Origin of the sequence: Microbacterium hydrocarbonoxydans (assembly GCF_023715885.1) — a bacterium.
GTDB lineage: Bacteria > Actinomycetota > Actinomycetes > Actinomycetales > Microbacteriaceae > Microbacterium > Microbacterium hydrocarbonoxydans_C.
In genome coordinates, this window is the sequence record NZ_JAMBOY010000001.1 from 563,729 (window position 1) to 619,969 (window position 56,241).

At 67.7% G+C, this 56,241-nt stretch carries 55 protein-coding genes and 3 tRNA genes (2 of these 58 only partly in view); 20 read left to right on the plus strand and 38 right to left on the minus strand.

The annotated features are described in order from the left end of the window. Positions 1-75: the 5' end (the start) of a sulfite oxidase-like oxidoreductase gene (locus M3195_RS02680; RefSeq protein ID WP_251584966.1), read on the minus strand. The gene continues 519 nt to the left of window position 1, outside the view; 75 of the gene's 594 nt are visible here — the first part of the coding sequence; it begins with the start codon at positions 73-75; its stop codon lies beyond the left edge, outside the window. Positions 76-248: 173 nt separating this feature from the next. On the opposite strand from M3195_RS02680, the gene M3195_RS02685 reads away from it, so the two are divergent. Both M3195_RS02685 and M3195_RS02690 read left to right on the plus strand, forming a co-directional pair. After that, the gene (locus M3195_RS02685; RefSeq protein ID WP_251584968.1) at positions 249-845 is read left to right on the plus strand and encodes an RNA polymerase sigma factor; all 597 of its coding nucleotides are present in this window, start codon (positions 249-251) and stop codon (positions 843-845) included. Then, positions 842-1,354, plus strand: a complete 513-nt coding sequence (locus M3195_RS02690) for a hypothetical protein (protein ID WP_251584970.1) — start codon at positions 842-844, stop codon at positions 1,352-1,354. The genes M3195_RS02685 and M3195_RS02690 overlap by 4 nt, the downstream gene beginning before the upstream one ends. Positions 1,355-1,396: 42 nt before the next feature. On the opposite strand, the gene M3195_RS02695 is transcribed toward M3195_RS02690, so the two are convergent. Genes M3195_RS02695 through M3195_RS02725 form a run of 7 tightly spaced genes read right to left on the minus strand, consistent with a single transcriptional unit; the run spans position 1,397 to position 7,924 of the window. Then, positions 1,397-2,407, minus strand: coding sequence for a Gfo/Idh/MocA family protein (locus tag M3195_RS02695; protein WP_251584972.1), 1,011 nt, complete (start codon positions 2,405-2,407; stop codon positions 1,397-1,399). Further along, positions 2,404-3,096: an N-acetylmannosamine-6-phosphate 2-epimerase gene (locus M3195_RS02700; RefSeq protein WP_251584974.1), complete on the minus strand. Its 693-nt coding sequence runs from the start codon at positions 3,094-3,096 to the stop codon at positions 2,404-2,406. Before M3195_RS02700 ends, M3195_RS02695 begins: the two co-directional genes overlap by 4 nt. 2 nt (positions 3,097-3,098) lie before the next feature. Further along, positions 3,099-4,001 carry an N-acetylglucosamine kinase gene (locus M3195_RS02705; RefSeq protein WP_251584975.1) on the minus strand — a complete coding sequence of 301 codons (903 nt, stop codon included), beginning with the start codon at positions 3,999-4,001 and terminating at the stop codon, positions 3,099-3,101. After that, on the minus strand, positions 3,998-4,750 hold the full coding sequence (locus tag M3195_RS02710) for a glucosamine-6-phosphate deaminase (RefSeq protein WP_251584976.1): 753 nt from the start codon (positions 4,748-4,750) through the stop codon (positions 3,998-4,000). Before M3195_RS02710 ends, M3195_RS02705 begins: the two co-directional genes overlap by 4 nt. After that, on the minus strand, positions 4,747-5,580 hold the full coding sequence (locus tag M3195_RS02715) for a carbohydrate ABC transporter permease (protein ID WP_251584978.1): 834 nt from the start codon (positions 5,578-5,580) through the stop codon (positions 4,747-4,749). The genes M3195_RS02710 and M3195_RS02715 overlap by 4 nt, the downstream gene beginning before the upstream one ends. Continuing rightward, on the minus strand, positions 5,577-6,545 hold the full coding sequence (locus M3195_RS02720; protein ID WP_251584980.1) for a carbohydrate ABC transporter permease: 969 nt from the start codon (positions 6,543-6,545) through the stop codon (positions 5,577-5,579). Before M3195_RS02720 ends, M3195_RS02715 begins: the two co-directional genes overlap by 4 nt. Positions 6,546-6,577: 32 nt before the next feature. Beyond that, on the minus strand, positions 6,578-7,924 hold the full coding sequence (locus M3195_RS02725; RefSeq protein ID WP_251584981.1) for an ABC transporter substrate-binding protein: 1,347 nt from the start codon (positions 7,922-7,924) through the stop codon (positions 6,578-6,580). Positions 7,925-8,106: 182 nt separating this feature from the next. Here M3195_RS02725 and M3195_RS02730 point away from each other — a divergent pair, with 182 nt between their 5' ends. Further along, entirely contained in the window at positions 8,107-8,805 is a 699-nt protein-coding gene (locus M3195_RS02730) for a GntR family transcriptional regulator (RefSeq protein WP_251584983.1), read from the plus strand. Positions 8,806-8,818: 13 nt separating this feature from the next. On the opposite strand, the gene M3195_RS17045 is transcribed toward M3195_RS02730, so the two are convergent. From M3195_RS17045 to M3195_RS02790, 12 genes are all read right to left on the minus strand, one after another. Further along, a complete protein-coding gene (locus tag M3195_RS17045) occupies positions 8,819-9,346 on the minus strand; it encodes an RNA polymerase sigma factor (protein WP_251584985.1) in 528 nt (175 codons plus the stop codon). Next, entirely contained in the window at positions 9,343-9,933 is a 591-nt protein-coding gene (locus tag M3195_RS02740; RefSeq protein ID WP_251584987.1) for a hypothetical protein, read from the minus strand. The genes M3195_RS17045 and M3195_RS02740 overlap by 4 nt, the downstream gene beginning before the upstream one ends. A gap of 430 nt (positions 9,934-10,363) precedes the next feature. Next, complete coding sequence (locus tag M3195_RS02745) at positions 10,364-10,969, minus strand: DNA glycosylase AlkZ-like family protein (protein ID WP_308211568.1); 606 nt, start codon at positions 10,967-10,969, stop codon at positions 10,364-10,366. After that, positions 10,942-11,229, minus strand: a complete 288-nt coding sequence (locus tag M3195_RS02750; protein WP_251584989.1) for a hypothetical protein — start codon at positions 11,227-11,229, stop codon at positions 10,942-10,944. Before M3195_RS02750 ends, M3195_RS02745 begins: the two co-directional genes overlap by 28 nt. Positions 11,230-11,387: 158 nt before the next feature. Next, on the minus strand, positions 11,388-12,479 hold the full coding sequence (locus M3195_RS02755) for an ABC transporter permease (RefSeq protein WP_251584991.1): 1,092 nt from the start codon (positions 12,477-12,479) through the stop codon (positions 11,388-11,390). Positions 12,480-12,535: 56 nt separating this feature from the next. Continuing rightward, positions 12,536-13,198, minus strand: coding sequence for an ABC transporter ATP-binding protein (locus M3195_RS02760; protein WP_251584993.1), 663 nt, complete (start codon positions 13,196-13,198; stop codon positions 12,536-12,538). 10 nt (positions 13,199-13,208) lie between these two features. Continuing rightward, on the minus strand, positions 13,209-14,333 hold the full coding sequence (locus tag M3195_RS02765; protein ID WP_251584995.1) for a peptidoglycan-binding domain-containing protein: 1,125 nt from the start codon (positions 14,331-14,333) through the stop codon (positions 13,209-13,211). Then, complete coding sequence (locus M3195_RS02770) at positions 14,326-15,243, minus strand: hypothetical protein (protein ID WP_251584997.1); 918 nt, start codon at positions 15,241-15,243, stop codon at positions 14,326-14,328. Before M3195_RS02770 ends, M3195_RS02765 begins: the two co-directional genes overlap by 8 nt. Before the next feature lie 9 nt (positions 15,244-15,252). Further along, complete coding sequence (locus M3195_RS02775) at positions 15,253-15,594, minus strand: hypothetical protein (protein WP_251584999.1); 342 nt, start codon at positions 15,592-15,594, stop codon at positions 15,253-15,255. Between the two features lie 488 nt (positions 15,595-16,082). Beyond that, positions 16,083-17,057, minus strand: coding sequence for a hypothetical protein (locus M3195_RS02780; protein ID WP_251585001.1), 975 nt, complete (start codon positions 17,055-17,057; stop codon positions 16,083-16,085). Next, positions 17,054-17,662 carry an RNA polymerase sigma factor gene (locus M3195_RS02785; protein ID WP_251585003.1) on the minus strand — a complete coding sequence of 203 codons (609 nt, stop codon included), beginning with the start codon at positions 17,660-17,662 and terminating at the stop codon, positions 17,054-17,056. Before M3195_RS02785 ends, M3195_RS02780 begins: the two co-directional genes overlap by 4 nt. Positions 17,663-18,890: 1,228 nt before the next feature. Further along, positions 18,891-18,973 (minus strand) — tRNA-Leu (locus M3195_RS02790). A gap of 203 nt (positions 18,974-19,176) precedes the next feature. Between M3195_RS02790 and M3195_RS02795 the strand changes: the two genes are divergently transcribed. Genes M3195_RS02795 through pknB form a run of 7 tightly spaced genes read left to right on the plus strand, consistent with a single transcriptional unit; the run spans position 19,177 to position 28,043 of the window. Further along, positions 19,177-19,899 (plus strand): FhaA domain-containing protein, encoded by a 723-nt coding sequence (locus tag M3195_RS02795; protein ID WP_251585005.1) that lies wholly within the window; start codon positions 19,177-19,179, stop codon positions 19,897-19,899. Continuing rightward, a complete protein-coding gene (locus M3195_RS02800; RefSeq protein ID WP_251585007.1) occupies positions 19,899-20,423 on the plus strand; it encodes an FHA domain-containing protein FhaB/FipA in 525 nt (174 codons plus the stop codon). Before M3195_RS02795 ends, M3195_RS02800 begins: the two co-directional genes overlap by 1 nt. Before the next feature lie 6 nt (positions 20,424-20,429). Continuing rightward, positions 20,430-21,725 (plus strand): PP2C family protein-serine/threonine phosphatase, encoded by a 1,296-nt coding sequence (locus tag M3195_RS02805; protein WP_251585009.1) that lies wholly within the window; start codon positions 20,430-20,432, stop codon positions 21,723-21,725. Beyond that, entirely contained in the window at positions 21,722-23,107 is a 1,386-nt protein-coding gene (locus tag M3195_RS02810) for an FtsW/RodA/SpoVE family cell cycle protein (protein WP_251585011.1), read from the plus strand. The genes M3195_RS02805 and M3195_RS02810 overlap by 4 nt, the downstream gene beginning before the upstream one ends. A gap of 1 nt (position 23,108) precedes the next feature. Further along, positions 23,109-24,566, plus strand: coding sequence for a peptidoglycan D,D-transpeptidase FtsI family protein (locus M3195_RS02815; RefSeq protein ID WP_251585013.1), 1,458 nt, complete (start codon positions 23,109-23,111; stop codon positions 24,564-24,566). After that, positions 24,563-26,284 carry a protein kinase domain-containing protein gene (locus M3195_RS02820; RefSeq protein WP_251585014.1) on the plus strand — a complete coding sequence of 574 codons (1,722 nt, stop codon included), beginning with the start codon at positions 24,563-24,565 and terminating at the stop codon, positions 26,282-26,284. Before M3195_RS02815 ends, M3195_RS02820 begins: the two co-directional genes overlap by 4 nt. A gap of 55 nt (positions 26,285-26,339) precedes the next feature. Beyond that, complete coding sequence (gene pknB, locus M3195_RS02825; RefSeq protein ID WP_308211566.1) at positions 26,340-28,043, plus strand: Stk1 family PASTA domain-containing Ser/Thr kinase; 1,704 nt, start codon at positions 26,340-26,342, stop codon at positions 28,041-28,043. Between the two features lie 99 nt (positions 28,044-28,142). Here the strand turns inward: pknB and M3195_RS02830 are convergent, their stop codons facing one another. Genes M3195_RS02830 through M3195_RS02840 form a run of 3 tightly spaced genes read right to left on the minus strand, consistent with a single transcriptional unit; the run spans position 28,143 to position 29,746 of the window. Then, on the minus strand, positions 28,143-28,778 hold the full coding sequence (locus tag M3195_RS02830) for an anthranilate synthase component II (RefSeq protein WP_251585016.1): 636 nt from the start codon (positions 28,776-28,778) through the stop codon (positions 28,143-28,145). After that, positions 28,775-28,930, minus strand: a complete 156-nt coding sequence (locus tag M3195_RS02835; protein WP_251585018.1) for a hypothetical protein — start codon at positions 28,928-28,930, stop codon at positions 28,775-28,777. Before M3195_RS02835 ends, M3195_RS02830 begins: the two co-directional genes overlap by 4 nt. A gap of 21 nt (positions 28,931-28,951) precedes the next feature. Next, on the minus strand, positions 28,952-29,746 hold the full coding sequence (locus M3195_RS02840; RefSeq protein ID WP_251585019.1) for a class E sortase: 795 nt from the start codon (positions 29,744-29,746) through the stop codon (positions 28,952-28,954). Between the two features lie 86 nt (positions 29,747-29,832). Here M3195_RS02840 and M3195_RS02845 point away from each other — a divergent pair, with 86 nt between their 5' ends. After that, positions 29,833-30,072 carry a cell division protein CrgA gene (locus M3195_RS02845; RefSeq protein ID WP_096714156.1) on the plus strand — a complete coding sequence of 80 codons (240 nt, stop codon included), beginning with the start codon at positions 29,833-29,835 and terminating at the stop codon, positions 30,070-30,072. 193 nt (positions 30,073-30,265) lie between these two features. Here M3195_RS02845 and M3195_RS02850 read toward each other — a convergent pair whose 3' ends face one another. Further along, positions 30,266-31,165, minus strand: a complete 900-nt coding sequence (locus tag M3195_RS02850) for a rhomboid family intramembrane serine protease (RefSeq protein ID WP_251585021.1) — start codon at positions 31,163-31,165, stop codon at positions 30,266-30,268. A 21-nt stretch (positions 31,166-31,186) separates the two neighbouring features. Then, positions 31,187-31,744, minus strand: coding sequence for a peptidylprolyl isomerase (locus M3195_RS02855; protein WP_251585022.1), 558 nt, complete (start codon positions 31,742-31,744; stop codon positions 31,187-31,189). A 144-nt stretch (positions 31,745-31,888) separates the two neighbouring features. Here M3195_RS02855 and M3195_RS02860 point away from each other — a divergent pair, with 144 nt between their 5' ends. Next, positions 31,889-32,401 carry a DNA helicase gene (locus tag M3195_RS02860; protein ID WP_251585024.1) on the plus strand — a complete coding sequence of 171 codons (513 nt, stop codon included), beginning with the start codon at positions 31,889-31,891 and terminating at the stop codon, positions 32,399-32,401. Positions 32,402-32,448: 47 nt separating this feature from the next. Next, the gene (locus tag M3195_RS02865) at positions 32,449-32,910 is read left to right on the plus strand and encodes an aminoacyl-tRNA deacylase (protein WP_251585326.1); all 462 of its coding nucleotides are present in this window, start codon (positions 32,449-32,451) and stop codon (positions 32,908-32,910) included. A 10-nt stretch (positions 32,911-32,920) separates the two neighbouring features. Here M3195_RS02865 and M3195_RS02870 read toward each other — a convergent pair whose 3' ends face one another. Next, a complete protein-coding gene (locus M3195_RS02870; RefSeq protein WP_251585026.1) occupies positions 32,921-33,343 on the minus strand; it encodes an NUDIX hydrolase in 423 nt (140 codons plus the stop codon). A 166-nt stretch (positions 33,344-33,509) separates the two neighbouring features. Here M3195_RS02870 and M3195_RS02875 point away from each other — a divergent pair, with 166 nt between their 5' ends. Next, entirely contained in the window at positions 33,510-33,956 is a 447-nt protein-coding gene (locus M3195_RS02875) for a hypothetical protein (protein ID WP_251585028.1), read from the plus strand. Positions 33,957-34,020: 64 nt separating this feature from the next. Then, positions 34,021-35,136 (plus strand): M24 family metallopeptidase, encoded by a 1,116-nt coding sequence (locus tag M3195_RS17050; RefSeq protein ID WP_251585030.1) that lies wholly within the window; start codon positions 34,021-34,023, stop codon positions 35,134-35,136. 129 nt (positions 35,137-35,265) lie between these two features. Here M3195_RS17050 and M3195_RS02885 read toward each other — a convergent pair whose 3' ends face one another. After that, positions 35,266-41,286, minus strand: a complete 6,021-nt coding sequence (locus tag M3195_RS02885; protein WP_251585032.1) for a GH92 family glycosyl hydrolase — start codon at positions 41,284-41,286, stop codon at positions 35,266-35,268. 193 nt (positions 41,287-41,479) lie between these two features. Between M3195_RS02885 and M3195_RS02890 the strand changes: the two genes are divergently transcribed. The 3 genes from M3195_RS02890 (at position 41,480) to M3195_RS02900 (ending at position 43,661) form a co-directional block, all read left to right on the plus strand. Continuing rightward, positions 41,480-42,487: a LacI family DNA-binding transcriptional regulator gene (locus M3195_RS02890; RefSeq protein WP_251585034.1), complete on the plus strand. Its 1,008-nt coding sequence runs from the start codon at positions 41,480-41,482 to the stop codon at positions 42,485-42,487. A 72-nt stretch (positions 42,488-42,559) separates the two neighbouring features. Continuing rightward, entirely contained in the window at positions 42,560-43,063 is a 504-nt protein-coding gene (locus tag M3195_RS02895) for a DUF3253 domain-containing protein (protein WP_251585036.1), read from the plus strand. Positions 43,064-43,187: 124 nt separating this feature from the next. After that, positions 43,188-43,661 carry a DUF4383 domain-containing protein gene (locus M3195_RS02900; protein ID WP_251585038.1) on the plus strand — a complete coding sequence of 158 codons (474 nt, stop codon included), beginning with the start codon at positions 43,188-43,190 and terminating at the stop codon, positions 43,659-43,661. Positions 43,662-43,687: 26 nt separating this feature from the next. On the opposite strand, the gene M3195_RS02905 is transcribed toward M3195_RS02900, so the two are convergent. The 3 genes from M3195_RS02905 to ilvD form a co-directional block, all read right to left on the minus strand. After that, entirely contained in the window at positions 43,688-44,443 is a 756-nt protein-coding gene (locus M3195_RS02905) for an MBL fold metallo-hydrolase (RefSeq protein ID WP_251585040.1), read from the minus strand. A gap of 74 nt (positions 44,444-44,517) precedes the next feature. Continuing rightward, positions 44,518-44,808 (minus strand): hypothetical protein, encoded by a 291-nt coding sequence (locus M3195_RS02910; protein WP_251585042.1) that lies wholly within the window; start codon positions 44,806-44,808, stop codon positions 44,518-44,520. Between the two features lie 171 nt (positions 44,809-44,979). Then, positions 44,980-46,884 (minus strand): dihydroxy-acid dehydratase, encoded by a 1,905-nt coding sequence (gene ilvD, locus M3195_RS02915; RefSeq protein ID WP_251585044.1) that lies wholly within the window; start codon positions 46,882-46,884, stop codon positions 44,980-44,982. A gap of 82 nt (positions 46,885-46,966) precedes the next feature. Here ilvD and M3195_RS02920 point away from each other — a divergent pair, with 82 nt between their 5' ends. Next, entirely contained in the window at positions 46,967-47,785 is an 819-nt protein-coding gene (locus M3195_RS02920; protein WP_251585327.1) for a helix-turn-helix transcriptional regulator, read from the plus strand. Between the two features lie 69 nt (positions 47,786-47,854). On the opposite strand, the gene M3195_RS02925 is transcribed toward M3195_RS02920, so the two are convergent. The 5 genes from M3195_RS02925 to M3195_RS02945 form a co-directional block, all read right to left on the minus strand. Continuing rightward, positions 47,855-47,927, minus strand: a tRNA-Ala gene (locus M3195_RS02925). A 26-nt stretch (positions 47,928-47,953) separates the two neighbouring features. Next, positions 47,954-48,027: transfer RNA gene (locus M3195_RS02930), tRNA-Ile, on the minus strand. Positions 48,028-48,110: 83 nt separating this feature from the next. After that, complete coding sequence (locus tag M3195_RS02935) at positions 48,111-49,055, minus strand: DUF4097 family beta strand repeat-containing protein (RefSeq protein ID WP_251585046.1); 945 nt, start codon at positions 49,053-49,055, stop codon at positions 48,111-48,113. Next, the gene (locus tag M3195_RS02940) at positions 49,052-49,741 is read right to left on the minus strand and encodes a LuxR C-terminal-related transcriptional regulator (RefSeq protein WP_251585048.1); all 690 of its coding nucleotides are present in this window, start codon (positions 49,739-49,741) and stop codon (positions 49,052-49,054) included. The genes M3195_RS02935 and M3195_RS02940 overlap by 4 nt, the downstream gene beginning before the upstream one ends. Beyond that, on the minus strand, positions 49,729-50,997 hold the full coding sequence (locus M3195_RS02945; RefSeq protein WP_251585050.1) for a sensor histidine kinase: 1,269 nt from the start codon (positions 50,995-50,997) through the stop codon (positions 49,729-49,731). Before M3195_RS02945 ends, M3195_RS02940 begins: the two co-directional genes overlap by 13 nt. A gap of 248 nt (positions 50,998-51,245) precedes the next feature. Between M3195_RS02945 and M3195_RS02950 the strand changes: the two genes are divergently transcribed. Further along, complete coding sequence (locus M3195_RS02950) at positions 51,246-52,511, plus strand: Fic family protein (RefSeq protein WP_251585052.1); 1,266 nt, start codon at positions 51,246-51,248, stop codon at positions 52,509-52,511. Between the two features lie 106 nt (positions 52,512-52,617). Here M3195_RS02950 and M3195_RS02955 read toward each other — a convergent pair whose 3' ends face one another. From M3195_RS02955 to gyrB, 3 genes are all read right to left on the minus strand, one after another. Next, complete coding sequence (locus M3195_RS02955) at positions 52,618-53,022, minus strand: DUF3566 domain-containing protein (protein ID WP_096714173.1); 405 nt, start codon at positions 53,020-53,022, stop codon at positions 52,618-52,620. Next, positions 53,019-55,577 carry a DNA gyrase subunit A gene (gyrA, locus tag M3195_RS02960; protein ID WP_251585054.1) on the minus strand — a complete coding sequence of 853 codons (2,559 nt, stop codon included), beginning with the start codon at positions 55,575-55,577 and terminating at the stop codon, positions 53,019-53,021. The genes M3195_RS02955 and gyrA overlap by 4 nt, the downstream gene beginning before the upstream one ends. A gap of 167 nt (positions 55,578-55,744) precedes the next feature. Then, positions 55,745-56,241, minus strand: partial view of a DNA topoisomerase (ATP-hydrolyzing) subunit B gene (gene gyrB / locus M3195_RS02965; protein ID WP_251585055.1) — the 3' end only. It continues 1,573 nt past the right edge of the window; the window shows 497 of its 2,070 coding nt (coding positions 1,574-2,070); the start codon falls outside the window, past its right edge; its stop codon occupies positions 55,745-55,747.

Below are 56,241 nucleotides of genomic sequence, written 5' to 3' on the forward strand. Positions count from 1 at the left end.
GAGGTACTGCCCGGGAGGGAGGTTCGGCTCGCTCTCCCGCCGCCGCCCGCCGAATCCTCGCGAGATCACAGCCATTCGTCATCCTCTCCCGTACACATGGCGCCAGCTTGGCCCGATATACCGGTCTTGCGCAAGCGCAGCGCCGGAGTCGCAGGGCCCCGGTGCCGTCCCGGCCGCGCGGGCGGTTGCCCGCATACACTCGAGGGAGTCGCGTCGCGAGTCCGGGCGCGAAGTTCGAAGGTGAGATCGTGCCGCTGTCCGAGACGTCCGGAGGCCCCGACGACGTGGAGCTCCTGTATCGACTCTCGCGCGGCGACGAACCGGCGTACCGTCTGCTGCACGACAGACATCAGGCGACGGTCTTCCGCATCGCTCTCCTCCTGACGGACACGGTGAGGGATGCCGAAGAGGTCGCCGCGACGGCGTTCCTCGAACTGTGGCGAAGACGAGCCAGGGTCCGCCTCGTGCGCACCTCGGTGCTGCCGTGGCTGCTGGTCGCCACGTGCACCGCGGCGACCGACGCGCTGCGATCACGGCGACGATACCGCCGCCTGCTCCGCAGGATTCCCGCGGACGGCGGGGCGTCGGATCACGCGGAAGCGGTCGCGCGGGCCGTCGACGCGCTGAAGCTCCCCGACGGCCTCGGCACGGGTCTGAGAGAACTCGGCCGCCGCGATTCCCGCATCGCGGTCCTGTGCCTCGTGCATGGGCTGACCGCCTCCGACGCGGCGCTCGTCCTCCGCTCTCCGGAGCCCGCCGTGTTGTCGCGTCTGACCCGCGTGCGCCGGAGGCTGCGGCGAGCGCCGCACCGGTACCCGTCGGCCGTCGAGGAGGCGAACGCATGACTCGATCGGACGGCAGGATGCCGCACCACGACGAGGTCCAGGAACTCCTCGTCGAGCAGATGCGCCGCGATCTCGCTCGACCCGTGTGGTGGAAGACGCTCTGGGGCCGCCTGACCATCGCGGGCGGGGTGGTCGCTGTGGCAGGGGTCGCCGTCGCAGGTGTCGTGCTGCTCGACGAGCGACCCGTCACCGAGACGAGCATCGTGCACTGCCTCGAAGGCCCGTATCGCAACCCCGACGGCACCCTGTCGGGGGCGGCGGCGAGTGTCGCCACCCCCGACGGCGTCCTCGCGATCGAAGACGCGGAGGCCATGTGCGTTCAGATGTGGGAGGCGGGCGCGTTCGAGGAGAACGACCCGCTGTCCGCCACTCCGACGCCCGGCACGGCGCCGGCGGAGTTCACCACCTGCGTCACGGATGAGGGCGAGGCAGCCGTGGTTCCCGGGATCATCGAGTGCTCGGTCCTTCGGCTGCATCCCTACCGACCCGCAGAGCCGATCGACGGGTAGCGCTGACGGCTCGCGGAGCCCGAGGGCCGCAGCCGCGGTGGCTCAGTGAGCGACCTCAGCCCACGTTCGGGTGCGCAGCGACTCGTCGATGGCGTCGAGGACGCGTGCGGCGGAGACCGCCTCCTCGATGCCGATGCGGCTCGGCAGGTCGAACTCCACCATCTGGAGGAAGTAGTCGAACTGCTGTGGGACCACACCGTCCAGACGCCCGTCGAGCTCGGGATCGAGCATGGTGTTGGGCAGGCGGAACTCGTCCAGCGTGTCGAGGGAGACGCCCTCTGCGGTGACGTCCACCTTGATGTTGCCGTCGGTGCCGTAGAGGTCGAACTGGGAGGCGAGTCCGCTCGGGGTGGATTCCGGCAGCACCCAGGAGATCTCGATCGTGCCGACGGCACCGTTCTCGAGTTCCGCGAGGATGAGAGCGACATCCACGCCGTCCTTGCTTGCGGCCGGGAGCACCTTCGCCGCGGTCGTCGCCGAGACGCGCACGATGGGACTGCCCGAGATCCACTGCACCAGGTCGATGTCGTGGATGCCCTGATACATGTAGATCGGCGAGGCGCCGTTGTTCGCGAAGCCGACGCTGCGGGGAACGATGCGGGCGGCGCGGAAGTGCACGGGCTCTCCCACCGCCCCCGCGGCCACGGTCTTCGCCGCTGAGCGGAAGCGAGGGTCGTGACGAAGAACGTGCCCGACGAGGACCTTGGATTCGGTGGCTTCGGCGGCGGCGTCGGCGATGGCGCGCGCGCCCTCCAGGGTGTCCGCCAGCGGCTTCTCGACGAGCACGTGCAGACCGGCCTGCAGAGCCTCGACCGTCACCCCGACGTGGAGCCTGTCCGGCACGGCGATGATGACTCCGTCGAGGGCGACGTCCTCGCGGGCGGCGTTGAGCGTCGGATACCAGGGCGCGCCGTACTGCTGGGCGACGCGGCGCCCGCTCTCCTCGAACGGGTCGACGACCGCGGCCAGGGTGGCGCGGGGATTCTCCGCGACGATGCGACAGTGCACCTGGCCCATACGGCCGGCGCCGACGACGGCGATGTTGGTGGTCATGCTGATGCTCCCTTCGTGAGCGTGGGCACGGCAGCCAGATAGCGCTTGGTCAGCGCCATGGGCTCCGTGATGGATGTTCCGACGACGACCGCGAACGCCCCGGCGTCGAATGCCGCCCGCAACTCGTCTGGGGACTTGATGCGTCCTTCGGCGATGACGGGTGTGGGAAGAGCAGCGAGCCGACCGACCAGCGCGATGTCGGGATCACCGTTGCGATTCTGCGGAACGCTCGTGTAGCCGGAGAGGGTGGTGCCGACAAGCTCCGCGCCGAGGTCCGCAGCATGGGTGCCCGCCTCGAAGCCGTCGACGTCGGCCATGACAGGGGCGCCGAGCTCACGGACGGCGGGCAGCAGGGTGTCCACGTGCGGGAACTCCCCTCTGGCGCGCAGCGTCGCGTCCAGAGCGACGATATCCGCCCCGGCATCCAGGAGCATCTTCGCCCGGTCGACCGTGGGCGTGATCCACTGGACGCCGTCCTCCACCACCTTCTCCAAGCCGATGATCGGAACGTCGACGCGCGCGCGCACGGCGGCCACGTGCTCTGCACTGTTGATGCGCACGGCCGAAGCGCCGGCGAGGACCGCGGCTTCGGCGATGGCGGCGATGATTCCCGGATCGCGCAACGGCGACCCGTCCGGCGCTTGACAGGACACGATGAGGTGTCCGCGTAGCGTCTCGAGGTCGAGCATTCTTACTCCTTCACTGCGATGAGACCGGCGAACGCCGATCGGATAGTCACGTCCTCCGCGATCACGCGCGCTCCCTCGAGCGCCGCGTCGGCGCGGACCAGAAGCTCGTCGACCGGCACGTCGGCGCGGCCGAGCGCCGCACGGATCTCGTCCACGAACAACGGCGACCGCACCAGGCCACCCGTCAGGCCGACGGGTCCGACTGCGATGCGCGCGGCACGGATGGTCCGGGCGAGTTCGGTGGCTGCGGCGCGCACGATGCCGACGGCGACGGCATCTCCCTCGCCCGCGGCCGCCAGGACATCGGGGGCGAACTCGGCTACGTACTTCGGCGGCGGCGTCGAGCCCATCGCCTGTATATAGATGTCGGATGCCGAGCCGAGGCGGCGGGCACGATCGGAGAGCGTCGTCGGCCCTCCGCGCCCGTCCTGCGCGTCGAGCGCCGCCTGCAGGCCTCTCTGCCCGATCCAGAATCCGCTTCCGAAGTCGCCGAGCAGGTATCCACGGGCGTCGATGCGGCGGGGAGCGGTATCGGCTCCGATGCCGAGCGCCGCCGTTCCGGTGCCGCAGATCGCGACGGTTCCGAGGCGCGTGCCGACGGTGCCGAGGAACGCCGTCACAGCATCCGCTGCGACCACGACGCGCCGAGCGCCGAGGGAATCCTGCAGCAACGCGGCGAGAGTCGCCGGCGCATCCGATCCCTCGACGAAGCCCGAGAGTCCCACTCCGATGCGCGCGGGACGAGCCGCCGTCGGCACCCGTTCACTGATGCGATGCGCGAGCGTGCGCACCTGATCGTCGTCGGTCAGCGCGGTGACACCGAGGGAAGTGTCGACCACGTCGCCGTCGTCGACGCGCAGGCGGAAGCCGGTCTGACCGATGTCCACCGCGAGTGTGCCGCTCATAGGACACCCTCCTCACGGGCGGCACGCGAGGCGAGCTGCGATGCGGCGGCCCGGTCGAGGAACCAGGCGACGTCGGGATGCTCGCGCAGCACGCTCGCAGGCACGTCCTCGGTGCGCGGTCCCTCCATCGCGGCGGCGACCGCGGCGGCCTTCGCGTCGCCGGATGCCACGACCACCAGGCGACGGGCTTCCATGATGGTCCCGATGCCCTGGGTGACGCTGCGCCGCGGGACGTCGTCGGGAGAGTCGAAGAAGCGGGAGTTGGCCTCACGGGTCGCGGGGGCGAGGTCGACGACCCGCGTGCGCGACCGGAACGACGATCCCGGCTCGTTGAACCCGATGTGGCCGTTTCGACCGATGCCGAGGATCTGCAGATCGATGCCGCCGTGCGCGGCGATGAGACCGTCGTACGCCTCGGGCCTGTGTCCGTCGGGCAGGTGCACGCGAGCGGACGGGACCCCGAGCGGCACCGCGATCTCGCGCTCGACGACCGCGCGGTAGCTCTCGGGATGGCCGGCCGGCAGTCCGATGTACTCGTCGAGCGCGAACAGTGTCACCTCGGAGAGGTCGAGTCGGCGCCGTGCCATCTCGCCGTAGACGGGACTCGGCGACGACCCGGTGGCGACGCCCAGGTTGCGCAGCCGGCCTGCGCGGAGCAGCTCCTCGATGACGTCGACGGTCGCAGAAGCCGCAGCAGCGGCCGTCGGATAGGTCGCCGCGACGGTCTTGCGCAGCGCGACGTCGGTCACTTGACCCCTCCGAACGAGAGGCCGCGGGCCATGTGCTTGCGGACGAGGATCGCGAAGATGACGATCGGCAGCGCGCCGATGACACCTGCGGCGGTGAGACGGGCCCAGTTCGTTCCGAAGAAGCTGAGGAAGCCGGCGATCGTGACCGGGACGGTCTGGCTGTCGCCGCTGGTGAGCACGAGCGCGTACAGGAACTCGTTCCACGACTGGATGAGGGCGAGGACGAAGGTCGCGAACGCCGCGCCCCAGACATTGGGGAGCACGCACTGGAAGAGGGTGCGCCACTCGCCGAGACCGTCGATCATCGCCGCCTCCCGGATCTCGCGGGGGAAAGCGACGAGGAAGGAGCGGAAGATGAGGACGGCGAGAAGGATCGCGTAGAACGAGTGCACGATGGTCAGCCCGACCGGATTGCCGGTGAGGCCGATTCCGAAGAAGGCCCGGTAGAACGGCGTCAGCGTGAGGACAGGCGGAACCGTCGTCAGCAGCAGGATGCCGAGCGTGACGCGGGCGGACCACGCCGACTCGGGAGGCCACACCTGGGTCGTCAGGTACGCGAGCGGCAGACCGACGAGGATGCCCACGAGGCTGCTGATCACCGCGACGAGGGTGCTGACGACCATCGCCTGGCCCATTCCACCGTCGACCCAGGCGCTGACGTAGCTGCCGAACTGGGGGACGAAGAACCACACCGGCTCTCGACTGAAGGCGTCGACGTCGCTCTTGAGTGAGGTGCTGACCAGCCACACCACGGGCAGGATGCACCAGATGACGAAGACGTAGACCGCGACGACGCGGAGGGTGTGCAGGATGTTGCGACGCGTTCTCATCGACGTGCCTTCCAGATTCGCAGCCCCATGAGGCGAGTGGCGGTGGGGAACAGGACGATCAGCACGACGAGGGAGACCAGGGCGCCGACGGTGGTGGCGTACCCGATGTCGAACGTCTCGAAGCCGAGTCGGTAGACGTAGTTGCTGATGGCGAGGGTCGAGGTGCCGGGGCCGCCCTTCGTCATCGTGTTCACGATCGCGAAGGTCTTGACGGCGTCGATGACGCGCAGGAGCACGACGATCGACAGCACCGGGGCCAGCATCGGCAGGGTGACGTTCCAGAGCAGTCGGAACCCGCCTGCGCCGTCGAGCTGGGCAGCCTCGAACGGAGACGGATCGAGTGACTCCAACCCCGCGAGGACGATGATGACGACGAAGGGCGTGTTCTGCCAGACCTCTACGAGGATGACGGCGCCGAGCGCCGTGGCCGGATCCGCGAGGAAGGCGTGGCCGCCGATGCCCACCGTGTCGAGGAACCAGTTGATGAAGCCGGACGTCGGGTCCATGAGCAGACGCCACATCAGGCCGGCGACGACCGGGGTCAGCACCATCGGGATGAGGATGAGTGCTCGCAGCACCCCCTTGCCCGGGATCCGCCCGTGCAGGGCGAGTGCGATCGACACCCCGAGCACGAGCTCGATGGCCACGCCCGCGACGACGTAGATGAGGGTGACGCGGATCGATCCGAGCAGGGTCTGGTCCGACAGCGCCCTGGCGACGTTGTCCCATCCGACGAAGATGTTCTCGCTTCCGGGGCGGAGCAGGTTCTCCGCATGGGTGACGAGGCTCGCGCCCTGCATGACGATGATGACGAGCAGCGGAACGATGACGATCAGTGCGGGAAGAGCCAGGCTCGCCTGAGCGAGCCGCGGGCGGAGGGACTTGCGCCGCGGGGAACGCCGGAACGGAGGGTCCGAGACTGCGCTTTCGGCATCGGGACGTGGGGGCGTCATGAGCTTCGTCATCGTCTTGTTCTTCCGTTCCGGCGTTCGTTCTCTCAGCCGAGCTGAGCCTGGAGCGCTTCCTGCGCGGCGTTCAGAGCCTCTTCGGCATCCGCTTCCCCGGCGAGGGTCCGCGAGAGTGCCTGACCCACCTCGGTGATGATGGCGTTGGCGTCGGTGCCCGCGGGGAGGTAGTCGACGTTGCCGGTCGCCAGCTGCTCGAGCAGAGCGTCCTTGAACGCGCCGTACTTCTCGTCGTAGACCGGGCTCTCCAGCACCGCGTTGAGCGTGACGCCCACGGCTTCGGTGTTCTCGACGGCGTTCGTCTGGACCTCCTCACTCGTCGCCCAGGCCATGAACTTGTAGGCGGCGTCCTTCTTCTGCGAGAACGAGCTGAGGTACAGGGCGTGCACGTTCAGCGAGTTGTCGGTATTGCCGCTCGTGGGCGGATCCGAGATCGCATAGGGGATCGGCGCATACCCGACCTTGCCTGCGATGACGCTCGCCTCGGCGTCCTCATTGAACGGACCGTTGGCGGTCGCGTCGATGGTCATCGCCGCGTTCCCCTGGGTGAAGGCGATGCGGTTCTGCTCCCAGTCGAAGTTGCCGACGCCGGACGGACCGTAGTTCTTCAGCAGATCGGCCCAGAACTGCGCGGCCTCGACGGATTCCGGTGAGTTCACGGCGAGCTCGTCGCCGTCGTAGAAGTCGCCCCCGAACGCGCGCAGGAATCCGGCCCAGGGGTAGACGCTCTGGATGCCGGGGGCGCCGCGCAGCGTGATACCGGCGACATCTCCGCCGGAGCCCTCGCTGATCGTCTTCGCGGCTGCCTCCAGCTCCTCCATCGTCTGAGGCGGGCCGTCGATGCCGTACTGCTCGAAGAGGTCGGTGCGGTACATCAGCCAGGTGCTCTCGCCGTAGACGGGGAGGCCGAAGGTCGCGCCGTCCTTCTGCATGGGAGCGAGATACGGCTCGTAGAACTCGTCGAATCCGACGAAGTCCTCCCCCTCCGCCTCGTGCTCGGTGAGGTCGTCGATGTAGCCGGACTCGAAGTACCCGGTGCCGTACGTGTTGTCTGTGAACACGACGTCGTAGTCGCTGGACTTCTGGCTGAAGTTCAGCAGGATCTTGGCGGCCTGATCGCTGTAGGGCACGGTCTCGATATTGACCTTGATGCCGGTCTGCTCCTCGAACTCCGGGAGCAGCTCCTTCCAGTTGTCGGTGTACGAGATGTCCTCTGCCAGGACATTGATGGTGACGCCGGATGCGTCACCCCCGTCGCCCGAGCCGGATGGTGCGCAAGCAGTCATGCTCCCGGCTGCCGTCGCGAGGCCGGCGACGCCGACGCCGATTCGGACGGCGAGCCGTGGTGCACGCGAGCGGGCGGTTGTTGCAGCGCTCATGGAATCCTCCGTTGGAATGTGGTGCGTTCGGGTGTGGTCTTGATTACCATAGGGTAGAGATAGCACCCTAGGGTTACAAGGAAGTTACATGGTTGGATGAAGATGCGCAACGACTTCTTGGATCGAATGCATGACGAGAAGCGTGATAGTCATGAACCTGACCATCCGCGAAAGGAGGGGACGTGGCCGCGAAATACGAGCTCGTGATGAAAGAGCTCTCAGCGGAGATCGCGGGAATGCGAGCGGGTGATCAGCTGCCGACCGAACAGCAGCTCGCCGCACGCTTCAACGTCTCCTCGATGACCGTGCGCCGCGCACTCGAAGCGCTCACCCACGCGAAGCGGATCGTGGGGATCCGCGGCAAGGGAACCTTCGTCGCAGAGCCGGCACTCACGAAGAGGATGACGCTGGCGTCGTTCACGGAGTCGATGCGCGCGGCGGGGCGCACCGCGCGCGCCGAGGTCCTGTCGGCGGGCATCGCACCGGCCTCGGCCGACGTCGCCGACGGGCTCGGACTCGAAAGCGCAGCCTCGGTGTACACGGTCGAGCGGTTGCGATTCGGCGACGACACCCCCTTGAGCATCGACCGATCCCAGCTCCCGGCAGAGCTGTTCCCGAACCTTCTGGGCAACGACCTCACCGGCTCGCTCTACGAGATCCTCCGACGGCGGTATGACGTGCACCTCACCCGGGCCTCGTCACGCGTGGCCGCCGTGCTGCCGACAGAGCGTGAGGCAGAACTGCTCGGGATCACGGCGGATCAGCCCTGTCTGCGCGTCGTCGCGCGCGGAAGCCTCGGCGACGGGCGAGTGGTCGAGGTCACCCGGTCGATCTACCGAGGAGACCTGTACGAGCTGCTCATCGAGCCGGAAGACACCTGAGTCTCCTCCATGACTACCGTCGCCCTCCGACGGTGTCGCTGTGCGCTGCATCCAGTGCGACACGCAGCCTGTCTCGCGCCCGAGACAGACGTGAGCGGGCGGTGGAGGCGTTGATGCCGAGGATCGCGGCCGCCTCGTCCGAGGAGAAGCCGTCCCAATAGGTGAGCCGTACGAGTTCTGCATCACTGTGAGAGAGGGATCGCAGGGCGAGCTGCACATCGAGCGCAGTATCGTCCCATTCCGGTGGCGCCCAGGTACGCGCATCCTGCACCAGTCGCTCGACCGCGGCCGAGCGACGCGAAAGCGAACGTCGAGTGCCGCGCAGGATGTTGTTCGCTGTCGCGAACAGCCACATCCTGCCCTCGGTGGGGTCGCCCGGAACTCGGCGACGAAGTTTCCATGTGAGGAACAGCAGCTCGCCGACGGCCTCGGCAGCCTCGGCGTTGTTGAGAAGACGACGCTGGAAGTAGGCCATGAGGTCGTCGATGTTGACTCGCACGAGCGCGTCGATCCGCGCCCGCAGATCCTCCGGGCCGCTCACTGGCATCCCTCGGCCTGGCTGAACAGGCTGACGTACCCCTCGTCGCCGTCCGCAGAGAATCCTCGAGCCTCCAGCTCGGCGAAGAGCAGGCCGGCAACGGTCTGGTGCATCGCCGACTGCGCGATGTCCTCGTCGGTGTAGTGGAAGACACCCGGCGTGCCGTCGTCGTACGGCTGGTCGTTCTCCGCCTCGAGTTCGGCTCTCGCCGCCGATGTGTCGAGGGAGTCCAGGTCGAGTCCGGACACGAACTGTCGCGCCTGCAACACCACCTCCGCGTCGGGGGCTGCACCGTCCGGCTTCACGACGAGGCCGGCGAAGCAGGTCTGGCCGCTCGGCCCGGGGATCTCGTACACGGCATCGGCCGTCCAGCCCCAGGGCGTCTGCGTACCGTTTCCCGCCACCGCGACGGTCCCGCCGCCGATAAGCGCCAAGGAGGCGGTCGCGGCGGCCACCCACGCCCGCGACCGGCGACGGCGTCGCCGTCGTGCGTCGTCGAGCACCAGCATCCCGTGCTCGGCTAGTGCGACACCGCTCGCGATGCGTGGGGCGGCCGAGCGGAGTCGCGCGTCGAGATCGACCTCGTTCATGGAAGAGTCCCTTCTGAGAGAAGCATCACCCAGTACATGGCCGCTCGGGCGACAACTGTCCATCGCATCTCGAACTTCGCGGCACCGACGCGGTTGGGGGTCCCTGGAGCGATGCAGGCGAACGCCTTCTGCACCGCTGCAGAACAGATGTGTAAGGAACTCGCTGCACGCGCAAAAAGGTGCGCAGTGGACGGTACGCACTTCGACGGCCACTCACGGAGCTGCCGCATCTTACGGCTCGGCCATTGGCTACGGATGCGTTAACACCAACCTCACGGGTTGGAGCGTCAACACGAAGGGCTACATGAACAAGGGCGCCGTCATCTATGAGACGCCTTACGTGACGGACAGCTTCGGCCTAGCGCAGAACTGCGGTCGATAGACCGTCTCGGGGGCGAGCAGCCATGCGCAGCTCGCCCCCACCCGGGAATCAGTCCCCTGCGCTCCACGGCACGTTGTCGTCGATACGCACCGATACAGTGTCGAGGCGGTCGTCGTTGAACAACTGTCGGAAAAGTGGCTGGGCGGCAGCAACGACGAGCGAGTCAGGAAAGAGGGCCTGCAGCCGGGGGCGATGCCACACGAGGTTATCGAAGGGGTTCACGAGCACGGCGCGCGCCGTTGCGTCCCCCCCTACTACTGGGCTGTCCGCCAAGACCCATACGGGAGCATCCCATCGATGAACGCGACCTTGCTCAGCTCCGATGTCATGGAGCGCACGGGTGACGGATTCTTCCCGCAGCCGCAGGTAGTCAGCAACGTCATCGGCGGTCGCGACGCCGAGGCACCTCAGCGCATCGGCTACCACGCGGCGGAGCCCGCCCGCGGGGTCAACAGTGGCGTTGAGTACTTGCGCGGGCAGCGCGCGTTCAGGCAGGTCGAAGAGCCTGTGCCAGTTTCGTCGACGAACGCACACGATGTCGCCGGTCCACACCATGTGCTCGAGCGCTTCTTTCGTCGGCCCCCACGACCAGCCGTTGCTCCGACTGTCGTCCCCTCGAAGCTGCTTCAGGGTGAGCGGCCCTTCCGCCTGCAGCCGGTCAGGGCGGCGCGCACGCTATCGGAGGGTGCCCAGTCGAAGTTCTGGTCGCGGATGGACGCGCGCCGGAACTCCCGATGCGGCCAGCGCTTCACCGTCACCAGAGAGGCGGCGTGAACGGGAGCTTCGAACACCATCGCCATGTCCGCACCCCACAGGTCGTCATCGACCTGCGCCCCGGTGCGGTCCGGGACCCGCGAGGACAGGGTCATCGCGTGCGCCCGACCCGCCACCGCGATGGCGTCCAGCTGAATCACCCCGAGGTGGTTTACCGCATCAGCGACCGTGACGAACCGCGAGTGGATGCCGGACGCCGCGACGGCACGGCGTCGCGCTTCCGTCTCCGTCAGATCGATGTCGATGATGTCCTCCGAACACGAGCGTGCGCTGCCATCCCACCACGTCTTCCGTCACGCTACGCTCTCAAGAGCTCGCTCGGAGAGACCCGTGTCGCAGCCCATGCGGGGATCAGCGCGCTCACACAGCCGAGGACCGCGGCGGCTGCGGGAAGGACAAGCAGTGCGGTCGGAAGGTAGAACAAGGGGTAGGAGGCTGCGCTCACGCCCGCCGCGACGAGCGTCCCGAGGAGGAAGCCAACGATGCCGCCGAGAAGACCGACGATGGTTCCCTCCACCACGATCTGACCGGACACGAACGAGCGTGTATAGCCGAGTGCCAAGTAGAGTCCCATCTCGCGTCGACGCTCGGTCAATGAGGCGAATGTCGTGGCGGCGAGGGTGAGAAACCCTGTGGCCCCGGCGATGAGTCCGATGAGTCCGGTGAGGTTGTTGCCTCGGCTCAGGATCTCGGCACGCAGCTCCTGCGCGCTTGGTGAGCTGAGAACGGTCACCGTCTCCGGCGCGGACGGTGCCAGGGCGAGGGCGATCTGCTGCTGTAAGCGTCCGGTGACGTTTCCCTCGGTCTCTATCGTGAGGACGCGGTTGTCGGGGAGATAGCCAGCGGCCCGTGCGGAAGCAGGTGGAAACACGACACTCGCTGATATCCACGCCTCGTCGCTCGCGATGATGCCGAGAACGGTGAACCGCTTCCCGTCGATGAGCACCGAGCCCGCGGACACATCCAGGTAGTCGAGTTCTCGCGCAACCCGGGAACCGAGGTACACGGCACCCACATCGTCCGAGACGACCCCATCCGCGCCGAGGCCTCCCGTCTTCACTGTCGCAGCGCCCGTGCGCAACCCGCTCGGTGTCCCTACGCCGAATGCTGATTCAACGGTGCGGTCGGTCGTTGGGTTGGTGACGACGACGGAACCATTCGTCCGGTCTGGCGGCACAAGCGTGCCCGCATCACGTATCTGAGGTTGGTCGCTGAGCGCAGCAAGGAGCGTGGCTTCGCCGGCATCCCAGAACGTCGCTGGTAGGAGCACCGTCACACGTGAGCTGGTGGCTGAGTCCAACCGCGCAGTGACGGCTTCGGAGGATCCGACGGCGAGGGACGAGGGGATCACGATGGCGGCGACGCCGGCTCCGACAACGACGAGGGACATGAGGTTTCGTCTCCACCGCCGCAGGACGGACTTCACCGCAAGTCGAATGCTGCCTCTCATCCTGCGGCGCTCTCAGCGAGCCCGTCACGCACGTTGATTCGTCGGTCGCAGCGCGCTGCCAGGGACTCATCATGGGTGACGATGACGACGGCAGTTGTCGGCGAGACGGAGGCGAGCAGGGCATCGACGACGATTGCTCCGTTTGCGCTATCGAGGTTTCCGGTCGGTTCGTCACAGAGAAGGAGGCGCGGATCGCGGACGAGCGCCCGGGCGATAGCCACTCGCTGCTGCTCTCCCCCGGAGAGCGTCTTCGGAAACGCGCGGGCATGACTGCTGAGTCCGAGGGCGGCGAGTTGCCTGTCAACTCGCGTGCGCCGCTCCCTGGTCTCGTGGTGGTCGTGCAGGCCCAGCATGACGTTCTCTTCCACGGTCAGATGCGGCACGAGATGGAAAGCCTGAAAGATGAACGAGATCTCTCCGCGCCGGGCGGCAGCAGCTTCCTTCGAACTAGGGGCCATGGCATCCCGACCAAGAATGCGGAGCTCGCCATCGGTGGGAGTTTCCAGCATCCCGAGCATGCTCAACAGCGTCGTTTTCCCGGATCCGCTCGGTCCGACAATCGCGACGGACGTCCCCGCTTCGATGGTGAAGGTCGCCGACTTGACACCCTGCGCCCCGGGTTCGAATATACGGCGCGCACCCTCGGCGGCGACGACCACGGTGGACTCTTCACCCAAGGAGGACGACCTTCATCCCGTCAACGATTCCGTCGCCGCTGATGGCGCAGTAGCCGCCCGCGCAGAGCGTGACCTCCACGGGGTGGTCATGGTCCGTGTCGGCGTTCGAAGACGATTCCCGGATGAAGGTCTTCCCCCCGGCCGTCTCTCGAATCGCAGTGGATGGAACGCGGAGGGCATCGTCGGGCGACGTGTCGATGACGACCTCGGCTGTTTCCGCAAGGTCGGCGCGAACGTCGTCGGGGACCTCGCTCAACGAATACCAGCGTTGAGGATCGGACTCGTCGGAGCCGTCGGGGGTCTCCTCGACATCTGCGCGTACGGAGGTGGGTTCTCCGATGGTGGCGGCGACGTCGGCGCCAGACCCTGTGCTCAAGGCGATGGGGAGCCCGGTGAGTTCCTGGTCGCTGTCACTGGCGATGGTGACGGCGACGCTCTGCGAGTTCAGCGTGCATTTCAGACTGTCCGCCGGCTGACCGACACGGCCGCATTCACTGCCCACGTCCACGGGGGTGGCGGCGGCAAAGACATACCGGGATAGGGGAAGGCCGGTGTCCCGCCAGTTCTGTGCCGGCGTCCCGTCAGCTGTGACGACGGTGAGGTTGCGGCTCTTGTAGTGCTCGAACAACGCACCGGCTGTGGACGGGCCGAAGACGCCAGCCTTGTCGTTGACGGTGAGACCGGCGCGGCGGAGGTAGTCCTGCAGCTGTGTGACGTCGCTACCCTCCGCACCTTGCGCCAGGCTCCGGTACGCGGGAACGGCACCTTGAATGACGATGACGGGTTGTTCGCTGATGCTGAGCAGCACACCGCCGTCATCGACCGAGGCGGGTGCCTCACCCGTGACGATCCCAGTACCGAACTGCGTCGGCGGGATGTCGAGTGTGGCGAGCGGTGTCAAGTGGACCTCAACAGACAGCGTCTTCTGCACCGGTCCTGTCTCTATCGAGGCGACGACATCGGCTGGCTTCTGCTCGGTCGCTTGCGTGGCCTGGTAGTTGCCGACTCCGATGACAGTCAGCACACCCACCGATGCGACCGCGATAAGAAGCGCGGTGACGACGGCGCTGACGCTGACGAGGACGGATGCGCGTGCTCGATGCTTCATGTCAGCCATTGATGATGTCGACGGCGCGCTCCTGAACGAGCCTCAGTTCCTCTTGCATGGCCAGGAGCCTGCCTTCGTTGGCTTTCAGCCAGTCGGCGGATTCGGCGGCGAACGCAGCGGCGACAGTGTCGCGCAGGTTGACCTCCGCCTGGCAGTCGAAGTCGGCAACGGCGAGATCTTGCTCATCCTTTCCGGGCTGCTCGCCCGGCGCCCGGTACGCTCCGAACAACTCCTCAGCGAGGGCGGGCACGTCGAAGTCGTCGACGGTGTAGCCCTTGGCGTCCATGCACTTCTCGTAGTCGGGGGCAAGCGCTGACACTTGGGCGTCGCGTTCGTTTCCCGCGTCACCTGCGGTGGTCAAGTACTCGTTCACGAGTCCCGTGAAAGCGAGAGCGGACTCCACAGACCCGTACAGCTCCGTCTGTGCTTCCGCGATGCACCCTACCTTCGAAGTGGAAAGCTTCATTCCGTTATCGAGGCTCACTTCGATCTGCTCTGAGCCGTCGGGACCGAAGAGGGCACTGTAATACTTCTGCCGGTCGCTCTCTGTCAACGATTCCTCCCATTCGCTGACGACGTTCTTACCGTCGCTGATGGTGGTCGCGTAGCCGGTGCGCTTGGCTTCGTCGGCAGAAGTGAACAGGTTGGAGAGGCCGTAAGAGAGTGGCGTGGACTGGGCGGCATCGGAATCGAACGGCATGTTGAGCCCGGCAGCGCGGACGCATTCTTGCACCCTGAGCGCCTGGGCGATGCTGATCTCCGGAGGGAACGCCGTGAGCGTAGAGGCTGCCTCGAGGGTATCGCCGGAGATGTCGCCTGCGTCCGACGACCCGGTGCAGCTGGTGAGCAGAAGGGCCGAGCTCAGGCCCGCAATCACGAGAAGATTGCGAACCTGAGCCCGAGAGTTGTAGTGCGTCATGTGAGGATGTCAGGCGCTGCGGTAGTGGTCGATCTTGTTGTTGTTGCCGCTGAAGCTGCTGACGCTCGCGCCGGCAGGGATGTAGGCCAGCGTCTCCTCCTGACCGAACGCGGTGTTGTTCTTCGCGTTGTAGTTCCTGCTGGTCTTGTTCTGCGCGGAGTTGGTGACGTCGTCCGGCACCTCGACGAAGGTGCCGTTACCACCCTGCCAGGTGGTCCCGCCGTAGCTGTTGGCGTCGTAAGAGCACATGTTGCCGGTGTTGCACGTCGCCGCGTGGGCGGGGGCAACTCCGAGGCCAATCATGAGGGCGGCGGCTGCGGCAGCAACGACGGCGCCGGTCTTCTTCTTCACAGTGGTTCTCCTTGAACTCGATGCTATGAGTGGATGAGGCCTCGCGACATGTCTAACGGCGCGCTCACAAGCCGTCTGTCGGCCGTTTGGGGGACACGACGTCCGTCCTTTCGCCGTCTCTCTATCGCCGGACGCCGGATGATTCGAGCAAATCCCTGTTCATCGCAGATTTGTCTGAGTCGACCTACCGCTTCCCGCCTGAGTGAAAGAGCAAGCCGTCGCCACTCGAGAGAAAAGGTCGGTAAGGATTCGCCAGTTCACGCAAGAGGTCGCGAGGCGGGCGGAGGCCTTGACGCACGTTCGAGGACCAGCGTTCGACCGGCGCGGTCGCTGTCGCCCCGTCGCGGCGCGAACCGAAGACAGTGAACTCCAACACTTGGGGGATTGACCTCGAGAAGCGCGGGATGCCATCACCCCGCCCCCTGTCCCTGTCGGAGCCAGGTCATGCCCCGAATACAGCCCGCGAGGGAAGGTGGATCCCTGGAGTGCTATCCGATGTCCCAGAGCGTGTAACCCACAACGCCGGCGGGGATGAAGTCCTGGGCCACGGTCAGTTCATTCTCGATACCTACGATCCGACCGGTGTCGCGAGAGATGAGAACGGTGTCCTGATAAGTCGTCGTTGGGTCCGAGACCCGCAACCCGACGACGCCACGTCCGAGCCTGTCCGTCGACTCCCCCAGAACGGCGACGCTCCCAGCGTCGATAAGACGGTCGATGAGGACGGCATGCTGCTCGTCAGTGAGCGTCCAGTAGCTCAGCAGACGTCCGATGACGACGAGGATCTCGCCGGAAGACGCGGACGCCGTCGCCCCGAGGCTGATGAGGGCTCTCTCCACCGATTCGCGTGATCCGTCACGCAGGCTCACGACGTCCGCCGGGATCTTCAAGTCCTCAGGAGCGGTGACCAGTTCCGTGATGGTCTCGCCCGGTTGGTACGGGCTCGGCTCGATGCCCTCCGGTCGGACGCCATCAGGCCAGAAAGGCTCGCCCGCGACGATGGTGCTGCGGGACCCGGTCTCCGGCGACCACTCGAAAGTAACGATCTGAGGGACAGACTCGACGCGCTTTTTCGCCAGATCGATATCCCATCCCCACACCAGCGAGGAGACACTGCGCTCCTGTTCCACAGAAGCGCCGGACTCGAGGTGTTCCTGCGCCTCCTGGACAACCGCGGCCAGCGGTTGAGGGTTCACGAATCGCAACGGCGGTGGTGTGAGCGCGACAGCCTGCTGTGTGGGGGCGAGGGCGTTCGTGGCGATGACGACGACGGCGATGATGGCGGTGACTGCGACAGCGAGACGTCCCCACGCCCAGCCCTGCCGCTCTCGCGCTGGCGCATGTGTGCCCCGGATGATGTTTTCCCGCACGGCAATCGCCTGTGCGGTCAGCCCGTCGGCGCGCGTCGTGGAGGGGTTCGCGGCCCGAAAGAGCCGGTCGATTTCCTCGTCCGGGATGTTCACGATCTGCCCTCCCTCGACTCCAACTGTGCACGGAGTTTTGCTCGTGCGCGAGTGAGGGTGGTCCATACGGCCGGCTGGCTCGAACGAAGGACATCGGCGATCTCACCGGCGCTGAGCTCATCCCAGTAGGTGAGAACCACCACCTGTCGCTCTCGGGCGTTCAACGTCTTCATTGCCTGGCGCAGTGCGAGCGCGTCGAGCGGATGGATCGTGTCCGCGGCGTTCCGCAACCCTCGCGTCAGAGCTTCCATCGCGCGTCCACGCGAGTGCGCCTTGCGGTCGACATCGCGAAGCTTGTTGTCGGCCGTGCGGATGAACCACCGCAGGCTCATCGGCTTGTCGGCCTCCAGCTTCTTCCACGCGACAACGAACACCTCAGCCGCGATCTCGTTGACCTCTTCGCCGTTGTCGAGATAGCACTCCAGATGCCGATGCACCTTCGGCCAGTATTCGTCGAACAACGTCCGGAACACCGCCGCCTTGTTCGGCGCCGACTCCTCTGCGGCACGGCGTGCACTGATCAACGGAGACTGTTCGGCGGCGGCGAAAACAGCAAGGAGGTTCTCCGTGAACCCCCGTGGCATCACTGCAACCGCCTCACTCATCGCCGTGCACTCAGGCTAACTCGCTTAGAGGGTGCAAAGGAGGTTGGTCGTACCGGCCCCAACATCGGTTGCGCTGTTCGGACCGGCGGTGCCGAGCACGGTAGCGGCGGAGTTCCGCGCGCGGACCAGTCCCGAACTGCGTCCGTTCGCGATGGACCCAACGGTCCGAAGCGCGGAGGTGCTCACGTTTGTGCAGACGGAGAACGTCAGCTTCGAGCCGCTCATCCCTGTGCCGCTGTACGCACAATACGTTCCCGTCGCGCAGTTCCCCACGGCACGGGCCGAGGTCGCCCCGGTGGTGAGCGTCATACCGAGGTCCGGCCACACCACCTTGTTGTCGCTCACGGCGACACCGCCGGGCACTGCGTCCATCGCGTACTCGACATCCGGATGGAGATCCTCGGATGCGTGCGCGGCGGCAGGAGTCAATGTCGCGGCGAGGAGCACTGCGACAGCAACGCTGAGAATTCTCTTCATGGTGTCTCCGAAGACGATGGCGGTGCACCGCGTCGATACGCGGGTCAGGGCGTGAGCGCACCTGCGACCTCAGTATCTGTTGCAGGGTGTGGGGCACTGGAGGCGAACGACCTCCTTGCGGCACCCGCGAATTCCTTACAGACTTCCTCGAACGTGGTCATCTATCCGGCTGGCGGAACCCACGGAAAGAGGGGTTTGAGGAATGGAAGGACGCCGAACAAACATTCTGTGTGGGTCGACGAACGGCATGGCCGGGGTGACCATGGGCCTGACCAGGATCGCGATACAGGCGCCCCTTTGCGCGTGCAGGTGATTCCTTACACGCCTCAGGGAGCGCCACTCAGTCATCCTCGACGACTGGTAGCTTCATGCGCTTATGTCCGGGCACCTAACGACTGGGGAGATCATGTACTTTCGCATCGTCAACGACGCCGGCAGCAACCCGACCTGGAAGCTCTATAGCTCCAACGGTCAGCTCGTAGCCTGGGCGGGCGAGAGCTTCTGCCCGCAACCGTTGGAGCACTCGCTCCGCCGGCATAGTCGGCATCACTCGTATGCAATCGAATAGTTTGACCAGCCGGCCCCTCAAGGGGCTATTCGTCGTGCGTCGAAACTGCGGCGAGCGCGAGACAAGTAATCGGATCGTCCTTGCAGCCCAAAAACGAAGCGGCGGCCGCCTCATTTCTCAATGAGGAAGCCGCCGAACTCGCATTTCATGAACTGATTCACGGTTTTTCGTGAACACGCCGTGTGCGCGAGGGGGGACTTGAACCCCCACGTCCATACGGACACTGGCACCTGAAGCCAGCGCGTCTACCATTCCGCCACTCGCGCGAGTCGTCTCGTTCCGAGGAACTCAACTTCGCAAGGCTATCACGCGCTCCACCCCCGCACGAAACCGGCCACAGCACGACGCTCCCCCGCGCGCTCGCTCCCGATACAGGCGTCCGAATCGCGCCGGAAGACCCCTCGGAACGGCGTACTTCCAGAACACCTGGCTACGATGTCCCTACCGGTCGGCATGCCAGAGGAGCCCAGTGGGACTACTTGACAGCTTTGAGAAGGGTCTCGAGCGCGCTGTGAACAGCGCCTTCGCGAAGACCTTCCGCAGCGGCATCCAGCCCGTGGAGATCGCTTCGGCGCTTCGGCGCGAGGCGGACACCAAGGCGGCTGTGGTCAGTCGCGACCGCATCCTCACGCCCAACAGCTATGTGGTGCGCCTGAGCACCGATGATGCCGAGCGGATGCGGGGACTCGGCGGTGCGCTGACCGATGAGCTGCACGCGCTGCTGACCAAGCACGCGAAGTCGCAGGGCTACAGCTTCGCCGGCCCCCTCTCGATCTCCCTCGAGTCCGACGACATCCCCACCGGCACCGTGCGCGTCAGTTCCGGCACCGTCGAGGGCCGAGTCAACTGGCAGGCCGTGATCGACGTCGACGGACGTCGCCACTCGCTCACCCGGGCCCGCACGGTGATCGGCCGCGGCTCCGACGCCGACATCACGATCGCGGATGCCGGGTCGAGCCGCAAGCACGTCGAGGTGCTGTGGGACGGCGAGCGCGCCATGATGCGCGACCTCGGCTCCACGAACGGCACGAAGGTCAACGGATCGAAGGTCAGGGAGGCCGCTCTGCCCTCCGACACGACTCTCACGATCGGCCGAACCGACCTCGTCTTCCGTATCGTGCCGGTCGCGGCACCCTCGCGCCCTGCGCGCCCGCGCGACGACGACGCGACCCGCGCCTTCGGAGCGATCTGATGACCACGCCCAGTGAGCTCGTCCTCCTCCTCATGCGCATCGGCTTCCTGGTGCTGCTGTGGTTCTTCGTGTTCGGCGTCGTCTACTCGCTGCGCGCCGACCTGTTCGGCATGAAGGTGCGCAAGCTCCCGGCAGACGGCGACGCGTCCGCGGCATCCCCCTCCACTCCCCCGGCACCGGCCAAGCGCCCGTCGTCGGCGAAGGCGAGCACCGGACCGGCGACCGTCGCGACGGCGAAGCGCCTCGTGATCACGTCGGGCCCGAAGGCGGGTCTCGAACTGCCGTTGGGCACCGACACCCTCACCATCGGCCGCTCGAGCGAGTGCGCGCTCGTGATCCGCGACGACTACACGTCCAGCCACCACGCACGCCTGCTGCTGCGCGGCGACGCCTGGGCGATCCAGGATCTCGAATCCACGAACGGCACCTTCGTCGCCGGCAACCGGGTCACGGGCGGACCCGTCGCCCTCGGCCTCGGCGTTCCCATCAAGGTGGGCGCCACGACCTTCGAGCTGCGAGCCTGACTCCGGATGGTCTTCGAGGGCTCGAGCGCCGCGATCTCCCATACGGGCAAGGTCCGCTCCAACAACCAGGACTCCGGGTATTCCGGGGCGAACCTGTTCGTCGTCGCCGACGGCATGGGCGGGCACGCCGGCGGTGACGTCGCGTCGAGCATCGCGATCTCGCGCATGCAGCCCCTCGACCAGCCGTACGCATCGACCGACGACGCGCAGGCGTCGCTGCAGGCGGCCGCGACGACCGCCGCCGTCGACCTGATCCGCGCCGCGAAGGACCGCCCCGAGCTGGCGGGCCTCGGCACGACCCTCAGCGCGATCATCATGGTCGACGACTACGCCGTCATCGGCCACATCGGCGACTCGCGCATCTATCTCTACCGCGACGACGCGCTCACGCAGATCACGGCCGACCACACCTTCGTGCAGCGGCTCGTCGACTCGGGCCGCATCACTCCCGAAGAGGCCCGCTATCACCCGCGGCGCTCGGTGCTGATGCGCGTGCTCAGCGACATGGACTCCGACCCCGAGCTCGACATGTTCGTCATGCACACGCAGCCCGGCGACCGCTGGCTGCTGTGCTCCGACGGTCTCTCGGGCGTCGTCGACGAGGCGCACATCCTCAAGGCGATGCGCCTCGGCCTCCCGCCCGGCCGCACGGCCGACAACCTGCTCAAGCAGGCGCTCGACGGCGGAGCCCCCGACAACGTCACGATCGTGCTGGTCGAGGTCGGCGGAGCGCACGCGATGCACTCCGGCACGGCGACCATCGTCGGCTCGGCCTCGAATCCCGCGAACATCACTGTTCCGCCCGTGCGCGCCCCGCGCAGCAGCTGGCTGCACCCGGTTCGCCAGGCCGCGAACGACCCCAGCCACTTCGAGCCCTCGTCCGAGTACCTCGAGGAGCTCATCGAAGAGGATCGCCGCCGCGCCAAACGCCGTCGCCTCGGCTGGATCGCCGGGATGCTGGTGGTCCTCGCCGCGCTCGCCTTCGCCGCCTTCGCGGCCTACAGCTGGACGCAGACCCGCTACTTCGTCGGCGCCGACGAGGACAGCGTCGTGATCTACCAGGGCGTGCAGCAGAACATCGGTCCGATCACGCTGTCGACGCCGATCCAGGACACCGACATCCTCCTGGCGAATCTGCCCCCGTACCAGCGCGACTCCGTCGAGCGCACGATCACGGCCCGATCGCTGTCGGATGCCGAGGCCATCGTGGCTCGTCTGCAGGCGGGAGCCGACCGCGTCACCGGCGAGACCCCGCTGCCCACTCCCGTGCCCACGCCGACGACGACGGAGGGCGAGGGATGAGCACCGACGTCCAGGCCGACACCACCGTCATCAAGGCGCTCCGCCGACTCCGGATGCCGCAGACGCAGCGCAACCGGGAGTTCTGGCTGCTGCTGTTCGCGGTCGTCCTCAGCGGCGCATCGCTCACGCTCGTCCAGCTCGGCGCCCTCGGACTGATCGACCCGATGATCCTCGCGATCGGCGGCGGCCTCGCCGTGCTGGCGTTCGCCGTGCACTTCGTGCTGCGCGCCGTGGCATCCGACGCCGACCCGTTCGTGCTCCCGATCGCGACGCTGCTCACGGGTCTGGGCATCGCGATGATCTACCGCATCGACATCGCGAAGGCGCTGACCGGCTGGAACGCCTACTCCACCAAGCAACTCGCGTGGACGGCCATCTCACTCGCCGGCGCGATCACGGTCGTGATCATGCTGCGCAACTACCGGGTGCTGTTCCGGTACACCTACATCTTCGGCCTCACCGGCATCCTGCTGCTCCTGCTGCCGTTCGTCCCCGGCCTGCGCATCCCTGACGCGAACGCCCAGGTTTGGGTGTCGCTGGGCGGCATGTTCGCCTTCCAGCCTGGCGAGCTCGCCAAGATCTGCCTCGCGATCTTCTTCGCCGGCTATCTCGTGCGCACGCGCGAGAGCCTCACCTCGGTCGGCACCAAGGCGCTCGGCATCACCTGGCCGCGCATGCGCGAGCTCGGACCCGTGCTCGTGGTGTGGGCGATCTCGCTCGGCATCATCGTGATCCAGCGCGACCTCGGCACCGGAACCCTGATCTTCGGCATGTTCGTCGCGATGCTCTACGTCGCCACCGGCAAGACGAGCTGGGTCCTGATCGGCCTCGCGCTCGTCGCCGCGGGCGTCGCCGTCGCGACGCAGATCCTCAGCTACGTGCAGGGGCGTTTCACGAACTGGCTGTTCCTGTTCGACCCCGACAAGGTCGACCCGGACGGCGCGGGATACCAGCCGATGCAGGGACTCTTCGGGCTCGCCCACGGCGGCCTCCTCGGCACCGGCTGGGGTCAGGGCCGCCCCGAGGTCACTCCCCTCGCCCACAGCGACTACATCATCACGAGCCTCGGCGAGGAGATCGGCCTCATCGGCCTCTTCGCGATCCTCTGCCTCTACATGGTGTTCATCAGCCGCGGCATCCGCATCGGCCTCGCCGGGCAGGACGACTTCGGCAAGCTGCTCGCCACCGGCCTTGCGTTCACGATCGCGCTGCAGGTGTTCATCATGGTGGGCGGTGTGACCCGCGTCATCCCGCTGACCGGTCTGACGACGCCGTTCCTCGCGGCCGGCGGATCGTCGCTCGTGGCGAACTGGCTCATCGTGGCGATCCTGCTGCGCATCTCCGACGGCGTGCGCAGCCAACCGAGGACGGTGATCGGCTGACATGACCAAGGAGCTCCGCCGCCTGAGCATCGTGATGCTCTTCATGTTCCTGTCGCTGTTCGCCGCGACCAGCTGGATCCAGGTCGTCCAGGCCGATTCCCTCGGGCAGAACAGCAACAACCGCCGCACGCTGCTCGACAGCTACGAGATCCAGCGCGGGTCGATCATCGTCGACGGCGTCGCGATCGCGACCTCGGTGCCGTCCGACGACAAGTACCAGTTCCAGCGCGTCTACACCGACGGCGCGATGTGGGAGCCGGTGACCGGCTACTTCAACCCGGCGCTGCAGTCGGCGACCGGCATCGAGCGAGCGCTGAACGCCGACCTCTCCGGAACAGGATCGAGCGCGTTCTTCTCCGAGATCGAGCGCATCCTCTCCGGGCAGCCGCAGGCCGGTTTCAGCGCCCAGCTCACGCTCGACGCCGCGGCTCAGAAGGCCGCCTACGATGCCCTGCAGGGGCTCGAGGGCGCCGTGATCGCGATCGAGCCGAGCACCGGCCGCATCCTGGCCATGGTCTCGACGCCCGGCTTCGACACCAACACGCTCGCCACGCACGACGCGGACGCCGCGAACGCGACCTACGATCAGCTCGACGCCGACCCGGCGAAGCCCCTGTCGAACCGCGCGATCGCCGGCGACCTGAACCCGCCGGGGTCGACGTTCAAGCTCGTGGTCGCGGCCGCGGCCTACGCCTCCGGCGAGTACACGCCCGACTCCGCGCTGCCGAATCCGGCGCGGTATCAGCTGCCCGGCTCGAACAACACCGTCGCGAACGCCTGGGGCGGAACCTGCGGCGGCGGCGAGACCGTCACGATCTCCGAGGCCATCCGTCTCAGCTGCAACATCCCGATGGCGGAGCTGGCTGTGCAACTCGGCGACGACCGCATCCGCGAGATGGCGGAGAAGTTCGGTTTCAACCAGAGCTTCTCCACACCGCTCGAGTCCACCGCGTCGAGCTACCCGCGGGCGCTTGACGACGCGCAGACCGCGCTCACCGGGTTCGGGCAGGGCAAGGTCATCGCCACTCCCCTGCAGATGGCCATGGTCGCCGCGGGGATCGCGAACGACGGGGTCGTCATGAACCCGCGCCTGATCGACTCGGTTATCGGCAACGACCTCTCGGTCGTGCGCTCCTACGACGACACCGAATTCGGTCGTGCGCTGGAGGCGGATGTGGCCGATCAGGTGACGGCGTCCATGGTCGCCAGCGTCTCAAACGGCGCAGCGCAGGGTGCAAGAATAGACGGGGTCGACGTGGCCGGTAAGACCGGCACGACCGAGAACGGGAACGACAGGCCGTACACGCTGTGGTTCACCGGTTTCGCGCCGGCGGACGACCCGACGGTCGCAGTAACGGTCCTCGTCGAAGACGGCGGCGGACAGGGGCAGTCAGGATCCGGCGACACCATCGCCGCCCCGATTGCAAAGAAGGTCATAGAGGCGGTGCTGGGCAGATGAGACCGACGCAGGGTGTGTCGTTCGGTGGTCGCTACGAGCTGCAGTCGCGAATCGCGATCGGCGGCATGGGCGAGGTGTGGGAGGCGACGGATCACGTCATCGGACGCACCGTCGCGATCAAGATCCTCAAGGACGAGTACATGGGGGACCCCGGTTTCCTCGAGCGGTTCCGCGCCGAGGCGCGCCACGCCGCACTCGTCAACCACGAGGGCATCGCCAGCGTGTTCGACTACGGCGAGGAGAACGGCAGCGCCTACCTCGTCATGGAGCTCGTCCCCGGCGAGGCCCTGTCGACGATCCTCGAGCGCGACGGCTCGCTGAGCGCCGACAAGACGCTCGACATCGTCGCGCAGACGGCATCCGCCCTCCAGGCCGCGCACGCGGCGGGCCTCGTGCACCGCGACATCAAGCCCGGCAACCTGCTGATCACACCGGACGGCCGCGTGAAGATCACCGACTTCGGTATTGCGCGCATCGCCGACCAGGTGCCGCTCACCGCGACCGGCCAGGTCATGGGCACCGTGCAGTACCTGTCGCCCGAGCAGGCTTCCGGCCACCCGGCCTCCCCCGCGACCGACATCTACTCGCTCGGCATCGTCGCCTACGAGTCCCTCGCCGGCAAGCGTCCGTTCACGGGCGAGTCGCAGGTCGCGATCGCGATGGCTCAGATCAACGAGCAGCCGCCGCCGCTGCCGCCTACCGTGCCGATCCCCGTGCAGAACCTCGTCATGGCGATGATCGCGAAGAAGCCGGCCGACCGGCCGTCGTCCGCGGCGACCGTCGCCCGCGCCGCTCAGGCCCTGCGCCGCGGCGACCTGAACTCCGCCGCGATCGCCGTCCCGGCCATCGCCACCGGCGGAGTGGCGGCAGACGACGCGACCCGACTGCTCACGGCATCCGGCGACGTCGGAGCCACGCGCGTCCTCCCCACCACCGCTCAGGTCCCCACCGAGGCGGCCGCGGAAGAGGAGGCCGAGAAGAAGAAGCGCAGCCGGTGGACGTGGCCTCTCGTCGCGCTCATCGCTCTGCTCGTCATCGTTCTCGGAGGCACGATCTGGGCTCTGATGAACCAGGGCGACGGAAAGGACGCCGACCCCACGCCCTCTCCGTCGATCTCTTCGGCTCCCCCGCAGACGCCGACGCCCACGCCGACCCCGACCGACACGTCGGTCAACGTCGACTCGCTGGGCCTCGTGGGTCTGTCGTGCCAGGAGGCACTGAACACAGCGACGCAGGCGGGACTCGTCCCTCAGTGCCGCGTCGGCAACACGCCTGCCCCGTCTGACGACCTCGTCGATGTGGTCGAGACCGTCGACCCGCGCGGAACCCTCGAGAAGGGCGACGCCATCACGCTCATCACCTACGCGCCCCGCGTCGAGATCGGCGCACCCGGTTCTGCCCCCAGCCTGTCGGGCACGCCGGTCGCGGGTCAGCAGATCCAGTTGAACTGGACAGCTTTCCCGTGCCCGTCGGGCACGGGTCCGATCAACGCGTATGAAGTGACGATCACCAACGCCACGTTCTCCGACGGCTCGACGACCCGCAACTTCCCGCCGAGCCCCCAGAACACGCAGATCACCCCGGCCAACGACCCGGCTCTGCAGGTCACGGCCACGTATCGGGCGTTCTGCGGCGACCGCCCATCGGGCAACTCACCTCAGCTCACCGCTCAGATCACTCCGGCCGAGGGCGCCGGCGGCGAGGACACAGGGGATTAGGGGTTTCCACGCCGTAGGCTGAGCACTTCATCAGGTCGTATCAGGGGGTCAGTACGTGTCGACAGAGCCACGCGTTCTCGCGGGTCGCTACCGCGTCGACGAGCTCATCGGGCATGGCGGGATGGCCAAGGTCTACCGCGGGTACGATCTGACGCTCGGTCGCGCGATCGCGATCAAGATCCTCGACGCCGATCTCGCCCGAGACACCGCGTTCCGCACGCGCTTCCGCCTGGAGGCCCAGTCCGCATCGCGTATGTCGCACCCGTCGATCGTGCGGGTGTACGACGCGGGCGACCCGTCGAGCAGCACCGGCGACGGGTCGGGTGAGCCTCCGTACATCATCATGGAGCTCATCAGCGGCACCCTGCTGAAAGACATCATCGCGCGCGGACCGGTCCCGGTCGAGGAAGCGGTGCGGTACGTCGACGGCATCCTCGAGGCTCTCGATTACTCGCATCGGGCCGGCGTCGTGCACCGCGACATCAAACCGGGCAACGTCATGGTCACCGACAGGGGCCAGGTCAAGGTCATGGACTTCGGCATCGCGCGCGCGGTGTCCGACTCCTCCTCGACCGTCGCCGAGACGACCCAGATCATCGGCACCGCCGCCTACTTCTCTCCCGAGCAGGCGAAGGGCGAGCCCGTCGACGCGCGCGCCGATCTCTACTCCACCGGTGTCGTGCTGTACGAGCTGCTCACCGGGCGCCAGCCGTTCCGCGGGGAGTCTCCGGTCGCGGTCGCCTATCAGCACGTCAGCGAGACCCCGGTCCCGCCGACGGAGGTCAACGAGGACGCTCCGCCCTCCCTCGACCCCATCGTGCTGCGCGCGCTCGCGAAGGATCCGTACCAGCGCTACCCGGACGCCGCGCACTTCCGCGCCGCGCTCGACGCGGCCGTCTCCGGACAGGCACCCAGCCGCAAGGAGATCGGCGCGCTGACCAGCGAGCTGTACGGCCCGAGTCCCCGCCAGGCGCAGGAGACCGCGCGGTCGCTGCGGCAGCTCAGCACCGACACCACCATGGCGCGCACGCAGTCCGGTCCCCCGGTCGCATGGATCTGGGCCGGCGTCGCATTGCTCGCCGTCCTGCTCGCCTCGGTGCTGTTCTGGGTGTGGACCATCAGCATGCGGCCCGACGACATCCCGTCGAGCTCCCGCACGGTGCCCGACCTCGTGAACGTGTCCTCCGAGCGCGCGCAGGAAGACCTGAACGAGCTCGACCTCACCGCGAAGCTCGTGCTCGAACCGAGCAACGACATCGCCGAGGGCAACGTCACCCGCACCGATCCCGAGGGCGGAACGACCGTGAGCGAGGGCGATTCCATCACCGTGTACGTCTCCTCCGGCAAGGAGACGGTCGTCGTGCCGACGCTCGAGGGCCTGTCTCTCGCCGCGGCGCGAGACGCGCTGACCCAGGCCGGCCTCGAGCTCGGCACCGTGATCCAGCGGAACGACAAGGGCCTCGCCGCCGACACCGTCATGGAGGCGAGCGAGGCGGCTGACGCCGAGGTCGCACCGAAGACGGTCGTGAACCTCGTGGTCGCCAGCGGACGGGTGACCCTGACCGACGTCTCCGGCTGGACGATGGATGCCGCGACCGCCGAGCTCGAACGGATCGGCCTCACCGCCAGCCCCGTCGAGCTCACCGACTGCCCGCCGACGAACCCGCCCACTGTGGCGTCGATGTCGGTGGCGCCCGGAGACGTTCCCGTCGGGTCCACGGTCGAACTGCGCTACTGCGCAGCCGCCGCGGGCGGCTGACCGCCACCCGCCTCCCCCCGACGTGTCGTCGACTCAGGGGCTCAGCGACCCTCCCCCGGGTCGTTGAGCGAGGAAGCGAAGCGACCGAGACGAAACGCGCTACGCCCGCACGAGCGGATGCAGTCGTTCGGCGCGGGCTACGGCATCCTCGTCGCCGCACTGCGCGAGCCAGTTCGCGAGCAAGCGATACCCGCCCTCAGTGAGGACGCTCTCGGGGTGGAACTGCACCCCCACGACGGGCAGGCTCGTATGGGCGACGGCCATCACCGTGCCGGTCTCGGTGCGCGCGGTGACGATCAGAGACGCGGGCAGCGATTCCTCATCGAGGGCCAGGGAGTGATACCGCCCGGCGGCGAACGGGGACGGGATGCCGTCGAACAGCCCCGATCCGTCGTGAGCGACCTGCGAAACCATGCCGTGCATGAGTTCCGGCGCCTCGGTCACCGGGCCGCCAAGGGCCTCCCCGATCACCTGATGGCCGAGGCAGACGCCGAGCAGCGGCACGCGCGACGACATGGCGATCCGAGCGGCGTCGAGGCTCGCTCCCGCATCGGACGGCGTCCCCGGTCCGGGCGACAGCAGGAGGCCGCGGAAACGGGGCAGCAGTCGCTCGAGCTCGGCGGCGTCGACAGCATCCGCCTCGACCATCTCGACCTCGGCGCCGAGCTCATTCAGATACCCGACGAGGGTGTGCACGAAGCTGTCGTGGTTGTCCACGACGAGCACCCGGGTCATTCGAGGTCGACCTCGCCGGGAGCGATGATGGGGCTGATCCACGGGAACACGAACCAGAACAGCGCGTAGAGCACGGCCGTGACGAGGACGAGCACGATGAACAGCTTGACCCACCACGGGCCGGGCAGCAGGCGCCAGAGTGCGGCGTACATGATTCCTCTCGGTCCCTTCGGTCAGATCGACGGCGCGGCCGGAGGCGGGGGCGGGTCCGTCAGCGCCTTCGGGGGCCCCTCGGCTCGGGGCTGGAAGCTCTCGAAGACGCCGTAGGCGACGATGCGCTCGGCGAGCGAGTAGAGCGGGGAGCAGGCGGTGAGGGTGATGTACTGCTCACCGGTCTGCGCTCCGGGGATCTGCGGGACGTCGAGCAGCACGTCGGTCTGCGTCGGCTTCACGTACTCGAGCGTGCGGAACCGATAGGTGAACCAGCCGTCGATCGTCTCGACGACGATCGCGTCGCCGATCTGCAGCTTGTCGAGCTGGTTGAACGGCTTGCCCCAGGTCGTTCGGTGGCCGGCCATCGCGAAGTTGCCGACCTCGCCGGGCATCTTGGAGTTCGTGTAGACGCCGATCCCGAGCTTGTCGAGCGTGCGGGCGCGGCTGGTGCCGCCGAAGATGCCGACGTTGTACTCGGATCCGAAGCGCGGGATGTGCATCTGCCCCAGCTGCTCGGTGTCGGCGGGACGCGCGGGGATCACGGGCTGATACGCCGTGGTGCCGTCCGGCCGCTCGAAGGTCTCGGGCAGTGCGGGGGGCGGGGCCTCGGCCCACTCGCGTGACACCGCGGCGCCCTCGTCGTTCTTCTGCGCGCTGATGATGATGTCGCCGATCCACATCTGCCACGCGACGAACAGCAGCACGAGCACGCCGGCGGTGAGCAGCAGCTCCCCCAGCACGCTCGTGAAGGTGGCGCGCGATCGAGGGCGACGGCTGCGGCCACGTCGCTCCCCCGAGACGACGGATGCGGTCATGGCGAGATCCTATCCCTCCGGCCTGTGCACAGAGCCGGAAGCCTGCTTTCTCGCGGGAACAAAGGCGACCCGGGTACAATGTCGGCATGGCCCGAGACCCGAAGACCGAAGAGCCCGACGCACCCCGCGCCGAGGGCGAGTCCGCCCCCAACGCCGTGTGGTTCAAGCCGGTGATGATCGGCTTCATGCTGCTCGGACTCGCCTGGATCCTCGTGTTCTACATCTCCGGGATGCAGTTCCCGATCCCCGGACTCGACAACTGGAACCTCGCGATCGGTCTCGGCATCGCCCTGATCGGGTTCCTGATGACCACCCGCTGGCGCTAGATCGCCCCGCTCACGCACGAAGGCCCCTCGCACCGCGAGGGGCCTTCTTCGTCTCTCCGCTGGGTGTCCGTCCCCAGGTCTCCACAGGTCTCCACAAGGTCACCACAGAGTTATCCACAGGGTTGTTCACACCTGGGGATGAATTACACCCATGTTATTCACACCTGTTAACGAACCTGTTAACAACCGCTGATCAGGAGTAGATCGACGTGATGAGCAGAGGAGGGACGAAGGCGACGACGACGAGGAGGGCGATGGTCACCGCCGCGATGAGCACGATCTGCCACACGCGCTGCTCACGGCGCCGCGTGCGCGTGAGGATGAAGGCGAGCAGTGCGCCGACGACCGCGCCGCCGAGATGCGCCTGCCAGGCGATGCCGCCGATGAAGAATCCGACGACGAAGTTGATGCCGAGGATCACGAGGATGCCGGTGACGTTCGCACCGATGTGACGCCCGACGATCAGCAGGGCGGCCATGAGGCCGAAGACCGCGCCGGAGGCACCGACTGTCGCGGTGCCCGGGGCGAGCAGAGCGACCGCGACCGACCCGCCGAGTCCGCTGATGAGGTAGAGCGCGAGGAACCGCACGCGGCCGAGCATCGGTTCGAGGCTCTGTCCCAGCATCCAGAGCGCCAGCATGTTCAGCGCGAGGTGGATGAAGCCGCCGTGGGCGAAGACGGCCGTGAGCAGTCGCCATGGTTCGAACGGCGCGCCGAAGAGCTCGGGGTAGAGGTAGGGCCCGGCGAACAGCAGCTGCTGCGTGATCGCGGGACCCATGCCGGGAACGAGCTGCAGCAGGCCGATGATCGACGTGATCAGCATCAGCGCGTAGGTCACGGCCGGATTGCCGCTGCGCACTGCGGCCATGGTGGACGAGCGTCCGCCCCAGCGTCGCTCAGCTCGCTTCTGGGCGGGAGTGCGGTTCTTGCGCTCCTCCTTCATGCACTCCGGGCAGATGACGCCGACCGCCGCCGGGGTCTGGCATTCGCCGCAGATGGTGCGGAGGCACCGCTGGCAGAGCACGAAGCTCTGCCGATCCGGATGCCGGTAGCAGAAGTTGTCGCGGTTGTCCGCGAACTCAGGCGTGGTCATCCGGATCGGCCAGCCTCGGTGTCAGGCCGCGACGATGTCGATCGACTGCAGCACGACCGGCTCGATCGGGCGGTCGCCCGCGGCGGTCGGCACGGCTCCGATCGCGGCGACGACGGCCTTCGAGGCGTCGTCGGCGACCTCGCCGAAGATGGTGTGCTTGCCCTGCAGCCAGGGGGTCGGGTCGGTGGTGATGAAGAACTGCGAGCCGTTGGTGCCCTCGGCCTTGCCGGTGATCGCGTTGCGGCGCAGACCGGCGTTCGCCATCGCCAGGACGTACGGCTCGTTGAAGTTCAGCTCGGGGTGGATCTCGTCGTCGAAGTTGTAGCCGGGTCCGCCGACGCCCTGACCGAGGGGGTCGCCGCCCTGGATCATGAAGTTCGGGATGATGCGGTGGAAGATGACGTCCTTGTACAGAGGACCGTCGCCGGGCTTGCCGGTGGCGGGGTCGGTCCACTCCTGAGTGCCGTCGGCGAGACCGACGAAGTTCTTGACCGTCTTCGGGGCGTGGTCGCCGAAGAGGTTGATGACGATGTCACCGTGGTTGGTGTGCAGGGTTGCGACGTGAGAAGCGTGAGGCATGACCTCATTCTCGCAGAGCTTCCCGTGTGCGAGCCCTGATCTAGCGCTGTTCGTCGCCCGACGCAAGGCCTCGGTGATTCCTCGCCCCTTCCAGGGTGGCGTGGCAAGATGGGGAACCCGTACTCCAAGCGACAGGAGAGCATCGTGAGCATCAGCCGCAAGCGGAAGAAGGAACTGCGTCGTCTCCAGAAGGACGCCAACCAGCTCTGGGAGAATCAGCAGGTCATCGTCGGACACGCTGCCGATGTGGCGCGCGAGGCGGGGCGTCAGCTCGGCAACTTCGGGCGCGAGCAGGTCGCACCGGCCGTGCAGCACACCTACGACCGCCGCGTGGCACCGGTCGTCGACCAGGGCGTGCGCTTCGGCAAGCACGTCGTCGACGACAAGGTCGTCCCGATCGTCGGCGGGGTCGTCGGCAGCGCGCTGACCGCCTGGGACGTCGCGAACGCGAAGCGTCACGGCATCGAGAAGAAGATCGAGAAGAAGGTTCGCAAGGCCACCAAGCCGCAGAAGAAGGGCCCGGGCATCGGCTCGGTCATCGCCCTGGTCCTCGGCGCGGCCGCCGCTGTCGGCGTGCTCTACGCCGCCTGGCAGGCCCTCCGCGCCGACGACGAGCTCTGGGTCGCCGACGACCCGCTGTCCGCCCCCGAGGCGTGACCGACTTCGAGTCCCCGGCCGCCGAGCCGGCGGACGTGCACGCCCGCGTGCGCGCAGCCGCCGCTGCTCGCGATCTCGACATCGAGATCCGCGAGCGGCCGGCGGCCCGCAGTCTCTTCGAGGCGGCCGAACTGCTCGGCATCCCTCCGGAGGGCATCGTGAAGACCCTTGTGGTCAAGCGCTCGGACGACACATATCTGTTCGCCCTCGTGCCGGGCGGTCGCTCGATCTCGTGGGGCAAACTCCGCGCCGTCGTCGGGGTGAACAAGCTGCGACTACCGGAGGCCGAGCTCGCCCTCGCCGCCACCGGCTACGAGCGCGGCACGATCGTGCCGATCGGCAGCACCACGGACTGGCCCGTCTACGCCGACGAGACGATCGTCGGTCAGCGCATCGCCATGGGAGCGGGCACGCACGGCTACAGCCTCTTCGTCGACGCCGACGACCTCATCGCCGCGTACGGCGCGACCGTCGCCGACATCTCCGTGCCGGAGCAGCCCCGCGACTGAGCCCTCTCCGTCATATAAGGCCGGCCATGCGCAGCGAGATGTCGACGAGCTTGACCCGTTGCAAGTCGCCGATCGCCTTCAGCGGGAACCACTCCGCCATGTCGGTCGATCCGTCGGCCTCGTACTGCAGACGTCCGCCCGACACCGTCGCGCGGTACACGATGCGCAGGGTGTGCAGCGGCTGATCCGACTTCTGGACGCGCTGCGACGCGGGAATGACGCGCGAGTGGATGCCGAGCAGCTCGCCCACCTTGACGGTGTAGCCCGTCTCCTCGCGAAGCTCCCGCCGCACCGCCGCTTCCGGGGCCTCGCCGGGCTCGAGTCCGCCGCCGGGCATGGTCCACGCGACACGGCGCCCCTCGATCCACCGCGCCAGCAGCACCCGCCCGTCGTCATCGGTGACGACTGCGTATGCCGCGACACGCATGTCCATGCGTCCCACCCTAACCGCCGGGGAATGAACGGCGCCCGTTGGGTCGACGCCGAATCGATCACGAATCGAGAAGCGGCGGTCGACGCTGCCTCCGTAGGGTGAGGTCATCACCGATCACCGATCACCGGTCACCGGTCACCGGTCACCGGTCACGAGAGGAGCCGATATGGCGAAGAAGGACAGCGGTTTCAGCGCGGAGGAGCGCGAGGCCATGAAAGCGGCGGCGGCCGACAAGCGCACGGCGCGCTCGCGGGCGAAGAAGTCTCCGGAGGAGGTCAGGGCCGAGGGCGAGGCCGACCTGAAGGCGGCGATCGAGAAGCTCAGCGAGGAGGATCGGGCGATCGCCGAGGGACTGCACGCGCTCGTCTCAGACGCGGCACCCGACCTCATCCCCCGGACCTATTACGGGATGCCGGCATGGGCCAAGGACGGCAAGGTGCTGTGCTTCTTCCAGCCGGCGAGCAAGTTCAAGACACGGTACGGCACCTTCGGATTCGAGCAGCCCGCCAATCTGGACGAGGGAACTCTGTGGCCGACCGCGTACGCCGTGCTCGAGCTCGACGATGCGAACCGGAAGTTCCTCGCGGAGCGCGTGCGCGCGGCGGTGAGCTGAACGACGGGTCGAGCGCGGTGGCACGGCATTTCGCGACGAACGACGGGACACTAGCGTGGATGCCGTGAGCACAACGCCCTTCTCCGCATCCGTGTACGCCGCCCGCCTCGACCGCGCCTCCGCTCTCGCCGCCGGCGCCGGTCTGGATGCGATCATCGTCGGTCCCGGTCCCGACCTGCAGTACCTCGTCGGCGTGGAGGGCGACACGATCGAGCGCCTGACGGCCCTCGTGCTCGGGCCGGGCATCGCGCCGACCGTCGTCGTGCCGCGCATGGAGCTCGCGAAGGTGCGCAGCACCGCCGTCGGCGGGCTCGGTCTCGCCGTCTCCGACTGGGTGGATGGAGACGATGCGCACACTCTGGTCGCCGACGTGATCGCCGGCGCCACCCGCGTCGGGGTGTCGGACGCCCTCCCCGCCCTCCACGTCATCCCGCTCGCCGACCGCCTCGGTCTGCGCCTCGAGCTCGCGACACCCGTGCTGCGCGAAGGGCGCATGATCAAGGATTCCGATGAGATCGCGGAGCTCCGCCGCGCCGGCAGCGCGATCGACGCCGTGCACCGCCGGGTTCCGGAGTGGCTGCGCGCCGGACGCACCGAGCGGGAGGTCGCCGCCGACATCGCCGAGGCGATCGTCGCGGAAGGTCACCGAACAGTCGAGTTCGTGATCGTCGGGTCAGGGCCGAACGGCGCCGACCCGCACCACGAGGTGTCCGACCGCATGATCGAGGACGGTGACGTCGTCGTGGTCGACATCGGCGGAGCGGTGCCGAGCGGCTACAACTCCGACAGCACCCGCACCTATGTCGTCGGCACGCCCGACCCGAAGGCAGCCGAGGGCATCGCGGTGCTGGTGCGGGCGCAGCAGGCCGCGGTCGACGCTGTCCGACCGGGCGTCACAGCCGAACAGGTGGATGCCGCGGCGAGAACCGTACTGGCTGACGCCGGACTCGACGACGCGTTCCTGCACCGCACCGGTCACGGCATCGGCGTCTCCGTGCATGAGGAGCCCTACATCGCGCCCGGGAACGACCTCGTGCTGCGCGAGGGGATGGCGTTCAGCATCGAACCGGGCATCTACTTCGCCGGGGAATGGGGCTCGCGCATCGAGGACATCGTCGTGGTGACCGCCGACGGCTGCGAGCGGCTGAACACCGCTCCGCACGGCCTCACTGCCGTCTGACACGGCGCCTCGCCGCAGCATCCATCCGCTTCACCGCAGCCGTTCGGAAGGAGATACCGCTTCGGAGGGAGGAATCCGTGCAATTCCTCCTTCCGAACGCGATTTCTCCTTCCGAACAGTCGGTGCGGGTCAGATTTCCTGACGGCGGCGCCGCACGAACAGGACTCCGCCCGCGGCGAGCAGCCCGAGCATCAGCACGATCAGCGCGATCGGCACCGCGCCGCCCGTTCCCGCCAAGCCGTCGCCCGTCGACGCCGCAGCCGTGACCGTGAGCGCACCCTGGGCGCTGAGACCGGATGCCGTGCCCTGGGCGACCAGCGTGTGCTGACCGACCGGGGCGTTGGCCGGGATCGTCACCGTCGTACGGAAGGCACCCGACCCGTCAGCCGTGACCTCGGCGAGGCGCACCGGCTCCGAGAAGAGCGTGATCGTGATGACCTCGCCGGCGCCGAAGCCGCGCCCGATGAGCTCGACCGTGCCGCCCTGCACCACGCGCGACTGACCGATCACGAGTTCCGCCTGCAGCACCGGGGCGCTGCGGACGTCGATCGTCAGCGGGGCCGACGTCGACGGGCGGAACGCGGTGTCATCCGACGGGACGAACCGGGCCGTGTAGGTGTGCTGCCCCGAGGTCGCGATCGTGACGTCGGCCGTGGCGACTCCCGCGGAGACGCCGGCCGAGCCGACCACGGCGTCGCCCTCGAGGAACTCGACCTGACCGGCCGCCCCGGCGGGCTTCACCGTGGCGATCAGCGGCACGGACTCCCCGGCGACGGGGTCGTCGGAGCCGGACTTCAACGACACCGAGGTGTTCTTCGGAGCCGTCGGATCGCCGACGACGAGGAGCGACGCACGCGCCTCGACCTGCGAGACGTCGCCGAGCGCGACGACCGGGTGGTCGCCGTCGACGGCTCCGCTCGGCACCGTGATCGACCCGCTGATCGATCCGTTCTGCTGAGCCTGTACGAAGACCGGCTGTTCGTCGTCGATGCGCAGCGCGACGTTCTCGCCCGGCGCGAAGCCGGTGCCCGTGATGGTGACCTTCTCACCCGGTGCCGCCTGCTGCGGCGCCTGGATCTCGGGCTCGTACACCGGCACGGGATCGGCCACGACGATGGTCAGCTGCGTCGCCGCCGACTTCACGCCGTCGTCGGCCGTGACCGTCACGGTGTAGCTGCCGGCCTTCGCGTAGGTGTGCGTGCCCTGCACCGCACCATCGGTCACGTCGACCGCGGAGACCGGGGAGCCGTCGCCCCAGTTGACCACCGCTGACGTCTCGCCGAGACCGCCGGTGACGGTCGCCAGCGTGGCGTCGAACTCCTCACCCGTCACCTGCTCGTCGACCGTACCGGCCGTGACCGACAGCTCGGCGGCGGCAGCGCGGTCGCCGTCCGACGCGATCGCGAACACGTGCACGCGGCCGTCGTTCAGCGAACCCGACTCCTTCGGCATCGTGAGCGACTCGACCACCTTCGGCGCACCGTTCCCGTCGACCGCGAGGGCGATCGGGGCGGTGGCGTAGATCGCCGTGTTCTTCACGCTCGACTCCGCGCCTGTTCCCGAGAGGCGACCCTCGGAGATCGTGAGCACGGTGTTGCCCTTGTACGGGTTGCCGGATGCACCCACCCAGTCGCCGAAGCTGATGGTGACGGTCTGGGTGCTGCCGTCGGTGAAGTGCAGCACGGCATCGGAGTCGCGGTTGCTCTCGGTGGCGGTGCCGATGAACGCGATCTGCGTCGCGGCGGTGCCCAGCGACAGCTTCACCGTCTGACCCTCGCCCGTGATGTTGTCCGGCGCGCCGGCGGGGACGGCGGGCAGATCGTACGTCAGCGTCGTGCCCGGCACCGTCAGGGTCTGGCCCTGCACGAAGCCGTCGGCGTTGAGCTTGTCGCGGAAGTAGCCGTGGCCCTGAGAGTCGCAGTTCGCGGCGGTGACGCCGAGGTCGCCGATGCAGACGTTGTTGAAGCCTCCGACCAGAGTCTCATCGCGGAACACCTCGACCGACTCGGTGGCCTGCGCCGCCGCGCCCGACGAGTCGCGCACGGAGATGACGGCCGAGTAGGTGCCCGGTGCCGAGAACGTGTGCGGGGCGCTGACCTTCCAGCCGCCCAGCTCGTCGCGGGTGAGGGTCACGTCGTCCGCTGCCTCGCCGTCGCCGTAGTCCACAGTGACGTCGTAGCCCGAGGCGTCGGTCTCGGTGCCGACGATCGTGGCGAGCGATCCCGAGAACTCGGTCCCGACGGCGACGCGCTGAGGTGCGCCCGCGGCGATCGACAGTCCGTCGGCAGCGGATGCCGAGGCGAACAGCTCGACCTCCGACAGCGCCAGCGGGGAGCCGCCGCTCTTCACGGCGAGCTTGACGCTCGTGTAACCACCGGCCGTCTGCGTCGTGAACGGCCGTGTCTGCGAGTCCCACGTGAAGGTCTGACCCTCACGGCTGTCGAGCTCGGTCCACGTCGTGCCGTCGAGCGAGCCGGAGAGCGTCCAGCTCGTGGGAGCCGCAGCCTTCGACGCGCTGGTCAGCGTGTACTGGCCGATCGAGACCGGACCCGACTGAGACGTCCACACCAGCTCGGCCGAGTCGCCCGAGAAGGTCACGGTCGAGTTCATGTTGTCGTCGACGAGCGAGCCCACGGGCGTGCCGTCCGCCGCGGCGAGCGCGCCGCGTCCGGGCTTGGTCGCGTCGACCAGAGTGGTCGGCACTTCGAGCTTCTCGGTGAGGTCCTTGGCACCCCACGCCTGTGGCGTCGTGCTCATGGTGAAGTCGAGGGTCCCTCCGGCGCGCAGCAGGTCGCCGTCGAAGGTCGTCTCGGTGATCGGCTGCCCGTTCAGGCTCACGCCGCCCACGTAGTCGGCGCCGGCCGATGCTCCCGGTGCGTTCACGACGAGGTCGGTGTCGCCGATCGACAGCGTCGCGCTGTCGAAGAGCGGAGTGCCGATCGTGTAATCGCCCGAGCCCACCTCGAGCGGATAGAAGCCCAGCGCCGAGAAGACGTACCAGGCCGAGAACTCGCCGTTGTCCTCATCTCCCGGGTAGCCCTGGCCGATGTCGGAACCGACGAAGAGGCGGTCCTGGATGTCGCGGATCAGCTCCTGCGCCCCCGACGGGTCGCCGGCCTCGGCGAGCACGTACGGGATGTGGTGGGCGATCTGGTTCGACATGCCCAGCATCCCGAGCCGGACGTCGCGTGCTTCGCGCGCCTCATGGATACCGGAGTAGTCGGCCTTCTCGCGTGTCGTCAGGAAGTCGTGCATCACGTCGAGCAGACCCTGACGGCCGCCGTAGAGGGCGGCGAGGCCGTCGACATCGTGCGGTGCGTGGAATCCGAAGGTCCAGGCGCTGGCCTCGGTGAAGGCCCCGCCCCACGCCTTCTTGTCGAACTCGGCACCCGAGGTCCATGAGCCGTCGGCGTTCCGCGAGGTGAACGTACCCGCCTCGGGGTTGAACATCTCGACGTAGTGCTCGGCGCGGGCCTCGAAGTAGGTTGCCTCCTCCTTCAGCTGCTCGACTCGGTCGGCCGGGGTCGCCGGATCCTCCGAAAGCTTCTTGGCCATCTCGGCGATGCCGAAGTCGTTGATGTAGCCCTCGAGCCCCCACGATGCGCTCTCGTGAGTCGTCGCCTCGGTGTAGCCGAGGAAGATCGACTGCGCGAGTCCCTTCCGGCCGACGGCGTTGGACGCCGGCAGCACGGTGGCGTTCTTCACGGCGGCGTCGTAGGCCTCGAGTGCGGTGTTCGTGTCGAGCGCCCCCGCGAGGTAGGCGTCGGCGAACGCGACATCGGAGCTTGTGCCGGTCATGAGGTCGGCGTACCCGGGAGACGACCACCGGGCGACCCATCCGCCGTCGCGGTACTGCTGCACGAACCCGTCGACGAGCTCATCGGTCACGTCCGGGTAGAGCAGGGAGTACAGCGGCCAGGCCGTACGGTATGTGTCCCAGAAGCCGTTGTTGACGTAGACCTTCCCGTCGACGATCTTCGCGTTCGTGCGGGTGTCGCTCGCGCTGCCGCTCGTCGCCGACACCGGACTCGCGTACTGGTAGACCGGGTCGGCCTTCGACCCCGTGTTCTCGAACTGCGAGTTCGGGTAGAGGTTCAGGCGGTACAGGCTGGAGTACAGCGTCATGAGCTGGGTGTCGGTGGCGCCCTTCACGTCGTGGATCACGCCGAGGCGGTCGTTCCACGCGTCGCGCACGGCGGCGTGCGCATCCTCGAACGAGACGCCCTGCAGCTCGAACTCGTGGTTCTTCTTCGCCTGATCCTGCGAGATGAACGACGACGACAGCCGCAGCTCGACGGTCTTGTCGCCGCTCGTGTCGAAGGCGGCATAGCGGGCCGTGCCGTTGCGGTCGCCCTGGGTGGTCGCTCCGGCGTTCAGCGGCGCCTTGTCGAACGTGCCGTACACGAACATGCGCGTGCGTCCCGGCCAGCCGGATCCGCCGTCGACCCAGCCGGAGACGGTGTCGCCGTTGATCTGGAGCTTCGAGGAGTTCACGAGCTGGTCGATGAGCACGGAGCTCGTGTCGCCGGTGAACTCGAAACGGTAGATCGCGCCGTGGTCGGTGGCGGTCACGGACGTCTGGATGCCGTTGTCGAACTCGACGCTGTAGATGTCGGGCCGCGCGGTCTCGTTCTCGTGGTGGAACGCGAGCTTGCGGTCGTTGAGCGACGATGTGGGGTTGCCGTTCGCGGCGGGGAGCACGGCGATCTGGTTGCGGTCGCCCATCCAGATGCTCGGCTGGTGCGAGAAGCCGATGCCGTTCAGGGCGGGGAGGTTCTGCGCGTTGTTCGCCCGCTGGTACTGGTAGATCGTGCCGACGTTGTCGGCGTTGGTCATCGGGGTGATGAAGTTGAAGCCGTTCGGCCACGCGGTCGCCGGCAGGTTGTTGCCGCGCGAGAACCCTCCGGTCGAGTTCGTGCCTCGGCGGGTGTCGACATACGACACGAGTCCGTCCGAGGTGTCGAGCTGCTCTGCCGCGCCGATGCTGACATCGTCGAGCCAGCCGCTGAAGGCGGTCGCGCCGGTCGGCACCTCCACGCCCTTCACGTCGGTGCCGGGGTGGTCATAGCGGAAGAGGATGTCGTCGATGGTGCGGCCGGCGAAGGAACCGAGGTCGATCGTGACCTTGTTCCACTGGTTCGGCCACAGCACGTTGGCCTGACCCTGGGCGCGCGCGTTCGCAGCGTATCCGTAGGAGTCGGTGGCGTCGCCGGCCGACAGCGTCGAGCCGTCGTCGAAGGTCAGGTCGACGGCCACGAAGGTGGCGGCGTAGGTCTGCTCGCCGTCGAGCACGGGGAAGACGAGGTACGAGAGCTCGCTGTCGTCCGCCACATCGATCGCGACGTCGTCGTAGAGCACGCTGGTCGAGGACGCGGGACCCGCGTCGAGGTGGCGGCCGACGTACTGCAGCGCCTTGGTGCCGGTGAAGCCGACGCCGGTCTTGGCGGTGTCGGAGCTCGTCGGGCCGCTGCCGACCTGCAGCATGAGGTCACCGGGGGCGGGGGTCGCGCCGTCGACGGCGATCGGCTCCCAGCCCGCGAGCTGCACGATGCCGGTGTTCGGCGTACGCGTGGCGAGCACGTCGAGGCGGTAGTAGAGGTACGGCTCGCTGGGCGTCGCGAGCTCGAACGTGCGGGTCTCGCCGCGGCCGGAGAACTGCTCGCCGGTGCGCTCGTCGACCGTCACCCAGTCGGTGCCGTTCTGCGAGGCCAGCACCCGGAAGTCGCGCGGGTCGCGTTCGGGCGCGTCGTTGCCCGACGTGAGGGTGTAACGCACCATCGGCTGCGGCGTCGTCAGCTCGTACTGCGCCCAGGCCGCCCGCTCGAAGGCCAACCATTTCGACGACGCGTTGCCGTCGGCCAGGAACGACGCGACCTCGTTCGGCGTGTTCTCGGCGGATGCCGTCACCGCGGCCACGTCACCGAGGACGCTGCCCGGGGCGAAGCGACTGCCGGTCACGTTGACGGGCTGACCGGTGCCGGTGAGGACGGGCGCCGCGTCGCCGGACTCGAACGACGAGACGAAGGTCGTCTCTCCGGCCGCTGACGCCGCCATCGGCGTCAGCATGCCGAGCCCGACGGAGACGGCGACACCGGCCGCTGCCCAGGATCGTCTGGCGGATCGGTGGTTCCTCGGGCTGGGGACCCTCATGGTTGCTCCTCTAACTCCACTACGGTGTGTCGCTGATGGGGTCCTCACCGACTCCGACGCCGGGATGACCGATATATGACATCGCTGTCATACGCTGGACGCTATCACAGCGATCGTGACCGGCGGAAGAGCTCGGTTCCGATCGGCAGCCGCCATAATGAGCTATCCGCGTTCGCGGGCGACAAGGGGATGCATGACTCGCACAGAGACCGGCGCGACATCGCGCCCGACGCTGGCCCAGGTCGCCGAGCGAGCGGGCGTCAGTCTCAAGACGGCGTCCCGGGCGCTCGGGGGAGAGTCCTACGTGAGCGAGAAGACACTCGCGAGCGTGCTGTCGGCCGCCGCCGAGCTCGACTACCAGCGCAACGCGGCGGCGAGCCTCCTCGCGAGCGGACGCCTCGCGGCATCCATCGGCCTCATCACCGGCGACTTCACGAACCCGTTCTACTCCGCGCTCGCGCAGGCCGTCGAAGACGAGATCCGCCCCCGCGGCATGCACCTCTCGGTCGCGAACTCCCGCGAGTCGGCCGAGCAGGAGCAGCGCGTCGCGCGCGACCTCGCCGACCGGCAGACGACGGCGGTGATCACGGTGTCGGCCATGACCGATCACAGCGAGTACGCACAGCTGCAGGCACGCGGCATCCCCGTCGTGTTCGTCGACCGCCCGGCCGAGAACCTCGCCGCCGACTCCGTCGTCTTCGACAACCGCGAGGGAGGGCGACTGGCCGCACAGCACCTCCTCGATGCCGGACACCGCCGCATCGCCTTCATCGGCGACTACGCATGGCTGCCCACGTACCGCGAGCGTCTCGCGGGTATGGGCGACGTGCTCGACCCCGCCGACGCCGATTGGCGCCGCCTGCTCCGCACCGACGCGCACGACGCGGCATCCTCCCGCGCGTGCATGCGCGAGCTGCTCGCCCTCGGCGAGCCGCCCACCGCCGTCGTGGCGGGCAACAACCGCATCCTGCTCGGTGTCATGGAGACGGTCGCCGGGCACCGCGACCGGCCGGCCGTCATCGGCTTCGACGAACCGGAGTGGGCACGGGTGCTCGGGGTGAGCGTCGTGTCGGGAGACATCGAGGCGCTCGGGCGTCAGGCCGCCCGGCTCGCGGTCGCCCGCCTCAGCGACCGCACGCGCCCCTACGAGAGCGTCACCGTCCCGATGCGGCTCGTCGCGCGGGCATCGAGCGGTACCTGACGTCGGAGTCGACAGCACGCTGCGGGAGTCAAGACCCTGTCGACCGCGGAGCCATCGCGCCAGACTGCCGTCATGCCGAAGGGAAAAGACACCGCAGACGGCCTGGAACGCACGCCTGACGGCCACCACGTCGTGATCGACGGTCGCAGATGGCGGGCCACCGACCCGAGCATCCCCGACACCTTCCGGCAGGAGCTCGTCGACGAGCTGATGTCGGCTCGACGAGCGGTGAAGGCATCGGAGCCGGACGCACGCCGACGGGTGAACGACGCGAAGACCGCTCTCGGCGAGCGCGGCACCCCCTGGTGGGAGGAGCGCTCCGGCGAGGGCTTCGACGAGCGGATCGGTGCCGCCATCCGAACCCTCGTGCGCAAGCGCGCCGGATCCTCGATCTGCCCGAGCGACGTCGCCCGCACCGTCGGCGGGGAGTCGTGGCGGAGCCTCATGTCCGATGTGCGACGCGTCACCGCGCAGCTCGCCGACGACGAGCAGGTCGTCGTGACGCAGAAGGGATCGGTGGTCAGCATCCGCGACGCACGGGGGCCCGTGCGGATCGTGAGAGGCCCATCCCTCTGAAATCTCGCGGCGTCATCGGGCGCGCGAGCTTATGCCCCAGGCAGGCGAGGCGTCAATGCCCTGCGGGACAGCCGCAGCGGATCGATAACGTCAGGCACCCCATCGCACCGTTACGGAGGACATCATGAGCGACACCGCGCGCGCCGAGCGCTACGCAGGAACCCCTGTCCAGAAGACCGCCCTCATCGTGGGCATCGTCTTCCTCCTCGTCGGCATCGCCGGCTTCATCCCCGGCCTCACGCACTCCGCCGAGCACCTGCACGGCGCGGGCGCCGGCTCCGAAGCTCATCTGCTCGGCGTCTTCCAGGTGTCGGTGCTGCACAACTTCGTGCACCTCGCCTTCGCGGTCGCCGGCATCGCGCTGGCCGCACGTGCCCGGGCGGCCAGGCTGTACCTGATCGTCGGCGGCGCGGCCTACCTGGTCGTCTGGATCTACGGCCTCATCGCCGTCGGCAACGACCAGTTGAACTTCATCCCTGTGAACAACGCCGACAACTGGCTGCACCTCGTTCTCGGCATCGGCATGATCCTGCTCGGCGTGTTCGTCACGCGAGCGCCGCGCGTGCCGGGCAACGACGGGCGCACAGCACGCGCCTGACCATCGGGCGGGAACCCGAGCCGGGGTCAGCGGGCACCGACGCGACGAGCGTGGGTGACAGCGGCCCCGGCTCCGTCATGCCACGGCTCGCCATGACCGGGCAGCAGCGTGCGGGCGCTCGACGCGAGGAATGCATCGAGATCGCTCAGGGCTCGCCCACTGTCGGCGGTCGCCGCTCCGGCGACGATCCGCGGCCCCGTGCCGCCCGTGTACGGGTCGAGGGTGACGATCGCGTCGCCGGTCATCAGTACGTCGAGGTCTTCGAACCAGAATCCGCAGTGGCCGTCGGTATGCCCGGGAGTCCAGAGCGCGACGGGCCGTCCGGGCGCCTCTACGGCCGTCGCGTGGCGCACGCTCGTCGCCGCCTCGATGCCGCGTACACCCAATGCGCCCTTCGCGGTCATCGCGAGCAGCGTCGGCACCGCCTTCGGGTAACGGAACGGGTAGGTGATCCGCGCGCGCTCATGGGCATAGCGATACGGATGCCGCGCCAGACGCTGATCCCGCGGATGGACGTGCACCGGAGTGCGGCGCTCCGAGACCAGGCGATGAGCGATCCCGACGTGATCGAAGTGCCCATGGGTGAGGATGACGGCGTCGATGTCTCCGCGATGGGCTCCGAGGTGCGCGAGGAGATCGTCGAGCAGCGGAAGCGTGCCGGGGAGGCCGGCGTCGACGAGGGTCATTCCCTCGGTCGTGACGACGAGGTAGCAGTTGACGTTGGCGGTCTCGAGGCGGTACACGCCGTGGGCGATCACGGTCCATCGGCTTCGGATGCTCATCGCACCACGGTGGGCCCGCTGCTTCGCACACGCAGGAGCCTTGCCGGATGCGACTCGCGGTGGTAGCGGTTCGGTCAGAGCAGGTCGTAATAGCCGCCGAACGGCGAGTCGATGTCTCCGGTGTCGCGCGCGTCGAAGGGTACGGTCGCCTCGGTGATCGTCACATGACTGCGGGGCGTGATGAGCACGCTGAGCTTGCGGTTGCCCACCACGACGAGGTCGACGAATGTGCCTGAGGTGCCCATCGCGGCCTCGATACGGTGCTTCAGATCCGTCAGGTCCTGATCCTGAGCAAGGAGAAAGCCGCGTCCGTTGAAGGTCACCTCGATCTGCACCATGGTCTGCACAGTCTCGACGTTACTCATGAAAGCACCGTACGCCGCATCGGGGATCGACAAAAGGGGGCTTGCAATCTTGGCTCCTGAGTGCCAGTAACCCAGCTGATTCCATTCCTGTGAATTTCATGAACCCCAGGTCAGAGTTGTTAACAGCTTCATCCACAGCTGTGGATGAATCCGCCTCCGTCCGCCGATTCCTCACACCGGAGAGGACACCGAGCGGAGCTCCTGTTCGCGCAGCGCGCGCTCGACGGATTCGACATCGCGCACGGCTCCGCGGTCGGCCGACGTCGCCATCGTGGCGTATGAACGCAGCGCCGGCGAGACCGCGCGCTGTCGGTCACGCGGGCGATATCCGCCTCCGTCGAGCAGAGCCGCGCGACGACGCTCGAGCTCCGCCTCGCTGACCTGCAGCGTGAGATCGCGGGTCGGAATGTCGATCGAGATGATGTCTCCGTCCTCGACCAGCGCGATCACACCGCCTGACGCCGCCTCGGGGGAGACGTGACCGATCGAGAGCCCCGACGTCCCGCCCGAGAAGCGCCCGTCGGTGATGAGGGCGCACAGCTTGCCCAGCCCTCGACCCTTGAGGAAGGAGGTCGGGTGCAGCATCTCCTGCATCCCGGGTCCGCCCTTCGGCCCCTCATAGCGGATCACGACCACATCCCCCGGCTGCACCTTCTTGCCGAGGATCTTCGCGACCGCCTCCTCCTGCGATTCGCAGACGACCGCTGGGCCGGAGAACACGAGGATCGACGGGTCCACACCCGCCGTCTTCACCACCGCGCCGTCGACGGCGATGTTGCCGCGGAGCACCGCGAGGCCGCCGTCGACCGAGTACGCGTGTTCGGCATCGCGGATGCAGCCGCTCTCGGCATCCGTGTCGAGCTCGAGCCAGCGCTCGGACTGCGAGAACGCGCTCGAGGATCGCACGCCGCCGGGCGCCGCGTACCAGAGGTCCTTCGCCGCGTCGGAGATCGCGCCGCCGCGGATGTCCCATTCCGCGAGCCACGACTCGAGAGAGGGTGAGTGGATCGACGAGACGTCGTCGTTCAGCGCGTCCGCACGACGCAGCTCACCGAGGATGCGGGGGATTCCCCCTGCGCGGTGCACGTCCTCCATGTAGTACATCCGGCCGTAGGCGGGGTTCGGGGCGATCTTCGCGAGGCACGGCACTCGACGTGAGACGGCGTCGATCTCGTCGAGACCGAAGGCGACGCCCGCCTCGTGCGCTGCGGCGAGGAGGTGGAGGATCGTGTTCGTCGAGCCGCCCATCGCGATGTCGAGGGCCATGGCGTTCTCGAACGCGTTGTAGCTCGCGACGGCGCGGGGGAGCACCGCCGCGTCGTCCTCGTCGTAGAACCGGCGGGTGATCTCGACGGCGACCTGGCCCGCACGCTCGTACAGCTCGCGGCGGGCGGTGTGGGTGGCGAGCACCGAGCCGTTGCCGGGCAGCGCGAGACCGAGCGCCTCGACGAGACAGTTCATGGAGTTGGCGGTGAACATCCCCGAGCACGACCCGCACGTCGGGCACGCGTTCTCTTCGATGCGCTGGATGTCGGCATCCGACACCGTGTCGTTCGCCGCCTCGGAGATCGCGTCGACGAGGTCGAGGGTGCGCACGCTGCCGTCCACGAGCGTGGCACGGCCCGACTCCATCGGACCACCCGACACGAACACGGTCGGGATATTGAGGCGGAGCGCGGCCATGAGCATGCCCGGGGTGATCTTGTCGCAGTTCGAGATGCACACCAGCGCGTCGGCCTGGTGCGCATTGACCATGTACTCGACCGAGTCGGCGATGAGGTCGCGCGACGGGAGGGAGTACAGCATCCCGCCGTGGCCCATCGCGATGCCGTCGTCGACCGCGATGGTGTTGAACTCGCGGGGGATGCCTCCCGCCGCGGTGATCGCGTCGGACACGATGCGACCCACCGGCTGCAGGTGCGTGTGACCGGGGACGAACTCGGTGAAGCTGTTCGCGACGGCGATCATCGGCTTGCCGAAGTCGGCGGCGTTCACGCCTGCCGCGCGGAAGAGGGCGCGGGCTCCGGCGGCGTTACGGCCGTGGGTCACGGTTCGGGAGCGAAGGGGAGTGGGCATCCTCCCACCTTCGTTCCTCATCGCCATCCGAGGAAGTCGTCCCTGACACTAGTAGTGGGAGCACTAGGTTTATCGGGTGGCCATCGATGAACAGCAGCGCAGGGAGCTCGGCGCGTTCCTGCGCGCCCGACGCGAGCAACTGGACCGCACCGGCTACGGGCTCCCTCCGGCCGGGCGTGGCCGGATGATCGGGCTCCGCCGTGAGGAGATCTCCTACCTCTCCGGAGTCAGCGTCACCTGGTACACGTGGCTGGAACAGGGTCGCGACATCAATCCTTCGAGGCAGGTGCTGGATGCCGTCGCCACGACCCTGCACCTCACGGTGGCCGAGCACGACTACGTACTCACCCTCGCCGGCTTCGCACCGCAGCGGCCCGGGGGCGGCGAGGCCGTCGAGACGGCGCCGGCGCATGTGCAGCGGTTCCTCGACGCGCTCGACGAGCACCCCGCCTACGCGCTCGCGCCGGACTGGGGGATCGCCGGGTGGAACGCCGCCTACGAGCGGCTCTACCCGAACGTCGCGAGCGCCCCGCCGGAGGAGCGCAACCTGCTGCGGCTCATCTTCACCGACCCCGCCGTGCGGTCGCTGCTGGACGACTGGGACGACACCAGTCGGCGGTTTCTCGCGGAGTTCCGGGCGGAGGCGGGTCCGCGACTCGGCGACCCGCGGTACCGCGATCTCATCGGGCGGCTCGTGCAGGAGAGCGACGACTTCCGCGAACGGTGGGAGAGCCACGGCGTCGGCGGTTTCGAGTCCCGCGAGCGCGTGTTCCAGCATCCGAACCTCGGCCGCCTCGTCTTCGAGCACCACCAGCTGCGACCCTCGGACCAGACGGACGTGCAGCTGGTCGTCTACACCGCGGATGCCGAGACGCGCCGCCGCTTCGCGGGCGGAGGCTAGATCGGAGCACCGGAGAAACGAGAAGGCCCCGCACTCGGCGGGGCCTTCTCGAACTGTCTCAACACAGTGTGGAGCCTAGGAGATTCGAACTCCTGACATCCTGCTTGCAAAGCAGGCGCTCTACCAACTGAGCTAAGGCCCCGTGAGGGTACTTCTTGAGTTACGGAGTGGGGCTACCAGGACTTGAACCTGGGACCTCTTCATTATCAGTGAAGCGCTCTAACCGCCTGAGCTATAGCCCCGTCAACCTCCAAGACTTTACCGGAGATTCTCGGAATTACCCAATCGAGGGCGGGACCCGGGAGAGTCCCGCCCTCGAAAAGGATCACGCGCCCGGACGAATGGTGACGCTGCCCGCGGAGAGCGACACATCGATCGTGCGCGAGCTGTCCGCGTCGCGGTCGACCTTCGCGTTCAGCGAGCCTGCGCTGACGTCCTCGCCGATCGCGTACGAGGTGTCCGGAACCGTGAGATCGAGGGATCCGGCGCTGACGTCGATCGTGGTCGACGAGGGTGCGGTGCCTCCGAGGACCACATTCATGTCACCCGCGGAGACGCTGAGGTCGGCCTGGTCGACGCCGTCGAGCGCGACGTCCGCACGGCCGGCGCTCATCTCGACGGCCAAGCTCTCGGCCGCGCCCTCCACATCGAGCGCTCCCGCGTTGACGGTGAGGTCGAGGGCCCCGAAGTCGCCGACCACGTCGAGGCTGCCGGCGTCGAGCGTGAGGTCGGCGTCCACGGCATCAGTGCTGAGGTCCTCCGGCAGGGTGAGCACGGCCGACTGGTCGTCGCCGAACCATCCGCCGAACCACCAGCCCCACTCGAAGTCGGGGCTGCGGACGACGAGCTCATCGCCCTCGCGCTCGAGCGTCCATCCGGGATTCCGGGAGTTGGTGACGGAGAGCTCCGCCTCGACGACGTCGCCGAACTCGACGCGCATGTTGCCCGCGTCGACGTCGAGATCGATGCTCGTGATGCCCTCCGCATCCACCGTCTGCACCGAGTCGCCGCGCTCACCCGAGGTGGAGAGCATCGTGCCGGTCGCGGCGACGGCCGCGGTGGCCCCCGAGCCGAGCAGTGCGATGCCGCCGACCACCGCGGTGGTGACGAGGATCGCCGCCACCCCGGGTCCGCGCGCCGGGCCGCCGGATCCACCGGTCGGCGGCTCGGCGGCGCCCGGAGGGACCTCGGCTCCTGCGGCAGGAGGAGGAGTGAGCGGCATCCGCGAGCCCCGAGGGTCGAATGCCGGATCGTGCTGGGGAGTGGTCATCGTGCGGCTCCTGTCTGGCCGGTGGGCGGGGTCGTCCCGCCGGTGTTCTCGATGTGGGCGAGGGCGGCGAGCACGCGCCGGTTGCCCGACTCGTCGGGCTCGAACCCGAGTTTCTGGAAGATGGCAGTGATGTGCTTCTCCACGCTGGCCTCCGAGAGGAAGAGCAACCCGGCGATGGCCTGATTCGACTTCCCCTCGGCGATCAGCGCGAGCACGGTGCGCTCGCGCTCGGTCAGGCGCATCATCCGGTCGTCCCGGTTGCGTCGGGTGAGCAGCTGCGCCACGACCTCGGGGTCGAGCACGGTCGCACCCTCCGAGATCCGCTGCACGGATCCGAGGAACTCCGCGACGTCTGCCACCCGGTCCTTGAGCAGGTAGCCGAGCGGGCCGCCCTGGGCGGCGATGAGGTCGGACGCGTAGCGCTCCTCCACGTACTGCGACAGCACGAGGAGCGGGAGGGACGGATCGGAGGCCCGCAGCTCGAGCGCCGCGCGGATCCCCTCGTCGGTGAATGTCGGGGGAAGGCGGACGTCGAGGATGCACAGCTCGGGCGCCTCGGCTCGAACCGCCTCGGTGAGACCGTTCGTGTCGGGCAGAGCCGCGACCACGGAGTGGCCGGCGTCCTCGAGCAGCCGGACGAGTCCCTCGCGAAGCAGGACGGAGTCTTCGCAGATCAGGATGCGCATGGCACGTTCACCTCCAGGCTGGTGGGTCCGCCGGCCGGGCTGTCGAGACGGAACGTCCCGCCCGCGGCGAGGATGCGGTTCGCGATGCCGTCGAGTCCGCCGCCGGGCTGCACCTGCGCGCCGCCCATCCCGTTGTCTTCGACTCGGGCCCACAGCACTCCGCCCTCGCGTAGCCGCACGGTCACCCGCGCCTCGCTCGCACGGGAGTGCTTGGCGGCGTTCGTGAGCGACTCGGCGATGGAGAAGTACACGGCGGCCTCGGCCTCCCTGCTGCAGCGCCCGTCCATCCGCACGTCGAGCTGCACGGGGATGTGCGACCTCCCGGCGAGCGCCGACAGTGCGGCGTCGAGACCGCGGTCGTCGAGGACGGAGGCGTGGATCCCCCGCGCCAGCTGACGAAGCTCCGTGATGGCCGCCTTGGTCGACGTGTGCGCTTCGGTGATGAGCTCCTTCGCGGCATCCGGATCGGTGTCGATCTTCTGCTGCGCGAGTCCGAGCGTCATGCCGACCGAGACGAGGCGGGGCTGGACGCCGTCGTGCAGGTCGCGTTCGATGCGGGTGCGCTCCACGTCGGCCGCGCGCACGGCGCCCTCCCGCTGAGCCGTGCTCGTGCGGACGCGCTCGGTGAGCTCGGCCTCTTTCGCACGGATCACGATGGAGAGGGAGAGGACGCGGTGGAGCGCGGCGAGGCCGATCATGCCGAACACGCAGACGGCGATTCCCAGGATGCCGACGAGCGGCGCCCACGGAGCCGTGATGCCCATCCCACCGAATGGCCCGATCACGGTGCCTGCGCCGACCAGCGGAGCGAAGCAGATGGCGATGGACCAGACGAGGCCCCAGGCCAAGCGCAGCACGATCCAGCCGAGCACGGCCGAGATGGCGAAGTTCGCGATGGCGCGCCACATGCGACCGTCGATGGACTGCCTGCCGAGAGCGCGGATCCAGCCCGAGAAGCCCGCACGGTCGCGGGGACGCCAGCGCAGTGGCGCGATGGGCGTGCGGTACAGACCGCTGACGCGGGCGACCTCGAACCAGCCGACCGCGAACAGCGCGTAGACGAGACCGACCAGCAGAACGATGCCGATGCCGGCGACGAGCAGAAGACCGAGTCCGGCGCTGAGGAGTCCGGAGAGAGTGGTGAAGATGATCCCGCCGAGCACCCCGACGCCCGCGAGATGGAGCAGTGTGAGGAAGAGGCGCAGCGGCGGCTTCGTGGCCGTGGCCCGGGAAGGCGTGGCTGTCTGTGTGGTCATGATTCCAAAGTACGGGCGCGATGATCACGCCGACACCGAGGGAACCGGAGAGACCCGTTCGGGTTTCCCCTACCCCGGCGAGAGCCGGAATCAATCGTCGGATCTTGGTCGCTCGCTGGTATCGTCTGTTTAGCAAAGCAAAATCTCTTCTAGTATTTTGTTTTCTTTGGGGGAATCAGATGCCGCTTCGCCAGCCCGCGCCATCATTGGCAGACCTCCGCCGACGAGTGCTGGCGGACCCGGAGCGGATGAATGCACTGCTCTTCGCTCCGCCTCTCGATGATTCGCAGTACTACCACTGGGAGCAGCTGCTGAGGAGAGATTCGCCGTCGGATCTGAGTCATGAGGAGTGGTGGTTCCGACTCAAACTCCAGAGAAGCTCTCAGATGCGCACCGTGGCTTTGAGAGCCAAGGATGGATCACACTTCACCTTCGCCATGACCGACGAGGTGCTCCAACTGACCGAGGAGATCGGTCGGCGTGCGGGTGGCAGCGTCCTCGGCGGCGGGGCTGCACTGACACCGGATGGCCGCGACATGTTCGTCGTCCGGTCCCTCGTCGAGGAGTCCATCACCTCGAGCCAGCTGGAGGGCGCTTCCACGAGCCGACGCGTCGCCGTGGAGCTCCTCAGCACCGGCCGCGATCCCCGGACCAAGTCCGAGCGAATGATCCTGAACAACTATCGGGCGATGCAGATCGTGACCGAGTCCTCGTCGGACTCACTCACGCCCATGTGGGTCCTCGACCTGCACGCCATGTTGACTGAGGGAACGCTCGATGATCCTTCGGACGCCGGCCGTCTCGAGACGCCTGACCACGAGCGCGTCAGCGTGTGGGCCGGGGAGACGCAGGTTCATGTGCCGCCTCCCGCTCACGAGCTGCCGCAACGACTCCTCGAACTGACGGCGTTCGCGAACGGGAGCGCGACCGACTCCCCCTACATCCCGCCCATCGTTCGATCCGTCATCATTCATTTCATGTTCGGATACGACCACTACTTCGCCGACGGGAACGGGCGTATCGCACGGACAGCCTTCTACTGGTCGATGCTCCACAACGGTTACTGGCTTGCCGAGTATCTGACGATCTCCAAGATCCTTCGTGCCGCCCCGGGCAAGTACGGGGACAGTTACCAGTACACCGAGGATGACGACAACGATCTGACGTACTTCATCCTTCACCAGCTCCGGGTGATCAAGCGTTCCCTCGACGAGCTCGACGCATACGTCGCCTCTCGGCATCGCGAGTCACTCCGGGTGCAGAACGCACTGAAAGGTGCCGTCCGGGATTTCAACATGCGTCAGACCCAGATCATCGAGTGGCTCACGAGAGAATCACCGCTGGCCGTCACCGCGACGGAGATCGCCAACAGATATCGCGTATCGACACAGACGGCGCGTAACGACCTCACTCACCTCGAGTCGTTCGGGCTCCTCGAACGCGGGCGGGCGAAACACCCGATCGAGTGGAGTCCCGTTCCGGACCTCGCCACAAGGCTGACCAAACTCGAGTGATCCGTCAGAAAAACAAAAAACTTCACAGATTTTGTTTTCTTCGTGATTCCAGGAACGCAGAAGGGGCGGATGCCGCAGCATCCGCCCCTCTCGTCGTTCGTCCGGGTCAGTTCGACATGAAGCCGACGAGCAGGCCGCCCGTCACCTTCACAGCGAGGTTGTAGATGCCGGCGACGACCGCGCCGAGCACCGTGAAGACGATCAGGTTGAGGATCGACACGACAGCCGCGAAGGCCATGACCTGCGGCAGACCGGCGATCTCCGAGATCCGCACCGAGTTGTCGGTGATGGTGCCGATGAAGTCGTCGGCCTGGGACAGGATGCCCGTCGCCTGCAGCACGAGGTAGATCAGGAAGAACGACACCATCGTGACGATCGCGAGCGCGACGGCTCCCAGGAAGGAGAGCTTCACGGCCGACCAGAAGTCGACGTAGACGAGGCGCAGGCGAACCTGCTTGCCGCCCGTCTTGCGCGTGGACTTCTTCGCCAGCTTGTCGGCTACTGTGCTCATGCGTCTGTGTCCTCAGGATTCTGTGTCTCGGGGGAGGCGGTGGGGGAGTCCGACTCCGCCTCGGCCGATTCCTCTTCCTCGGCGAGGCCCCGCTCACCATTGCGGGCGATGGCGAGGATGCGGTCGGCTTCCGACGTCCGTGCGAACACCACTCCCATGGTGTCGCGGCCCTTGGCGGGCACCTCGGCCACGGCAGAGCGTACCACCTTGCCGCTGGACAGAACCACCAAGACCTCGTCGTCCTCCGACACCATCAGACCACCCGCGAGAGTGCCCCGATCGTCGTTGAGCTTGGCGACCTTGATGCCGTATCCGCCGCGTCCCTGGACCCGGTATTCGTCGATCGCGGTGCGCTTCGCGTAGCCGCCGTCGGTGACCACGAAGACGTACTGACCGGGGGCGGCCACCGAGGCCGACAGCAGGCTGTCGCCCTCGCGGAACTTCATGCCCTTCACGCCGGCGGTGGCCCGGCCCATCGGACGCAGCGCCTCGTCGGTGGCGCTGAACCGCACCGACATCCCCTTGCGGCTGATGAGCAGGATGTCATCCTCGGCGTTCACCATGAGCGCCGACACCAGCTCGTCCTCATCGTTCAGGCGGATCGCGATGACACCGCCCTGACGGTTGGTGTCGTAGCTGGCGAGGCTCGTCTTCTTCACGAGGCCGTCGCGCGTCGCGAGCACGAGGTAGTCGGCCACCTCGTAGTCGCGGATGTCGAGGATCTGCGCGATCTTCTCGTCGGGCTGCAGCGCGAGGAGGTTCGCGACGTGCGTGCCCTTGGCGTCGCGACCGGCCTCCGGCACCTCGTAGGTCTTCGACCGGTAGACGCGGCCCTTATCGGTGAAGAAGAGCAGCCAGTGGTGCGTGGTCGTGACGAAGAAGTGCTCGACGATGTCGTCGGCCCTCAGCTGCGCACCCTTCACGCCCTTGCCGCCCCGGTGCTGCGAGCGGTAGTTGTCGCTGCGCGTGCGCTTGATGTAGCCCTCACGCGTGACGGTGACGACCATCTCCTCCTCGGCGATGAGGTCCTCCATCGACACGTCGCCGTCGAAGCCGTGCAGGATGTGCGTGCGACGCTCGTCGCCGAAACGGTCGACGATCCCCGTGAGCTCCTCGCGGATGATGTCACGCTGCAGGGCTTCGTCGCCGAGGATCGCGTTGTACTCGGCGATCAGTCGCTCGAGTTCGGCGGCCTCGTCGAGGATCTTCTGGCGCTCGAGGGCGGCCAGTCGACGCAGCTGCATGTCGAGGATCGCCTGCGCCTGGTCGTCGTCGATGTCGAGCAGCTTCTTCAGTCCGTCGCGCGCGTCTTCGACGGTCGCCGACCGGCGGATGAGGGCGATGACCTCGTCGAGCGCATCGAGCGCCTTCAGGTATCCGCGCAGGATGTGCATGCGCCGCTCGGCCTTCGCGAGACGGAACCGCGTGCGGCGGACGATGACCTCGAGCTGGTGGGTGATCCAGTTCGTGACGAACCCGTCGATGCCGAGCGTGCGCGGCACGCCGTCGACGATCGCGAGCATGTTCGCGCCGAAGTTCTCCTGCAGCTGAGTGTGCTTGTACAGGTTGTTCAGCACGACCTTTGCGACGGCATCCCGCTTGAGGACGACGACGAGACGCTGGCCGGTGCGGTCGGACGACTCGTCGCGGATGTCGGCGATGCCGGTGATCTTGCCGTCGCGCGCCAGATCGCCGATCTTGACCGCCACGTTGTCGGGGTTCACCTGGTACGGCAGCTCGGTGATCACGAGGCAGGTGCGACCCTGGATCTCCTCGACGTTGACGACAGCGCGCATCGTGATCGAGCCGCGACCCGTGCGATACGCCTCGTGCACGCCCTTCGTGCCGAGGATCTGCGCACCGGTCGGGAAGTCCGGGCCGGGGATGCGCTGGATCAGACCTTCGACGAGCTCCTCGCGCGGAAGCCCCGGGTTGTCGAGCGCCCACAGCGCTGCAGCCGAGACCTCGCGGAGGTTGTGCGGCGGGATGTTGGTCGCCATGCCGACCGCGATTCCGACCGAGCCGTTGACCAGGAGGTTCGGGAAGCGCGCGGGGAGCACGGTCGGCTCCTGCGTCTGCCCGTCGTAGTTGTCGGTGAAGTCGACCGTGTCCTCTTCGATGTCGCGCACCATCTCGAGCGCGAGCGGAGCCATCTTGGTCTCGGTGTATCGAGGGGCCGCGGCGCCCATGTTGCCGGGAGAGCCGAAGTTGCCCTGACCGAGCGCGAGCGGATAGCGCAGCGACCACGGCTGCACGAGGCGGACGAGGGCGTCGTAGATCGCCGAGTCGCCGTGCGGGTGGTACTGCCCCATGACCTCGCCGACCACACGCGCGCACTTCGAGAACGACTTGTCGGGGCGGAAGCCGCCGTCGTACATGCCGTAGATCACACGGCGATGCACGGGCTTGAGTCCGTCACGGACATCGGGGAGCGCGCGCCCCACGATGACGGCCATCGCGTAGTCGAGATAGCTGCGCTGCATCTCGGACTGCAGGTCGACCTGGTCGATCCGGCCGTGGTCGTGTTCCGGCTCGGGGCGGATGTCGTCAGTCATATGTCTGTTTCGATTCTGTCTTGGCTACCGGACTCCGGGATGCCGCTTCGCTCGCAGAGCGGGAACCCTCCCGCTTCGCGGGCCCCTCTCGATGCTCGCTCCGCGGCATCCCTGCGTCCTCACGTCATGCGTGTCGGCAGCCTCCGATTCGCGTGTGTGTATAAGGGTCAGATGTCGAGGAAGCGGACGTCCTTGGCGTTGCGCTGGATGAAGCTCCGTCGAGACTCGACGTCCTCACCCATCAGCACGCTGAAGATCTCGTCGGCCGCCGCGGCATCCTCGATGGTCACCTGCCGGAGCGTGCGGGTGGTGTGGTCCATCGTGGTCTCCCACAGCTCCTTGGCGTTCATCTCGCCGAGACCCTTGTAGCGCTGGATGCCGGCATCCTTCGGGATCCGCTTGCCGTTGTCGAGGCCGTACTTCAGCAGCGCATCGCGCTCGGCGTCGCTGAACACGTACTCGTGCGGCGAGTTCGACCACTTGAGGCGGTACAGCGGCGGCATGGCGAGGTACACGAAGCCGGCCTCGATGAGCCCCCGCATATAGCGGAAGAGCATCGTGAGCAGCAGCGTCGTGATGTGCTGGCCGTCGACATCGGCATCCGCCATCAGCACGATCTTGTGATAGCGGGCCTTCTCGATGTCGAAGTCCTCGCCGATGCCCG

Excerpts from the sequence above, each read along its gene's own strand:
- M3195_RS02695 (WP_251584972.1), bottom strand. The coding sequence starts at position 2,407 with ATGACCACCAACATCGCCGTCGTCGGCGCCGGCCGTATGGGCCAGGTG.
- M3195_RS02850 (WP_251585021.1), bottom strand. The coding sequence starts at position 31,165 with ATGACCACGCCTGAGTTCGCGGACAACCGCGACAACTTCTGCTACCGG.
- M3195_RS02720 (WP_251584980.1), bottom strand. The coding sequence starts at position 6,545 with ATGACGAAGCTCATGACGCCCCCACGTCCCGATGCCGAAAGCGCAGTC.
- M3195_RS02955 (WP_096714173.1), bottom strand. The coding sequence starts at position 53,022 with ATGAGCACAGTAGCCGACAAGCTGGCGAAGAAGTCCACGCGCAAGACG.
- M3195_RS02830 (WP_251585016.1), bottom strand. The coding sequence starts at position 28,778 with ATGACCCGGGTGCTCGTCGTGGACAACCACGACAGCTTCGTGCACACC.
- M3195_RS02740 (WP_251584987.1), bottom strand. The coding sequence starts at position 9,933 with ATGAACGAGGTCGATCTCGACGCGCGACTCCGCTCGGCCGCCCCACGC.
- M3195_RS02910 (WP_251585042.1), bottom strand. The coding sequence starts at position 44,808 with ATGAGTAACGTCGAGACTGTGCAGACCATGGTGCAGATCGAGGTGACC.
- M3195_RS02690 (WP_251584970.1), top strand. The coding sequence starts at position 842 with ATGACTCGATCGGACGGCAGGATGCCGCACCACGACGAGGTCCAGGAA.
- M3195_RS02820 (WP_251585014.1), top strand. The coding sequence starts at position 24,563 with ATGAGACCGACGCAGGGTGTGTCGTTCGGTGGTCGCTACGAGCTGCAG.
- M3195_RS02810 (WP_251585011.1), top strand. The coding sequence starts at position 21,722 with ATGAGCACCGACGTCCAGGCCGACACCACCGTCATCAAGGCGCTCCGC.
- M3195_RS02835 (WP_251585018.1), bottom strand. The coding sequence starts at position 28,930 with ATGTACGCCGCACTCTGGCGCCTGCTGCCCGGCCCGTGGTGGGTCAAG.
- M3195_RS02765 (WP_251584995.1), bottom strand. The coding sequence starts at position 14,333 with ATGGCTGACATGAAGCATCGAGCACGCGCATCCGTCCTCGTCAGCGTC.
- M3195_RS02940 (WP_251585048.1), bottom strand. The coding sequence starts at position 49,741 with ATGCGCATCCTGATCTGCGAAGACTCCGTCCTGCTTCGCGAGGGACTC.
- M3195_RS02715 (WP_251584978.1), bottom strand. The coding sequence starts at position 5,580 with ATGAGAACGCGTCGCAACATCCTGCACACCCTCCGCGTCGTCGCGGTC.
- M3195_RS02845 (WP_096714156.1), top strand. The coding sequence starts at position 29,833 with ATGGCCCGAGACCCGAAGACCGAAGAGCCCGACGCACCCCGCGCCGAG.
- M3195_RS02700 (WP_251584974.1), bottom strand. The coding sequence starts at position 3,096 with ATGCTCGACCTCGAGACGCTACGCGGACACCTCATCGTGTCCTGTCAA.
- M3195_RS02870 (WP_251585026.1), bottom strand. The coding sequence starts at position 33,343 with ATGGACATGCGTGTCGCGGCATACGCAGTCGTCACCGATGACGACGGG.
- M3195_RS02800 (WP_251585007.1), top strand. The coding sequence starts at position 19,899 with ATGACCACGCCCAGTGAGCTCGTCCTCCTCCTCATGCGCATCGGCTTC.
- M3195_RS02705 (WP_251584975.1), bottom strand. The coding sequence starts at position 4,001 with ATGAGCGGCACACTCGCGGTGGACATCGGTCAGACCGGCTTCCGCCTG.
- M3195_RS02885 (WP_251585032.1), bottom strand. The coding sequence starts at position 41,286 with ATGAGGGTCCCCAGCCCGAGGAACCACCGATCCGCCAGACGATCCTGG.
- M3195_RS02890 (WP_251585034.1), top strand. The coding sequence starts at position 41,480 with ATGACTCGCACAGAGACCGGCGCGACATCGCGCCCGACGCTGGCCCAG.
- M3195_RS02785 (WP_251585003.1), bottom strand. The coding sequence starts at position 17,662 with ATGAGTGAGGCGGTTGCAGTGATGCCACGGGGGTTCACGGAGAACCTC.
- M3195_RS02805 (WP_251585009.1), top strand. The coding sequence starts at position 20,430 with ATGGTCTTCGAGGGCTCGAGCGCCGCGATCTCCCATACGGGCAAGGTC.
- M3195_RS02875 (WP_251585028.1), top strand. The coding sequence starts at position 33,510 with ATGGCGAAGAAGGACAGCGGTTTCAGCGCGGAGGAGCGCGAGGCCATG.
- M3195_RS02840 (WP_251585019.1), bottom strand. The coding sequence starts at position 29,746 with ATGACCGCATCCGTCGTCTCGGGGGAGCGACGTGGCCGCAGCCGTCGC.
- M3195_RS02900 (WP_251585038.1), top strand. The coding sequence starts at position 43,188 with ATGAGCGACACCGCGCGCGCCGAGCGCTACGCAGGAACCCCTGTCCAG.
- M3195_RS02755 (WP_251584991.1), bottom strand. The coding sequence starts at position 12,479 with ATGTCCCTCGTCGTTGTCGGAGCCGGCGTCGCCGCCATCGTGATCCCC.
- M3195_RS02945 (WP_251585050.1), bottom strand. The coding sequence starts at position 50,997 with ATGACCACACAGACAGCCACGCCTTCCCGGGCCACGGCCACGAAGCCG.
- M3195_RS02905 (WP_251585040.1), bottom strand. The coding sequence starts at position 44,443 with ATGAGCATCCGAAGCCGATGGACCGTGATCGCCCACGGCGTGTACCGC.
- M3195_RS02815 (WP_251585013.1), top strand. The coding sequence starts at position 23,109 with ATGACCAAGGAGCTCCGCCGCCTGAGCATCGTGATGCTCTTCATGTTC.
- gyrA (WP_251585054.1), bottom strand. The coding sequence starts at position 55,577 with ATGACTGACGACATCCGCCCCGAGCCGGAACACGACCACGGCCGGATC.
- M3195_RS02855 (WP_251585022.1), bottom strand. The coding sequence starts at position 31,744 with ATGCCTCACGCTTCTCACGTCGCAACCCTGCACACCAACCACGGTGAC.
- M3195_RS02770 (WP_251584997.1), bottom strand. The coding sequence starts at position 15,243 with ATGACGCACTACAACTCTCGGGCTCAGGTTCGCAATCTTCTCGTGATT.
- M3195_RS02895 (WP_251585036.1), top strand. The coding sequence starts at position 42,560 with ATGCCGAAGGGAAAAGACACCGCAGACGGCCTGGAACGCACGCCTGAC.
- ilvD (WP_251585044.1), bottom strand. The coding sequence starts at position 46,884 with ATGCCCACTCCCCTTCGCTCCCGAACCGTGACCCACGGCCGTAACGCC.
- M3195_RS02950 (WP_251585052.1), top strand. The coding sequence starts at position 51,246 with ATGAATGCACTGCTCTTCGCTCCGCCTCTCGATGATTCGCAGTACTAC.
- M3195_RS02725 (WP_251584981.1), bottom strand. The coding sequence starts at position 7,924 with ATGAGCGCTGCAACAACCGCCCGCTCGCGTGCACCACGGCTCGCCGTC.
- M3195_RS02935 (WP_251585046.1), bottom strand. The coding sequence starts at position 49,055 with ATGACCACTCCCCAGCACGATCCGGCATTCGACCCTCGGGGCTCGCGG.